We start from the raw sequence: 56,761 nt of genomic DNA, 5'->3' as shown, positions 1-56,761 counted from the left end.
CCTTCATCTTTTCAAAAATACTCGCCCCGCAGGGGCTGGCCGCAGGCCAGCTTATTGCGCATTGGGGAAAAACACCTGCTGACCGTCCAGTCGGAAAGAGGCGATCGCCTCCTGCCCGTCCGGCCCGGTCAACCAATCGATGAACCGCTGTCCAGAGGCAGCGCGCACATGGGGATGCTTTTCGGGATTTACGAGGATCACACCATATTGGTTGAACAGACGCGGATCACCTTCGACCAGGATCTCAAGATTGCCTCTGTTACCAAAGGATAGCCACGTCGCCCGATCTGTCAGAGTATACGCGTCCATGCCGCTGGCCACATTCAACGTTGCCCCCATACCCGACCCGGTTTCCCGATACCAACTTCCGGACGCGCCGGTTGGATCCAGCCCCGCGGCAGACCAATGCCGCAGCTCGGCCTTATGCGTTCCACTGTCATCTCCGCGCGACGCAAACGGGGCTTCAGCGCTTGCGATCGCAGCAAGAGCGTTCAGAATTTCGGCACCACCGCGAATTCCGGCAGGATCTGCCTTGGGGCCCACCAATACAAAATCGTTATACATCAGGTCCTTCCGCTCCACGCCATATCCATCAGCGACGAATTTCTCTTCGGCGGACTTGGCGTGAACCAGCAGGACGTCACCGTCACCATTCACTGCGTTGCGAATTGCCTGACCTGTTCCTACGGCCACGACGCGCACGTCAATGCCCGACTCGGCCTCGAACCACGGCAGAATATAGTCCAACAGCCCCGAGTTCTGGGTGGATGTCGTAGATTGAACGACAATGAACGGAGTCTCTGCCCTGGCCGCACTTGCCGACAGACCAAGGGCTATCACTGCTGCCCGAAATATTGCGCGGAACATCATACTCTCCGTTTTATCTTTTAAGTAACCAATCCACCCGCGAGGTAGCGGCGCGATGCTTCGCTTACAGGGGTATCCAAAACCTGTTTTGCGGGGCCGTGTTCAACCACATGACCGCCCTGCATCATGACCACATCCGAGGCCAAACGACGGGCCTGACCAATATCATGTGTCACTATCACGATCCGTACACCCCGCGCAGAGGCGCGCAGAACCATACGTTCGATCATCTGTGTCGCGCCGGGATCAAGGGCGCTGGTCGGTTCGTCCAGAAACAGTGTTTCGGGCTCCAGCGCCAAGGCACGCAATATGGCCAGCCTCTGGGCCTCGCCGCCCGATAGTGATCGGGCGGATTGCCGGGCCTTACCATCCAGCCCGCCTTCGGCCAGCAACTCGGTGATACGTGCCTTTCTTGCTGTTCGCCCAATGCCCTGTCGCTTAAGGACAAAGCCCAGGTTTGCAGCAACAGACCGTCGCAACAGAACCGGTCTCTGAAACACCATGGCTTGGCGCGCTTTCTGCGCGGCGCTCAGAGGGCTTCCATCCTGCACCACCCGCCCGCGATCCGGCGAGATCAGGCCATGCAAGCACCGCAGCAACAGGCTTTTGCCCGCACCGTTGGGGCCAAGAAGCAACGTCGGCCCCAGACCATCCAGAACCAATGAAGGAACATCCAGCAAAACCTTGCCGTTGCTGCGAATTTGCAAGTTTTCAACTGTCAGACAGTTCGACATGTCACAGGTCACGTCACGCATGGCGCAACCCCTCCTGTTCGGCCCGCAAACTGACCGCGCTGACCATCGCGTTTACGGCAATTGCAATTCCGATCAGGATCGCCCCCAGCGCCAGTGCCAGAGACAGATTTCCCTTCGACGTTTCAAGCGCAATGGTCGTCGTCATCACGCGGGTCACATGATTGATGTTTCCGCCAACGATGATAACCGCGCCCACCTCGGCGATGGCGCGTCCAAAACCTGCAAGCAAAGCCGTGACAAGTGCCAGTCGCGCATCCCACAACAAAACCGGCACCGAGGCCAGCCGTGACACACCCAAGGAGCGCAGCTGTTCGGAATATTCCTCAGCCAGCATCTCAACAACCTGTCGCGTCAAAGCCGCGACAATGGGGGTGACCAAAACGACCTGCGCAATGATCATGGCAGTCGGAGTGTACAAAAGCTCAAGCACCCCAAGGGGACCGGAACGGGACAGCATCAGATAGACCAGCAGGCCCACGACAACCGGCGGAAACCCCATCAGTGCATTCATCAGGACGATCAGCATCCTGCGGCCGGGGAACCGGGCGACGGCCAACGCAGCCCCCACGGGCATTCCGATCAGAGCAGAAACCAGCACCGCAAACACGGACACTTTCAGAGACAACAACACAATTGCCCACAGCTCAGAATCTCCCCCGAGGATCAAGGCGATCGCAGCGCTGAATTCTGATGAAAATTCCTGCATTTTCTTCCCAGTTATCTACGCTTCGTACAGAACGCGCTAGATTACAGGGAAATACTACTTCTTTTCGGTGCCAAGTACAGACACAATTCCGACATCCCGAATACGAAACGCGGCCCCGATTGGGACCGCGTTTTTTTTCACTCAGATGAACCGTTGGCGTCAGTTCAGAGCAGCGTCCGTGATCTGATGCGTCCAGGCCCCTTCGGGTGTTTTGGTGATCACCGGATCAGAACCTCCGGCCAGCAGGGTACCAACGGTGCGATCAAAATCCGCCGGGTCCAGCGCGCCGTTCGAACCTGCGGTCAACTTGGCGATCTCACCCATCATGCGTTTCTGATGCTCTTCTGTCTGCGCACCCGTTGCATCGTTCTCCAGCACGATATCTGCCGCTTCATCGGGGTTTTCCTCGGCGTATTTCCAACCTTTCATCGAAGCGCGCACAAATCGCTGCATCTTGTCGGTGAACGCCGCATCGCTGAGATTTTCTTCCAGAACGTAAAGACCGTCTTCCAGCGTCGCGACACCCTGGTCTTCGTATTTGAAAGTTACCAATTCATCCGGGCTGACACCGGCATCGATGACCTGCCAGTATTCATTGTAGGTCATGGTGCTGATGCAATCCGCCTGACGTTGCAGCAGCGGGTCGACGTTGAAGCCCTGTTTCAGAACTTCCACACCGTTGTCGCCTTTCCCATCAGTGCTGATGCCCAACTGGCTCATCCAGCTCATGAACGGGAATTCATTGCCAAAGAACCAGACGCCCAGCGTGCGGTTCTTCAGGTCCTCGGGCGACGAAATACCGGCATCTTTCCAGCAGGTCAGCATCATGCCCGAGCTTTTGAACGGCTGGGCGATGTTCACCAACGGCAACCCTTTTTCACGTGCGGCCAGAGCGGCAGGCATCCATTCAACGGTCACATCAGCACCGCCGCCCGCAATCACCTGTGTCGGAGCAATGTCAGGCCCGCCGGGCAGAATGGTAACGTCCAGCCCTTCTTCCTCGTAAAAGCCCTTGTCCTTGGCAACGTAGTAGCCCGCGAATTGTGCTTGCGTGACCCATTTCAGTTGCAGTGTCACTTCATCCGCCGCCAGCGCCGTACTGGCTGCCAGACCAAAGGCGGCAACCGCCCCGCTGAATAGCTTGTTCATCTTCATTTCTCCTAGTTGCTTGTTGCGCCCCGATTTTCAGGGTCTGTTGATTTTCTTCGTCTTATCCGCGTTGTGAGGGGTGCCAGAACGTCACCACTTTTTCGATTCCCGCCACCAGGCCATAAAAGGCCGTACCTGCGATAGCGGCAACAACGATTTCGGCCCAGACCATGTCCAACGACAATTGACCGACGCTGGTGGATATCCGAAATCCCATACCGAGTGTTGGCGATCCGAAGAATTCAGCCACGATGGCGCCAATCAAAGCCAAAGTTGTCGAAATCTTCAACCCGTTGAAAATGAAAGGCATCGCCGCAGGCAGCCGCAACTTCAGAAAGCTCTGCCAATAACTTGCAGCATAGGTTTCCATCAAGTCACGCTGCATCGCTGTGGCCTCGCGCAGACCGGCCACGGTGTTGACCAGCATCGGAAAGAACACCATCACAACGACCACCGCCGCTTTGGAATGCCAATCAAACCCGAACCACATGACCAGAATGGGTGCCGTCCCCACAATAGGCAAAGCCGCGACGAAATTCCCGACTGGCAATAGCCCCAAACGCAGGAAATCCCACCGATCAACAGCAATCGCTATAAGGAAGGCCGATCCACAGCCGATGACATATCCGCTGAGCGCGCCTTTCAGGATCGTCTGAACAAAGTCGGCCCAAAGAATGTCAAGGCTACCTGCAAATCGCACCGCTATGGCGGAGGGTGCAGGCAGAATGACCAGCGGCACTTCAAGCCCGCGGACCACCAGCTCCCAGGCTCCGACGATGGTCAGACCAAAAATCACCGGCGCCAGGAAGCGTACCATCTGGCTGTCGGCTTGCGGGCCACTGGCCAATCGGCTGTTCAACCACCAGCCGAAGGCCCACAGCAGCAAAGCAAAGACAACCAACATCATTGCGCCATCCCCATTCGCCTCAGAACCGACCGTTCAATCAATCCCAGCAAACCGACCAGGCACGCGGCCAGAATGGCTGCTGCAAACAGCGCTGACCATATCTGCACGGTTTGACCATAGTAACTGCCTGCCAGCAACCGAGCGCCCAATCCTGCGACAGCGCCTGTCGGCAGCTCGCCCACGATTGCGCCGACCAGCGATGCCGCAATACCGATTTTCAACGAGGTGAACAGGTATGGCATCGACGCAGGCAAGCGCAGTTTCCAGAACCCCTGCGATTGGCTGGCATTATAGGTCCGCAACAGGTCAAGTTGCATCGCGTCAGGGCTGCGCAACCCTTTGACCATGCCTACAACAACCGGAAAAAAGCTCAGATAAGCCGAGATGATCGCCTTGGGAATGATCCCCTGAACCCCAACCGAGTACAGGACCACGATAATCATCGGTGCCAGAGCGATAATCGGGATCGTCTGGCTCACGATAGCCCATGGCATGACTGACAAATCCATCACGCGGCTATGCACGATCCCAACGGCCAACAAGACTCCCAGCCCGGTCCCGATGACAAAGCCCAGCATCGTAGCGCTGAGTGTCACCCACCCATGAAAGATCAGCGATCTCTTCGAGTTGATTTTCTTCAGAACAGTTGTATCCCACAGTTCAATCGCCACCTGATGAGGTGATGGCAAACGGGGCTTGCCTTGCTCCCAAGTTGCTGGAATCGCGAACGAATTATTCAGAACCAGACCGAACTCTCCCAGATCCCGGCGCGCACTTGCGGTGGGTGGCTGAACCTCGGCACCGCCACGTTCAAGCTCGGTCAAAACCCCTTTGATGTTCATCGGAACGCAAGCGACATACCAAAACAGAACGATCACGGCGACGACGGTGAAAACGGCAATGATCTGCTTCATGCGTGCCACTCCATTCGATAGACGGGCACTGTATTCGGCGGTACGGGTGGTTCTTCGGCAGTTACCTCGAACCCTTCACGGCGGTAAAACCTCTGCGCCGCCTGATTGGGTTTGTGTGTTGTCAGCCAAAGATGGGTCCGACCCTGCTTCGCCTTGGCAACGAAACGCTTGCCAATTCCCTGCCCCGTCCGGCTGCAATACAACGCACCGATTTTACACTGCGCCGGATCTATGGACATGTAGCAATCAACCGGATCACCCGCGACCCAGATCTCGCGACTGTCGAACGCTTCATGGATCAGGATCGACAATTCCTCCACCGGCAATTCATCAGGCATCCAGTCCGTCTGCCAGGCCCAGTTGCAAATCACACGAGCACAAGCCGGCACGTCACTTACCACGGCCCGTCTGATGGTTTCTGCCCCCGGATCAGTCGTCATAAGAATGCCCCGCCCGCAACCCGTCGCGAACACGATGGGCCACTTCGATGAATTCCGGAGTGTCACGAATGTCCAACGGCCGTTCCTTTGGCAGCGGGCTGTCGATCACATCCGTAATCCGCCCCGGCCGCGGGCTCATCACGACAATTTTGGTGCTCAGATATACGGCTTCGGGAATCGAATGCGTCACGAAGCCGATGGTCTTTTCTGTTCTGGCCCAAAGCGCCAGAAGCTGCTCGTTCAAGTGGTCTCGCACAATCTCATCCAAAGCGCCGAACGGCTCATCCATCAACAAGATATCAGCATCAAAGGCCAAAGCCCGGGCGATGCTGGCGCGCTGCTGCATCCCACCGGATAACTGCCAGGGAAACTTTCCTCCAAATCCTTCAAGATCAACCAGTTCCAGGACTTTTCTCACCCTTTCCTCCTGCTCGGATGCGGAATAGCCCATGATCTCAAGCGGCAACTTGATGTTCTTTGCTATGGTGCGCCAGGGATAAAGGCCCGCTGCCTGAAAGACATACCCATAGGCCCTGTTCCGCCGTGCTTCGTCCGCTGTCATTCCGTTGACAGTCAGCGACCCGCCGGTCGGTGTCTCCAAGGCCGCAATACAGCGCAGGAAAGTGGTTTTCCCACAGCCCGAGGGGCCAATGAAACTAACAAATTCACCCTTGTCGATCGTCAGGTTCACGTCTTTCAACGCGTGAACAGGCCCGTCATTGGTTTGAAAGGTGAGGTCAAGCTGCCTTGCTTCGATGACGTGCTGGGTCGTGCTTTCAGTGGTCATTCTACTGCCTTGAAAAGAGTGGTGCCGGGGCCGCCCAGACAGCGGCCCAACGGATCAAACCCCCGTCGCCGGGATACCTGTCCGCTCAACTGGCCGAGGGGTGGTTAGTTCTTTCCACGCGCTCAAAGCCTTGTTGACGGTCGTATTTGCCTCGCGCGCAACGAACTCGCCATGGCCTTCCTGCGTGCGGATTTCACCATCATGTACCGCAACCTGTCCGCGGGTCAGCGTAAAGCGCGGCAGGCCTTTGACCTCTTTGCCCTCAAACACGTTATAGTCAATCGAAGATTGCTGCGTACTGGCTCTGATCGTTTTCGTTTTTTCAGGATCCCACACGACGATATCTGCATCCGCTCCAACAAGGATCGCGCCTTTTTTCGGATAGCAATTCAGTATCTTGGCGATGTTTGTTGAAGTCACCGCAACAAATTCATTGGGCGTCAGGCGTCCGGTATTCACACCATGCGTCCACAGCATCGGCATCCGATCTTCCAGACCACCGGTCCCGTTCGGGATCTTGGTAAAATCCCCAACTCCAAAGCGTTTCTGTTCGGTCGTAAAGGCGCAATGGTCGGTTGCCACAACACTCAGCGATCCTGATTGCAGGCCATTCCACAGGCTGTCCTGGTGCTGCTTATTGCGGAACGGGGGGCTCATGACCCGCCGCGCGGCGTGGTCCCAATCCTGATTAAAATATTCGCTTTCATCGAGGGTCAGATGCTGAATCAGCGGCTCTCCCCACACCCTCTTGCCCTGCATTCGGGCTCGGCGAATGGCCTCATGAGACTCTTCGCAGGATGTATGAACAACATACAGCGGCACGCCCGCCATATCTGCGATCATAATGGCCCGGTTTGTGGCCTCACCCTCTACTTGCGGCGGTCGGGAATAGGCGTGCGCTTCCGGGCCAGAGTTCCCCTCGGCCAGAAGCTTGGCACTCAGTTCGGCAACGACGTCTCCGTTCTCGGCATGCACCATTGCGATGCCGCCCAGTTCGGCCAAACGCCTGAACGAAGCATAAAGCTCATCGTCATTCACCATCAATGCGCCTTTATAGGCCATGAAATGCTTGAACGTGTTGATGCCGCGCGTCTCGATCACGGTCTTGAGGTCGTCAAATACCTGTTCACCCCACCATGTCACTGCCATGTGGAACGAGTAGTCGCAATTCGCCCGCGTTGATTTGTTGTCCCAGCGCTTCAGGGCATCCAGCAGGCTTTCACCCGGATTGGGCAGCGCGAAGTCAACAACCATCGTCGTGCCCCCGGCCAGGGCCGCCCGCGTACCGCTTTCGAAATCGTCGCTGGAATAGGTGCCCATGAACGGCATTTCCAGATGGGTATGCGGATCAATCCCGCCGGGCATCACATAACAGCCGGTCGCGTCCAACTCGCTATCCCCTTTCAGACCCATCCCGATCCCGGTGATGACGCCGCCTTCGACCAATACATCCGCCTTGTAAGACAAATCCGCGGTGACAACGGTTCCGTTTTTGATAACAGTACTCATTTTGAACTCCCTGATGCGGTCTGCGCCGCTTGCTTCATCTGGCCAAAAATATCCCGGGGGAGTCGCCCAATGGGCGACGGGGGCGGCGCCCCCTATTCCACGATTTCGGCAGTCTCGACCACGGCATGCAGCAGGACATCTGCCCCGGCTGCCGCCCAATCCTTGCTGATCTCTTCAGCCTCATTATGGCTCAACCCATCAACACAGGGGCACATGACCATGGCGGTCGGGGCCACACGGTTGATCCAGCAGGCATCATGCCCCGCGCCCGAGATGATGTTGGTATGCGAATAGCCCAACCTTTCAGCCGCATCGCGCACGGCGGACACGCAATCGTCGTCGAATTTAACCGGATCAAAACCGCCGACTTTCTCGAATTCGATCTGCAGGCCCATTTCTTCGACAATATCTTCCGCCGCCACCCGCAGGCGGTTTTCCATGTCGGTGATCACCTCCAGCTCGGGCGAGCGGAAATCGACCGTGAAAACGACTTTTCCGGGGATCACATTTCGCGAGTTCGGGAAAACGTCAATATGCCCCGCAGCACCAACCGCATGCGGTGCATGAGACCAGGCGATTTCGTCCACTTTCTCAAGAATGCGCGCCATGGCAAGTCCGGCATTCTTGCGCATCGGCATCGGAGTCGAACCTGTATGGGCATCCTTGCCGGTCACCGTGATCTGTGTCCAGCTCAGACCCTGACCGTGGGTAACGACGCCGATATCCTTGCCTTCGGCTTCAAGGATCGGGCCCTGTTCGATATGCAACTCAAAGAAAGCGCGCATCTTGCGCGCGCCGACTTCTTCTTCGCCGCGCCAACCGATCCGGTTCAGTTCATCCCCGAATTTCTTACCCTCGGCATCTTCACGGTCATACGCCCAGTCCTGCGTGTGCATTCCTGCAAAGACACCGGACGACAGCATGGCAGGCGCATATCGCGTCCCTTCCTCGTTGGTCCAGTTGGTCGCCACGATGGGATGTCTTGTCTTGATCCCGAGATCGTTGAGCGTTCGGATAATTTCCAACCCGCCCAGAACGCCCAGCACACCGTCATATTTTCCACCGGTCGGCTGCGTATCCAGATGCGATCCCACATAGACCGGCAAAGCGTCCGGATCGGTGCCCTCACGATGCGCAAACATGTTGCCCATCTGGTCCAGACCCATGGTGCATCCAGCCTCTTCACACCACTTCTGGAACAAGGCGCGGCCTTCGGCATCTTCGTCAGTCAGAGTTTGCCGGTTATTCCCCCCCGCAACACCGGGACCGATCTTAGCCATCTCCATCAGGCTGTCCCACAACCTGTCGCCATTGATCCTGAGATTCTGCGCCGGAGCTGCCATTGTCTTATTCCCTGTTTGCTTGCGATTTTGCTCGCTATTGGTGTCTTGATTTGACCAACTGGTCAAACTCACGCTATCACGGGTTCGGTATCAGTCAAGAAATTGCGCGGCAAAGCCTGAAATTTCAGTGTAATCCGTGCCTATCCGACGAAAAAAGAGACACACTGAAATCATGCCGAAAGACCGCGCACCGACTCGTATCCAGAAGAAGAACCGAGCCGCGATTCTCGAGGCTGCCCTGAATGTGTTTTCCGCACACGGGTTTCGTGGGGCGACCGTCGATCAGATTGCCGCCGAGGCGGGGTTGAGCAAACCCAATCTCCTCTACTATTTCGCGTCGAAAGAGGCGATCCACACCGAATTGCTTTCGGGCTTGCTGGAAACCTGGCTGGCGCCCTTGCACGATCTGGATGAGACCGGTGATCCGATGGAGGAAATGCTGTCCTATATTCGCCGGAAACTGCAAATGAGTCAGGAGCTACCACGGGAAAGCCGCCTTTTTGCCAATGAGCTTGTGCAAGGTGCGCCCCGCATTCACGATGCTTTGTCCAATGATCTCAAACAACTGGTTGACGAAAAGGTCACCATTCTCACTAACTGGATGGATCAGGGCAAAATCACGCGGCTGCACCCTTATCATCTGATGTTTTCGATCTGGGCGTTGACGCAGCATTATGCCGATTTCGACGTTCAGGTGCGGGCTATTCTGGGCGACGAAAACCCGTTTGAGGGTGCAGAACCCTTTGTCGATACGCTGTACCGAAAGCTCCTGACACCATGAACTCAGGGGCCGCGTCAGCGGCCCCTCAGGGATATTCCCTGTCTCGATCATTCCGCTGCTTTGGCCATCGGATTGTTCGGGTGCGTGGTCCAGTTCGCGTAGGTCGGCTGAACCTCTTTCCCGGTGCGCGGATCGATTTCACCCGCCGCCATCGGCACCATCGAAATGCAGCCTTCGACCGGGCAGACATCAACGCAGAGGTTACAGGCGACGCATTCGTCATCCTTTACCTCGAACACACGGTCATCCGACATTGAAATCGCTTGATGGCTGGTATCTTCACAGGCGGCATAGCACCGGCCGCACTTGATGCACTGGTCCTGATCGATCTTGGCTTTGGCGATGTAGTTCAGGTTCAGGTATTGCCAATCGGTGACATTGGGCACCGCGCGTCCGATCACCTCATCAATGCTGGTATACCCCTTTTCATCCATCCATTCCGACAGACCTGCTGTCAATTCATCGATGATCTTGAACCCATAGGTCATCGCAGCGGTACAGACCTGCACCGTGCCACATCCCAGCGAAATAAACTCGGCCGCATCACGCCATGTGGTGACACCCCCGATGCCCGAGATCGGCATGCCATGCGTCGCCTCGGCCCGTGCGATTTCGGACACCATCGACAGGGCGATCGGTTTCACGGCAGGGCCACAATACCCTCCGTGGCTGCCCTTTCCATCAATCGAGGGTTCGGGGCTGAACGTGTCAAGATTGACGCTGGTGATCGAATTGATCGTGTTGATCAGCGACACCGCGTCCGCGCCACCATTTCTGGCCGCCGCCGCGGGTTTCCGGATGTCGGTGATATTCGGTGTCAGTTTCACGATGACCGGACGGTCATAGTATTGCTTGCACCAACGCGTGACCATCTCGATATATTCCGGCACCTGCCCCACGGCGGACCCCATGCCGCGCTCACTCATCCCGTGCGGGCAACCGAAGTTCAATTCGATTCCGTCCGCGCCGGTTTCGGCCACGCGCGGCAGTATGGCTTTCCAGGCCTCTTCCTCGCAGGGCACCATGATCGAAGCGATCAGGGCGCGATCCGGATAGTCGGACTTGACCCGCGCCATTTCCTCGAGGTTCACCTCAAGCGGGCGGTCGGTGATCAGTTCGATATTGTTCAGTCCCAGCAAACGGCGGTCGGCACCGTAAATCGCGCCATACCGCGGGCCGTTCACATTTACGACCGGCGGTCCCTCGGACCCCAGTGTCTTCCACACAACACCGCCCCAACCGGCCTCAAACGCGCGACGAACATTGTATTCCTTGTCCGTCGGCGGCGCAGAGGCCAGCCAGTAAGGGTTTGGGCTGGAAATGCCCAGAAAGTTAGTCGTCAGATCGGCCATGGCTTCTCCCTTCCCGGCTCAGCCGGATTTTTTGAATATCATTTCGGTCGGGCGTATGCGCCCGGCCTTGAGGTTTTTGACGTAGTTCTGGAACTTTTCAGGCGCCGTCTCGCCCATCATCAGATGAATGCCCAGCGGTGCCGGGCCGGATTCGGCAATCTTTGCAAAGACGTCCTCGAAGAACTGTATCGCGAATTCGGTGCGATCCGTTTCTGTCACCAGTTCAAAACCCGCGGCGCTTGCCGCAGACTTATAAACATCCGGCGCATCCACGAACGAGGTCTCGGCAACAGTGGACCACGGCAGAGGGAAAGCCAGCGGCTCGTCCACGTCTCCGGCCATCACATCGAACAGGGCAAAAGTACCGCCTTTGGCCAGCGCCCGCGACACTTCGGCGAACAGTCCGGCCTTGTCCATAATGTTCATGCCCACATGCATCATGACGGCCAGGTCGAAACCAGCATCCGGCACCGGCATCTCCAAAGCGCTGCCCAAATGAAAGCTGGTTTTCGAGGAATGCCCGACCATATCGCTGAGAACCCTGGCGGTTTCAACGAATTCCGGTGTCAGATCGACGCCTGTTACTGTCGAATCATAGCGATCCACGACATAGCGAGAGGTTCCGCCGATACCGCATCCGACATCCAGAACACGGGTCGCATGGGTCGGCGACAACTGCGCAAACAGGTTGTTGGTCGCCAGAACGCCGCCCGTGTGGAACTCGTCCCCCGCTTTCAGGTCTGCGACCGTGGCCGCATCCGGATCGATACCGCTGGCCTCAAGCGCCGCGCGAACGCGGTCGGCCAGTGCTCCGGTGGTGTAGTGTTGCGCTACGGCTTGTTCGATCTGGGACATGGGAATACCTCAGCAGCGAAAGGAATGGGGCGAATACCCCATCCTATCACGAAACCAGCGTCGCGTGGATGTCCATCGCAGCATCCCGGCCTTCAGCAACAGCCGTAACGGTGAGGTCTTCGCCGCCCGCCGCGCAATCTCCACCTGCCCAGACACCAGCCACGGAAGTGCGGCCTGCACCGCTGACAGCGATCTTGTTGCCGTCCAGCTTCAGCCCTTCCGGCGCACCTTCCAGCGTCTGACCGATGGCTTTGAGAACCTGATCTGCCCGCAGCCGGACCGTCTCTCCGGTTCCGGTAAGCTGACCGTTCTGGCTCGAGGTATATTCCAGCTCAATCTCGGTAGCGGCTCCATTGCCGTGTACTGCCACCGGCTGCACATTGGTCAAAATCTGAACCCCGTGCGAGGCTGCCAGATCCTGCTCGTACCGGCTGGCACCCATGGCGTCGCGTCCCCGGCGATAGGCAATGGTGACGTTTTCGGCACCTAACAATTTGGACTTTACCGCCGCGTCCACAGCAGTCATGCCTCCGCCAATAACGACGACGTTCCGCCCGACAGGAAGCTTTGCAAGATCACCAGCTTGCCGCACGTCCGCGATGAAATCGACGGCATCCCGCACGCCGTCCTTGTCAACACCATCCGCGCGCAGGGCATTGACCCCAGCAAGCCCGATGGACAGGAACACCGCGTCGTAGTTTTCGACCAGACCATCCAGTGAGATGCCTTCACCCAGAACCGACCCGGTTTCAATCGTGATACCACCGATTTTCAGCAGCCAGTCGACCTCGGCCTGCGCAAAGTTGTTGGTCGATTTATAGGCGGCAATCCCATATTCGTTCAGACCGCCCGGTTTGGGCTTGCCTTCGTGGATCACCACGTCATGGCCCAGCATGGCAAGACGATGCGCACAGGCCAGACCAGCAGGCCCTGCCCCCACGACAGCAACCGTTTTCCCGGTCGATGCCGCACGTTCAAACGGATGCGCGCCCGAGGACATAAGATCATCTGTCGCAAAGCGCTGTAGCCGTCCGATCTCGACCGGTTTGCCCTCGGCCGCCTCACGAACACAGGCCTCCTCACACAGTGTTTCCGTCGGACAGACACGGGCGCACATTCCGCCCAGAATGTTTTGCTGAAAGATCGTTCGCCCGGCAGCCTGGGGCTGTCCGGCCTGAATCTGCCGGATGAATAGCGGAATATCGATGTCTGTCGGACACGCTGTCACGCAAGGTGCGTCATAGCAGAAATAACAACGGTCTGCTGCAACTGCGGCCTCATGCGGGGCCAATGGCGGATGCAGATCGGTGAAATTCGAGGTCAGCTCATCGCTTGAAAGCCGCCCCGCGACGATGCCGGGTGCCATCTGGCCCTGTGCCATCACTCTACTCCCTGTAGATATGTTTGTTATGACCTCAGCTTGCCACAAATAAATTTTTTATCAATTGGTAAAATTTGCCAAATGGTCAAAAAATCGAAAATCCGGGCCGTTAAACCCGGATTTATTGGCATTTTAGCTGATTTCAGGGCCGAAAAGCTTTCAGACCATTTCACCAAGGTGGCAGGACTTGATCCAGACTCGGGCCCCATCAGGCCCTGCAACAGCCCGTGAGTGCGTTCCGGGAGGCAGGCGCAACCAGTCCCATTTCGAAAATTCTTCCCCCGATTCAGAGAAACTGCCCCTTATGACAAACACTTCCATGCCGTCGCACGCGTCCAGTTCGACCACGCCCCCAGCAGCCCATGTCCGCACAAAAACGTCCTCATGATCATCTTTGAACAGCTGTACGTCAGAATCGCCATTTATCGAGCGGCGAACCTCGGTCCGGTCCTGCGGGTCAAACTGGTGCAACTTGACCAGAATGGTTGCGCCCTCGGCAGCGGACGGAGTGTGCGAGGAAGTTGGAGGGTTGCGAACATAGCTGCCGACGGGAAAATCTCCGGTCTCGTCCTGAAATACACCGTCCAGCACCAGATATTCCTCGCCGCCGTCATGGGTATGGGCGGAAAAGGTGCTGCCGGGCGCAAAGCGGACAATGGTTGTTGCGCGGGCCACCTCATCACCAATCCGGTCCAGCATTTTGCGCTCGACCCCTGCGGCGGGAGAAGCGACCCATTCACTTTCGTCAAAGTGTACTGAGACCCGTTTGGTGAAATCCGCATTGATCCGCATGTGTATCCCTTTCTGAAGCGACCCCTGAAAGAAATGGGATCGCGTGATGAAATTTCAAATTATCCGCTTTTGACGCCTTGGCCTGCTTGCTGTAATCCGAACTTCAAGGTGCATGGTCAAACACCTGTCGGGAACGGGCATAGATGCAGGCAACGTCACAGAAATTCAACGTCGCGGTCGTCGGTCAAAACAACCGCCTGCAATACGAGGCCCTGCTGTTTGCGGCTTCACTGCGCCATTCTTCACCGCAGTTCGGGGGCAAACTGTTTGTCGCCACGCCCAATCCGGGGCCACGCTGGAAACAGGATCCCCGCATTCAGGACGAAGATGTTCTGAAAGCCCTGAAACAACTGGATGCTGAAATTCTGCCCTTCGACTCGCATGTATTCGGTGAAAGCTATCCCTACGGCAACAAGATCGAAGCGCTGATGGCCCTGCCGGAAGATGAGCCCTTTGTGTTCTTTGACACCGACACGCTGATCACTGGCGAGATCACATCCGTCCCATTTGACTTCGACCGCCCCAGCGCGTCACTGAAAGTTGAAGGGACATGGCCCAAACCAACGCTGTATGGTCCCGGTTTTGACGGTATCTGGCGCGCACTTTACGCCCGGTTCGGGTTGGATTTCGAAAGCTCGCTGGACACCGATCAACCCCATGACCACTGGCGGCGGTACCTGTATTTCAATGCAGGCTATTTCTTCTACAAATGTCCCCGGAAATTTGGTGAGCGTTTTCTGGACTACGCCAGAACAATCCGCGACGAAAACATTCCGGAGTTGACGGGCCAAAGCCTTGACCCCTGGCTGGATCAGGCCGCCCTGCCCCTTGTCATTCACTCGTTCGGCGGTGGTCGTGATGTTTTGCCCTCTGGTTTGCTGGACGGATCCGTCAGTTGCCACTATCGCCTGTTTCCCTTGCTGTACGCCCGTGAAAGCGACCATGTGATAGACGTCTTGGAAACCGTCGTCACACCAAACAAGGTCAAGAAAGTTCTCAAGCAATACGAGCCGCTGAAAAAGATGGTTTTGCAGGGGAAAGGCGCTAAAGTCCGCGCCTTGTTTGACCGGGATCATCTGCCACGACGTGAACAGGCCATCCGCAACACGATCAAAAGCAAGGGCCTCTGGCTGCGCTGACAGGATCGTTGTGCGCAAGCGGGCAATGGCCTACAGATTTCGCAAGACAAATTCCAACTGGAGATTTTCAAGATGTCTGACGGCCCTACCTACGGTTTCGACACGTTGCAAATTCACGCGGGCGCCCGCCCCGACCCGGCGACTGGAGCGCGCCAGACACCCATTTATCAAACTACAGCCTATGTGTTTCGCGATGCAGACCACGCAGCGGCCCTGTTCAACCTGCAAGAGGTGGGCTTTATCTATTCCCGCCTGACCAACCCAACTGTGGCTGTTCTTCAGGAACGCGTGGCGACTCTTGAAGGCGGTGTTGGCGCCGTTTGCTGTTCGTCCGGGCACGCGGCCCAGATCATGGCGCTGTTCCCGCTGATGGGTCCGGGTTGCAACGTGGTCGCCTCAACCCGTCTGTACGGCGGCACGGTCACCCAGTTCAGCCAGACAATCAAACGCTTTGGGTGGTCTGCCAAGTTTGTCGACACCGATGATCTGGACGCGGTGAAGGGCGCAATCGATGAAAATACCCGTGCGATTTTCTGCGAGTCTATCGCTAATCCCGGCGGCTATGTGACGGACATCCGTGCACTGGCAGATGTGGCCGATGCGGCGGGCATTCCGCTGATTGTCGATAACACCTCGGCAACACCATATCTGTGCCGCCCGATCGAACATGGAGCGACCCTGGTCGTGCATTCAACCACCAAGTACCTGACCGGCAACGGTACGGTCACTGGCGGTTGCATCGTGGATTCGGGCAAGTTCGACTGGTCGGCAAATGACAAGTTCCCCTCGCTCAGCCAACCCGAACCGGCCTATCATGGACTGAAGTTCCACGAAACGTTCGGACCTTTGGCCTTTACCTTCCACGGCATCGCCATCGGTCTGCGCGATCTGGGCATGACCATGAACCCGCAGGCGGCCCACTACACGCTGATGGGGATCGAAACCCTGTCGCTGCGGATGGAGCGTCATGTTGAAAACGCGCAAAAAATCGCGGCCTGGCTGGAAGCGGATGATCGCGTGGACTACGTCACCTATGCCGGGCTGCCTTCGTCGCCCTATCAGGATCGGGTCAAAGCTCAGTATCCACGCGGTGCCGGCGCCCTGTTCACATTCGCCGTGAAAGGTGGCTATGACGCCTGTATCAAACTGGTCAATGCGCTAGAGATTTTCAGCCACGTAGCCAATCTGGGCGACGCGCGTTCGCTGATCATTCATTCGGCTTCGACCACACATCGTCAGTTGACCCCGGAACAGCAGGAAGCCGCGGGCGCAGGTCCGAGCGTGGTGCGCGTATCCATCGGGATCGAGGACGTGAACGATCTGATTGCCGACCTTGATCAGGCTCTGGCCAAAGCAACCGCCTGACCATGACCCAGCACGATACAAACAACCTTGGCCAGCCCATCGGTTTACCGGTTTCGGGTGACTTTCCACGCCCGACACCACCCTATACGCCGATGGTGGGCCGGTATTGTTCTGTCGTGCCCCTTGATGTGAACAGGCACGCGCCCGGACTGTTCCGGGCGTTTGCCAAGGACACGGATGGCCACAACTGGACCTACCTGCCCTACGGCCCGTTTGACAGCGAACCTGAGTTCGAAGACTGGGCGCGCGCCAACTGCGTGGACGCGGACCCGATGTTCCATACCGTTCTGGACGGTGATGAGGTACCGTTGGGCATGGCTTCTTACCTCAGGATAGCTCCCGCCGCCGGAGCGATTGAGGTCGGGCATATCCACTTTTCACCCCTGCTTCAGCGCAAGCCGCAATCAACCGAAGCCATGTATCTGATGATGCGGCGCGTGTTCGATGAACTGGGTTACCGGCGATACGAGTGGAAATGCGACGCGCTGAATGGTCCGTCGCGCAGTGCGGCAGAGCGGCTTGGGTTCACCTTCGAAGGCGTGTTTCGCCAAGCAACCCACTACAAAGGGCGCAACCGCGACACGGCCTGGTATTCAATCATAAATACCGAATGGCCACGCATCCGTGATGCTTTCGAGGCCTGGTTGTCACCCGATAATTTCGACGCTTCGGGCCAACAACGAAAACCGCTGTTGGCCCGCGCGAAGGGTTGAATTCATTCGGAAATCTCGAACACCATCGAGACGCTGACAGACACCGAAACCTCACCACCTGCCACAGGTACACCCCCTGCGTCAGCCATGCTCATCATACGCATCTCGGGCATCGGGCGCACGCCCCCCGTTTGTTCCGAAATCGTTTGCACCGCGCCAAGGGTTACACCCGCCGCCTGTGCCAGCTGCTCGGCCTTGGCCATAGCTTCGCCCACAGCTTGCGCGCGCGCTTGGGCCTCGATTGGTTTGGTATCCTGCACCCCAAAGCTCAAGCCCCCGAAATCGTTGGCGCCATCCTGAATGACCGCATCCATGATACTTCCTAGTTTGGACAGATCACGCACACGCACAAACACGCGGTTCGAGGCAGCGAACCCCGAAATTTCCGGTGTTTCCCCATTCTGCCCGTGCCGCCCGGACCAAACAGGGGAAAGCGACAGATCGCGGGTCTGGATATCGCGGTCTTCAATCCCCATCCCGGTCAGGCGCGCAAGCACCTTCGCAACCGCGTCCGAGGTGGCCTGCATAGCCGCCGAAGCCTCGGCGTTTTCATTTGTCACACCCAATGTGATCGTCGCCATATCGGGGGCAACCTCTATGGTTCCAGTAGCGTCAACGGAGATGCGACGTTCTTCCGCATGGGCAAGTCCAGCGGTCGTTGCGGCCATCATCGCGGCCAGAAAAGCGAATGTCTTCAATGTTATCACTCCGATTTGCTTGGGTTAAAGATGGGTCGGCGATGCATTGCCTTACAAGAGGAGAGTTTGCCTTTTTCTTTCCCTCGGCAAGTTCCTGCTTTAATGTCGGTCTGCGAACGCCAAGGTGTTTGCATTGACGTTGATAATTATGGTTCCTGCGGATTATGAAACCTGCCTTTGCGCTGTCTTTTTCTGCGACCGGAATATCATTGCATCATCACTCGGATGACGAATGGTTCGTTATCGGCTCGATTCCCTTGGATTCGCCGGACTTGTCTGGTCAGATGCAGGTTTTGCGGGAAAACGCTTTTGCGTTGGAAAACGACCTGAGCTGCAAGCTTGTTTTGCCTTCCGAACAGGTTCGATACCTTCAGGTTGCAACCGATGACTTACCCCCCGAAGACACGGTCGAACGTATAGAGAGCGCACTTGCCGACGCAACGCCTTACGCTTTGTCCGAACTCAGCTACGACTATCAAACCGAAGGCGGCACCACCTATGTTGCGGCTGTTGCGCAAGAAACGCTGAGCGAGGCTCGGGCCTTTGCCTCGGACCATGGTTTCGTGCCGGTTTTGTATTGCGCCGAAGAAGAAGCAGACGCATTCCCCCGAGAGGCATTGTTCGCAGAGCGTTCGGGCGCATCGGAAACCCGACCAGCAGAGCCACCGCTGTCGGCAAAAAACACAGACCGGCCCGAACCGGCAAAATCCGCCGGGAAACCGGCGCATCCCATTGCAGGCACAGCCGCACCAAACGTGTTTCTGACCCCGGAAACACCTGACAATAAGTTTGCGAATACAAAAGCGCAGGCACCGCGTATTGCGATCCCGGCATTTGCCGCGGCGGTTCTTCTTGGCGGCGCTTTCGGCGTTTGGCTGGCCTTGGACAGCGGTGGAGAAACAGATCAGGTCGCACTGAGCCCAACTCCAACCGAGATAGGTGTTTCCGAGCCGGATATCGACGCCCTGCCACCGATAGTGCCCGAAGTTGCAGCTATTACGCCTTCGGAAAACTTGCCGCCTGAGCCTGCTCTGGACAGGGATGTGCCCCCCACGCCAGAACCTGCCGAGGCCGAAGCCGTAGAACAACCAGAGCTCACCCCTACCGACGCGGCAATCCTTGAGGCGCTCAAGGTGGCCCCTACCCTGGTTGACCCCATCGCTCAGGACCCCGAGGCAGATGAGGATATCAGTGCCGCCTCCGGTGTGAATGTAACGCCCCCGGCCGCTTTGGACGTGCCGGAAGCCCCGGAGCCTGACGAGTTGTATCTGACATCGATCGACAAATCCGACCTGTCCAGCGATGCGGTTGCCCTGCCCCCGGCTTCCAGTTTCGATACCGACGAACCCTTCGTTCGGGACGTGCAACATGGCATAGCAGGAGCGCGGTTCAATCTCGATGATCGCGGGCTTGTGGCACCTACACCGGAAGGAACGCTGAACCCGGATGGGATTGTCGTTTATCAAGGCCGACCGTCAAAGGTTCCGCCAGCAACGCCAGTGCGTTTCGAAGATGAACCCGTACTTGACGAGGTCGACGAAAGGCTGGCCGGTCTACGACCCAAACCTCGCCCTTCAGATCTGGTCGAGAGTTTCGAACGCGGGCAGTTGGGGGGGCGGTCGCTGGCAGAGCTTTCGGCCAAGCGCCCAAAAGCACGCCCGGACAGTCTGCAAGCGCGCACAGAAATCGACGAGACGCCAACCGCGTTGGCCGTTGTCCGTGTCCCGCGCCCCAGGGTGCGCCCGGCGGGTCTGGACACTGCAAAGGCACCCGCTTCTGGTAACTCCAATCTTGGATCAACGGCCGCGCTGGACCAGAGCTCTGACGAATCCGGATCGTTTCAGGCGAAATCGGTCGCCCCCAAGATTCCCACAACTGCGTCTGTTGCCCGGCAGGCCACGCTCGATAACGCGATCAATTTGCGTCGCCTGAATCTGATCGGTGTTTACGGCACACCCGCCAACCGGCGCGCCTTGGTCCGGCTTCCCAGTGGACGTTACAAGAAACTGAAAGTTGGGGACAGTATTGACGGCGGCAAGGTCATTGCCATCAGCGACAGCGAGCTGCGTTATCAGAAAAAGGGTCAAAACGTGACGCTGGCGATGCCGCGTGGCTGATATCGGCACTCAAGGCCTTGACCCATTAACTGTAAACAGGCGCGTCGGAGGCAGCAGAACCGCCTCCGACATGTTGGTTCACTTTGATCAAGCCGCGGAAATCTCGCCGCTTTCGATCTGTTCGCGCTCGATGGATTCAAACAGCGCCTGGAAGTTCCCTTCGCCGAAACCATCATCACCCTTGCGCTGAATGAACTCGAAGAAGATCGGGCCGATCACCGTTTTCGAGAAGATCTGCAACAGAATGCGCGTCTCGCCCCCGTCAACGACACCTTCGCCGTCGATCAGGATGCCGTGTTTCATCATCCGGTCCAGCGGCTCTTCATGACCGACCACGCGGGTCCTGGACATCTCGTAGTATGCTTCATTCGGACCCGGCATGAACTTCAGGCCGTTTTCAGCAATGGCATCGGTCGAGGCATAGATGTCATCGCTACCGACCGCGATATGCTGAATGCCTTCACCTTTGTATTTCTTCAGGTAAGACACGATCTGCCCGGTCTCTCCGCGGTCCTCGTTGATCGGAATGCGGATACGGCCACAGGGTGACGTCAGCGCGCGGCTGTAAAGGCCAGTGAATTTTCCCTGAATGTCAAAGAAACGGATTTCACGGAAGTTGAACAGGTCGCCATAGAACTTGAACCACTTGTCCATGTTGCCCTTGTAGACATTGTGCGTCAGGTGATCGAGATAGAAGAACCCCTCGCCCCGAGGTTTGGATTCCTTGATCCATTCGAATTCCTGATTATAGGGCGAAGTGTCGTAGTACTGATCAATGAAATAGATCAGCGACCCGCCAATGCCCTTGATCGCAGGCACATTCATGGTTTTGTCAGCGTCGTCGTAAGTTTCCGCACCCTTTAACACGGCATGCTCGTACGCTTTTTGCGCGTCCACGACCCGCCAGCCCATCGAAGGCGCGCAGGGCCCATGTTCGGCTACGAATTTAGCTGCAAAACTGTCCGGGTTGGCATTCAGGATGTATGTGACATCCCCTTGCTGCCAAAGCTCGACAGCAGGTTTTTCCTTGTGGCGGGCCACCAGATCAAACCCCATCTTTGCGAACAGATCACGCAGCTCCTGCGGTTCTGGATGGGCGAATTCGACGAATTCAAACCCATCTGTTCCGGCAGGGTTTTCTTCGCTGATCACGGATTTCGGGGCATTGTGCGGGAAAGGACCCATGGGCGTCTCCTACGAAAACAGGAATTTCTTTGCTGATTCAAAAATACGACTTTTCTGACGCTGTTTCTGCGCATTGTTTTTGTATAAACTGCAAGATGACGCGCAAAATGCGCATATCAGTTAATAAAATCAGGATTTTTCCGCACATGTTGGATGCAACCGACAAGCGACTGCTTTCCGCGCTGCAAAAAGATGCACATCTGACAGCGCAACAACTGGGTGAAATGCTGAACCTGTCGCCCAGTCAAGCGGGTCGCCGCCGACAGCGGCTTGAAGTCGAAGGGTACATCACCGGATATGCTGCCCGGCTGGACCCGCTGAAACTGGGCTTACAGGTGCAGGGGTTCGTTCAGGTGCATCTGGGCACCCATGGCCCCGAGCAATCCGCAAGCTTTGCCCGCATGGTCGACACCCGACCCGAGATTACCAGTGCATGGACGATGACGGGCGAGGCAGACTATCTGCTGCACATCTACTGTGACGACCTGTCCGCCCTCAACAGCTTGCTACATCATGTGATCCTGCCGCATCCTGCCGTTGCAAGAGTACAAAGCCAGATCGTAATGGATCAACTTAAACGCGACGCCCCCCTTCCCACCTGAAAAGGTTCTGAGGACACACATGGACGACTTTCTATATCAGGCTTCAATCTATCTGGCAGCGGCAGTCATTGCCGTTCCCCTGTCTGCCAGACTGGGGTTGGGATCCGTGCTGGGTTATCTTGCCGCCGGGATCATTATCGGACCCGCACTGGGACTTGTCGGAGCGGAAACCGAAAATCTTCAGCATGTGGCCGAATTTGGCGTGGTGATGATGCTGTTTCTCATCGGTCTGGAACTGGAGCCACGCGCCCTGTGGGACATGCGCGACAAGTTATTGGGTCTGGGCGGATTGCAGGTGTTGCTGTCAACAGTCGCGATTGCTGCCGTGGCCATGTACGCCAACCATCCCTGGTCGGTTGCCCTGGCGGTAGGGTTGACCCTTTCGCTTTCATCGACCGCGATCGTTCTTCAAACCCTGTCAGAAAAAGGCCTGATGCAGACAAACGGCGGCCGCGCGACATTTTCGGTTCTGTTGACGCAGGACATCGCGGTGATCCCAATTCTGGCTTTGTTGCCACTGCTGGCGCTGCCCGCCATGCCACGTTTCCAAGCAGATGGATCGATTGACCGGGGGGCAGGAGGATCACATGGCGCAGGCGATCACAGTTTGTCGCTGGTCGAAGGGCTGCCGGGCTGGGCCGTCACCCTTGTCACAATCGGCGTTGTGGTGTTTGTCATTCTGGCCGGTGTCTACCTGACAAGACCGTTGTTTCGCTTCATCCACGCAACCCGTCTGCGCGAGATGTACACCGCACTGGCACTGATGATTGTCGTGGGCATTTCGTTTCTGATGACACTGGTCGGCCTATCACCTGCCCTGGGCGCGTTCCTGGCAGGTGTTGTTTTGGCCAGTTCTGAATTCAGACATGAAATGGAAAGTGACCTTGAACCGTTCAAAGGGTTGTTTCTGGGGCTGTTTTTCATCACGGTCGGGGCCGGAATAGACTTTGGTTATTTCTTCAACGACCCGCTGGACCTGATTGGACTGGCGCTGCTTGTGATACTTGCCAAGGGGATCATCCTTTATCTGGTGGGCAGGGCTTTCAAACTGCGGGGGCGTGATCACTGGTTGTTCACCCTTGGGTTAGCGCAGGCTGGTGAGTTCGGATTTGTCCTGCTGGCATTTTCGACGAAACAGAATGTTATTCCGCCCAACCTGTCGCAGAAGCTGCTGATGATCGTTGCTCTGACGATGTTGATCACACCTCTTCTTTTCATTGCCTACGACGCCTTGTCAAAGAAGATTGGCGATTCAGCGACCACCCCCGAACCGGACGTGATCGACGAAAAGGGCCCGGTCATCATCGCCGGCATTGGTCGCTTTGGTCAGATCGTCAACCGGCTGGTACGGGCCAGCGGTTTCAAGACAGTCGTTTTGGACCACAATATTGAAACCATTCAGCTGATGCGCCGATTTGGTGTCAAAGGCTTTCTGGGTGATCCCACTCGGCCGGAACTGTTGCGCGCGGCGGGATTGGACAAAGCATCCGTTCTTGTCGCCGTTATGGATGATCACAAGCAAGTCACGCGACTGGTCAGCTATGCCAGACGGCAGCGTCCTGACCTTCACATCATCGCACGCGCCCGCGACCGGACCCATGTATACGAGTTGTATCAGGCGGGTGCCAATGACATCGTGCGGGAAATGTTCGACAGTTCGCTGCGCGCAGGTCGCTATGTTCTGGAGAATATCGGACTGAGTGAATACGAAGCGGCCCAGGCCGAGCAGACGTTTTACCACCATGACAGGAAGGCAGTGCGCGATCTGGCCGAGCTTTGGGTCCCCGGAATGCCAATCGCCGAAAACAGGAAATACATCGAGCGTTCGCAGGCGCTGGAAAAGGATCTGGAAACCGCGCTGCTGGAACTGGCTGAAGAGCACGCCAAGAAATTGGCCTGACCCAAGCCTTTGCCCGGGTCAGGTGCGGGTTTAGCCGTCCGAAACCCCAGCTTCGGCAAAGGTTGCCATGCCGGAATGACAGGCGACAGCACTTTTCAGAATGTTGATCGCCAGCGCCCCGCCGGACCCTTCGCCCAACCGCAGGCCAAGGCTCAGCAACGGCTCTTTGCCCAATTTCGCCAGCACGGCACCATGGGCCGCTTCGGCGCTTTGGTGACCTGCCACGGCATGATCCAGCGCGCCATCGGACAGCTTCCACAAGCAGGCTGCGGCGGCCGAACAGATGAACCCGTCCAGGATCACCGGGATGCGCAACACCCGCGCGGCAGCAATTGCACCCGCCATTGCAGCAATCTCGCGCCCACCCAGACAGCGCAGGATGTCCAGACCATCATTCGACGTGTGTTTCGCGACGCCCTCGGCCACGACACGGGTTTTGTTGACCAGACCGGCGTCATCCACACCGGTTCCGCGCCCCGTCCAATCCGACGCGTCGCCACCAAACAGCGCGCAGGCAATAGCCGCAGCCGGGGTGGTGTTACCAATTCCCATTTCGCCGACCACCAAAAGATCGGATTGCGGATCAACGGCCTGCCAGCCAGTGCGCAACGCCGTCAACAATTCATCTTCGGTCATGGCGGGGGCTTGGGTGAAATCCGCGGTCGGCTTCTCCAGATCCAGCGCGTGGACATCCATCTTCGCACCTGCCGCCCGGGCCAACTGATTTATCGCCGCCCCGCCATGTTCGAAATTCATCACCATCTGCACGGTCACTTCCGGCGGAAAGGCCGAAACACCCTGCGCGGTAACACCGTGATTTCCGGCAAAAACAATGACCTGAGGTGCGCTGATCTGTGGACGGGCGTCCCCCCGCCATCCTGCATACCAGACCGCAAGATCCTCAAGCCGACCAAGCGCGCCAGGGGGTTTGGTCAATTGTCCATTTCGCTCGGCCGCGCCCTGCACCGCAGCAGCATCCGGGCCCGGAGCCCCCGCCAGGACAGCACGGAACGTGTTCAAATCATTCAGTTCAGGCAGCATGAAAGCCTCATTGCATCAGAGTGGTCCTGCGTGTTTAACCGAAGGATCGAAACCAACAAGACCCCGAAAGGCACGGGTGTGCAAAAAAACGACACCAAACCGTTTTCCCTGTGGGATGTTCCGCTGGCTCTGGTGCTGTTGACCCGCCTGCCCCTGCCCCGTTTGCCTAAAGCCGTGTTTGCCCGGCAGGCACAATCGGCATGGGCGTTTCCACTGGTTGGGCTGGTCGTTGGCGGGCTGGCATGCCTGACCGGTTGGCTGGCGATGGGTCTACAACTGCCCCCGTTTGTCGCAGCCTCGTTGCTGGTCGCGGTACTGGTCTTGATGACGGGCGCTATGCACGAGGATGGTCTGGCTGATACGTTCGACGGGCTTTGGGGCGGTTTCACCGCTGAACGGCGGCTGGAGATCATGAAGGACAGCCAGATTGGAACTTACGGCGTGCTCGCTTTGGTGATGTCGCAGCTTTTACGAGTATCCGCGATTTCTACCATACTTGTCACTGGTCCGATCTGGATGGTGGTTGCGGCTTGTGTATTTTCCCGCGCATTGATGCCAGCACTGATGGTACTTCTTCCAAACGCCAGAACGTCGGGCCTGAGCCATTCGGTTGGTACCCCCGGCGCAGGAACAGCCTGTATCGCTGTGGGCATCGCGATTTTGGTCGCTTTCAGCTTGTGCGGAAGTCTGGCGCTTAACGCGATAGTCTTCGCGACTTTGGTCGTTGCCGTTTTGGGGCTCGTCGCAAAAACCAAGATCGGCGGTCAAACCGGAGATATTCTGGGAGCGTCGCAGCAATTGGCGGAAATCACGTTTCTGCTTACACTCAGCGCCCAGACCTAAGGCGACCCCCCTGTTTCAATTCGCAACGTATCGCCGCAATGTTTGCAATGCACGGCGTCTGGGTCGTGCCGGTACAGCCCGCAGCTGGGGCATTTGTGACGGACCTTCTGTGGCGCGAAAATTGCTTGCGCCAGCCGGACGAACAGTGCCACGCCAACGACCATAATGAAGACAGAAAACAGCTTGCCACCCGGTGTGACCAAAGTGATGTCGCCAAACCCGGTCGTCGTGAGCGTCGCCATGGTAAAATACAGCGCATCTACGTAGGGCGTTTGCGCGTCTTCTGGTATAAAAAACACCAAAACGGCCGTCGAGGTGGCAAAGACAAAGACCAGCAGGTTGATCGCTGCGATAACAGCGTCCTCGTGCGTGCGGAAAAAACGGCTGTCGCGCCGCAAATCCCAGAGCAGGTGATATGAATGGATCAGACGCAGGGCGCGTAATATCCGCAGGAAAGCCAGGTTGCCTGTCAAAAACGGATCAAGCACCAGAGAGAGGACGACTACGATATCCGCCACCGTGTAAATCTGGCGCAACAGCTTCCAGCGGTCTTTTGAAATCCAGAGCCGCGCAGAGAAATCCAGAAAAATCAGCACGCCGACCAGTTGGCTTGCAACGGTCAAACCTGGCCCATGCGGGATGTGGGCCGTCGCGACAAAGAAAATGATTGTCGCAACGTCGAACAGGATCAGCGCATACCTAAACCAAACCGAAACAGGGTCGTGTCCGATATACAGGTATTTCACAGTCTGCTTCATGTCTGTCCGGTAATCCGCTGCATACACAGTGAAATTAGCGCCATATGAACAAATCACCAAGCCACGAAAAAGGCCGCCCCAAATTCGGAGCGGCCCGTTTTGTCAAAGTACCTTCGATCAGGCAGCGCGTGAGGTCAGAACTTCGTCCACCTGTTTGGCGGCAGACACCTCGCCAGCGCCTGAAACAGCCGCGACCTCACGGGTAAGACGTTCCAAAGCGGCTTCGTACAGCTGACGCTCGGAATAGCTCTGCTCGCGCTGATCATCGGTGCGGTGCAGGTCACGGACAACTTCGGCGATCGAGATCAGATCGCCCGAGTTGATCTTCTGTTCATATTCCTGCGCGCGACGGGACCACATGGCGCGTTTAACCTTGGCTTTGCCCTTCAGCGTTTTCATCGCCTGGCTGATCACATCGGGCGAGCTGAGCGACCGAAGACCGGATTCGGTCGCCTTGTTGGTCGGCACGCGCAACGTCATCTTGTCTTTCTCAAATGAGATGACGAACAGCTCGAGCGTGAATCCCGCGACATCCTGTTCCTCGATCGAAATAATCTGACCCACGCCATGGGCGGGGTAGACAACATAGTCGTTCGGGCGGAACTCGAGCTTTTTCGACTTTGTCATTCAGTTTTTTCCTTGCTTGCGGACGGGACACGGACAACAAAAACACCACATGCGGGGACTGTCTCAGCCCCGTCAGGCGGCGATATTGTCATAAATTCAATACTCCAAAGCGAGCATACTTACGGAGCGCATCCCAATCTCGGTCATCATGTGGAGTGCAGTATATCACAAAATTACGACGCCCGAAAGTTTACCTTACGGGAATTTTTCATATTCAACCTGCGTTCAACAGGTTGTGCCGTGATCTTTATGTCAAAACAGGCCGTGTGGAACGAATCACTCAGCCGCCTTCTCCGGGCGCTTCCGAGAAATACTTCTCCATCTTACCCTCTTCACCGTCACGCTCCTCTGCGTCGGGCAGCGGGTCTTTCTTGGTGACGATCACCGGCCATTGTTCGGAATACTTGCGATTGAACTCGACCCACTCCTCCATACCCGGCTCGGTATCGGGGCGGATTGCATCGGCGGGGCACTCGGGCTCGCACACTCCGCAGTCAATGCATTCGTCAGGATGAATGACCAGCGTGTTTTCACCTTCGTAGAAACAGTCCACCGGACACACTTCGACACAGTCGGTGTATTTGCAGGCGATACAGTTTTCGGTGACTACATAGGTCATGGTCGGATTCCTGTTTGCGGTTTGAGCGACTAGCTAATTCAGTCTGGCCCGCTCTTCAAGACAGGATCAGTGATCTTCCGGGCGAGAAAGATCAATAGCGCGTCGATCTTTCTTGGTTGGCCGACCTTTTCCCTCGAAACCTGGATTTACAAGAGGCGCTTCCTGCTTTTCGGTCATATCAAAGTACAGAGTTTGCGCCTCGGGCGCCGGACCGCGGCGTTCCCCCAGTTTTTCCACACGTATGACGCGGACGATGCGACCCTGCGAGAAGGTCAGAACGTCACCGGGGGCCACGGCCTGCGCCGGTTTCAGCACCCGGTTTCCATTCAGCCGGACATGGCCGCCACTGACCTGTTTGGCGGCAAGGCTGCGGGTCTTGAAGAACCGCGCCTGCCACAACCATTTATCGATCCGCAGTTTGGCCTCGGCCATCTCGCGTCAATTACCGTCCTTCAGACCCATAAGCGCTGCGGCGAACGGGTTGTCGGGATCAATGGCCTTTTCTTTTTTCGGTGGCCGTGACGAGAAGGTCTTGGCCCCTTGCGGCTTTCCGCCCTTCTTGCCGTGCGGTTTGCCACGGCCCTCCTGCGGTTTGCCCCTTGGTTTCCCCTTGCCCTGCCCCGACTCGCGGCGCGGACCACGGTTCGGCTGACGCTGACGACCCCAGGTGAAGGTGTAAAACACTTCGACCTCGGGTTCATCCGACGCAGGTTCCGCAACCTGACCTTCTGCGACAGCCTCGGCTGCCGTCTCGGTGCTTTCGGTGGCCCCGGCTGTCGCCTCCTCGGCGGGCGCGGCGACCTCTTCTGATGCCGCGTCAGGTGCTGGCGTCTCGTCGATAATGGCTTGTTCTGCCGCCTCTGTCACAGGCTGCTCAACCGGTGCCGGTTTGACCTTGCCACGCTCGCCGCGTTCGGCTTTGTAACCCAGCCCTTGCATCAGGTCAGCAAACTGTTCAAGCGTCATACCAGTGATCGACAGCATATCCGGCTTGGCTTCGAACCCGCCACGGCTGTCTTCCGCACGAAGCATGTCCGCCAGACGTTCCAGCATGTCGATACGGATCGATCGGTCGCCCGCATCGCGGTAGCCGCACATGGTGTCGTAACCCTGCGGTGCATCCTTGGCGACCGGCACAGTCACCAACCCCGGAGGCGGTGCTTCGGGGAATTCCTGCAAACCGCCATACAGCGCCCACAGCACCAGACGCAGACGCGTCGGTGCGGGCTTCAGCAAGAGCGGCATGAAGATGGTGAACTGGCCAAAGCGGATGCCATGCTTGCGCAAGGCGCCACGCGCGTCCTGATCCAGATCCTTGACCTCTTGCGCGACGCCCGCGCGCGGCAGTACGCCCAGCGCCTCGACCATGCGGAAGGCAAACCCTTTCGCCAGCCCGTTGAGCTCCTCGTCGCGCGACAGATTCAGCAGCGGCTCGAACAGTGCAGCGATCTTGCGGTCGATGAAATGCTGCAACCGGCGCCGCACCTTCTGTTCGACATCCGGACCTGCGGCCTCGTCCACAAAAACCTCGACCACGGGCTTGAGAGGTTCGGCCCCGGCAACCAGTTTACCAACGGCATATTCGCCCCACATCAGGCCGCCCTGATCGGTGAAATCAATTTCGGTATCGGGCGCATTGTAGAAGCGATCGGCACGCAGATGGAATTGCGGCGCGAGTGCTTGCAGGGATGCCGATTTGAGCGCTTTCGCCTCGGTTCCTTGCGCGCTTTTGTCCGGACTAAACCGGAACCCTTCCAGACGACCGACGAATTCGCCTTCGACGGTCACTTCACCCTTGTCATTTACTTCGGCCAAAAGGGCCTCCTTCTGTTTGAGCCGCCGCAACAAAACCGATGTACGCCGGTCCACAAATCTTTGAGTCAGACGCTCATGAAGTGCGTCAGACAGTCTGTCTTCTACAGTGCGCGTTTCGTCACGCCAATGTGATTCGTCACGCACCCAACCGTTTCGTTGCGCAACATATGTCCAGGTGCGAATATATGCCAACCTTTTGGATAACGCATCGATATCCCCATGGGTTTGGTCAATCCGCCGTATCTGCCGGGCCAAGAAATCATCGGGAATACTGCCGCGTTCGTGCAGGTGGCCATAGATCACTTCCAACAGGCTTGCGTGCTCTGCATGGCTGATGCCGCGAAAATCAGGGATTCTGCACACATCCCACAGCAATCGAATGGATGGACCGTCACTTGCGCGGGCGACAATCTCGGCCTGTTGTGACAGCGATTTCAACACATTCAGGTCATCAGCAGGGCGGGCTTTGATCAGGTGTTCGTCATTTGGACTGATTTCAAGCGAGTTGATCAGTGCTTCAATCGAACCAAACCGGAGAGCGGCATTCCGCCAGTTCAACTTTTTCATCGGCGTGAACCGGCTGTCCATGACCGCCTGCGCGACACCTTCGTCCAGCGGCGGTGCCTCTCCGGTCACGCCAAAGGTGCCGTCCGACATCCCGCGCCCGGCCCGGCCGGCGATCTGGGCAAGCTCATTCGGGGCCAGCGGACGCATCCGCCGCCCGTCGAATTTGGTCAGGGATGAAAAGGCAACGTGGTTAACATCCAGGTTCAGGCCCATGCCGATAGCATCTGTGGCGACCAGGTAATCAACCTCACCATTTTGATAAAGCTCCACCTGAGCATTCCGCGTCCGCGGGCTGAGGGCACCCATGACAACCGCCGCGCCACCTTTCAGGCGGCGCAGAAGCTCCGCGATGGCATACACATTTTCGACCGAAAATCCGACAATAGCGCTGCGGGGCGGCATCCGGCTGAGTTTCTTCGAACCGGAATAGACCAGCTGCGACATCCGTTCGCGCCGGACAAACTGCGCCTCGGGCACCAGCGCGGCAATCGGGCCACGCATGGTGTCAGAGCCAAGAAAAAGTGTCTCGTTTGTTCCACGCGACCGAAGCAGGCGATCCGTGAAGACATGGCCGCGCTCGGGGTCGGCACACAGCTGGATTTCATCAATCGCCACGAAATCCGCACCCATATCTTCGGGCATCGCCTCGACCGTGCAGACCCAATACTGGGTCCGGGGGGGTACGATCCGCTCTTCACCGGTGACAAGCGCAACAATCGACGGCCCGCGGATGGCGACGATCTTATCGTAGACCTCGCGCGCAAGCAGACGCAGCGGCAGACCGATGACACCTGTTCGGTATCCCAGCATCCGTTCGATTGCATAGTGGGTTTTACCTGTGTTCGTAGGGCCCAAAACGGCCACTATTCGGGATGACCCGCTCACCTTTGCCCCCTGCCCGGACCTTACAGCGCTGCGCCGTCAATCTGCGGCTTCAGTCGATTCACCGCATTGGTTACTTCTTCGTGGTGGGGATGTATAGCCAATGCCCGTGAATAGGCCTCGTAAGCTTTGTCGGGTTGTCCGATAATCTCAAAGATCAGGCCCAGACCGTAGATTGCCTCGTAATTGTTGGGGTTCAGGGTCAGGGCATGTTCCAGATCGGCAGCGGCCATGCCAAACCGTTCGATCCCGAAAAAGGCCGAAGCGCGCAGGTGCCAGCCTTCAGCAAAATCGGGCGCATGGTCCGTCAGGGCGGTCAGATGTTCCAGTGCCGCACCTACGTCACCGTCATCCAGCGCTTCACGGCCACGTTCCAGCAGCAGATCGGCCGATGCTGAACCGGACTGGGCCCACAGAGCTTGCAACTGCCGATCCAGAGCAATGGCCTGCTCGGGCGTCGATTGGCCAAGTTTTTGCAGCAATTCGCCCTCATCGCGCAAATCCGCTTGTTGCGCGAGGCAAGTGGAGGAAATCGTGACTAGGACAAAAAGTGCCGCGACGATACCTTTGAGATTGTAGATTGCAATGCTCATAACAATAGTCAGTGTAGCGTTGCGACCGGGGATGTCCATTCACGGCGCACTAACAATATGAGGAAAAACATGAGCGAGACTCTTGAAAAGGCAGCCGCCGCTTTGAATGAAAAACTGGAAGGCGGCGCGTTTGATGCCTCGGCCAAGTTTGATATCGCCGATCTGGGTGCCATTGTCCTGGATTCCAACGGCGCGCGGGTCAGCGACGATGACGCTGATGTCACCCTAAGCGCTGATGCTGACACGTTCGAACAAATCCTCAGCGGTGAATTGAACCCGACAGGTGCGTTCATGTCCGGCAAGCTGAGCATTGATGGCGACATGGGTGTTGCCATGAAACTTGCATCGGTACTGGCCTGATGGAGTTCTCGCCGGCCCCTTTGTTTGAAGACGTGGCCGGCGGCCCCGCCGGTGGAAAGGCCCACTGGTTGATAACGTCGGATCAAAAACGCATCCGCGTTGCTCACTGGCTTCCGGACGGAAAAGCACATAGCACTGTCATGATGTTTCCTGGACGCACGGAATACATTGAGAAATACGGCACTACAGCCAGCGAATTCACCGAGCGTGGGTTCGCCATGCTGGCCGTCGACTGGCGCGGTCAGGGTCTTGCAGATCGATTGCTGGACGATGCTCGGGTCGGACATGTCGATCAGTTCACCGATTACCAGCAGGACGTTCAGGTCACTCTGAAACTTGCAAGCGCGCTGGATCTGCCAAAACCATGGTACGTGGTCGGGCATTCGATGGGCGGTGCAATCGGGTTGCGTGCCGTCATCGAGAAAGGATGTTTTGCCGCTTGCGCTTTCACGGGCCCAATGTGGGGAATCTTCTTCACTCCGGTTATGAAACCCCTAAGCCGCGTTACGGCCTATTGGGGCACAGCGCTTGGCCTGGGCGAACGAACGCCCCCCACCACAACACTCAAAAGCTATGTCCTGTCGCAACCTTTCGAGGGAAACATGCTGACCCGCGACCCGGACATGTACCGGATGATGCAGAATCAGTTGAATGCACACCCAGAACTCGCGCTTGGTGCCCCTTCAAATCTGTGGCTGCGCGAGTCGCTGGATGAATGTGCTTGGTTAATGGAGCAGACCGCCCCTCAGACACCCTGCCTGACATTTCTGGGCAGCCATGAGCAAATTGTGGACCGCAAAGCCATTCGTGCGCGCATGGCCAATTGGCCCAACGGAACGCTGATCGAAATTCCGGATGGTGAACACGAGGTACTAATGGAAGCACCCGAGGTTCGGGGGCCGGTGCTGGACAAGATTGCGGCGCATTTTCTGGCCAATCAGGCCAATGGCGCACCCGAGCTGGTTTCCTCGTAAACCCTTTCACCTTTGGGATTGGCCGCTTGTGATCCGGGCGCGCCAGCCCTAGATGTTTGCAAAAGCAGTCTACTAAAGGTGATCCATGCGCGACCTTCCTTTCCCTGTCCGTGACGCGAACGCAATCGGTGGCTCCGGCAATCTGGGCAATCTTCCGGAATGGGATCTGAGCGATCTCTACACCTCGGAAAACGCACCCGAATTAGCGCGCGATCTGGATTGGCTGGAAGGTGAATGTGCCGCGTTTGCTGCTGATTACGAAGGCAAGCTGGCCGATCTGGAGGCCGCAGACCTGCTGACCTGTGTGCATCGCAACGAAAAGATCAACGCCATCGCCGGGCGTATCATGTCCTTTGCCGGTCTGCGCTATTATCAACTGACCACAGATGCAGAGCGCGCCAAATTCCTGTCGGACATGCAGGAAAAGATCACGATCTTCACCACTCCGCTGGTGTTCTTCACGCTCGAGATCAACCGGATCGAAGACGATGTTCTGAAAGCGCATTTTGCGGCGAACACGGATCTCGCCCGCTACGAACCTGTGTTCCGTCGCATCCGCGCAATGAAGCCCTATCAGCTGTCTGATGAACTGGAAAAGTTCCTTCATGATCTGGGGGTTGTCGGCGACGCGTGGGAACGTCTGTTCGACGAAACGATTGCCGGACTGGCATTTCATGTCGACGGTGAAGAACTGAACATCGAAGGCACCCTGAATCTGCTGACGGAACAGGACCGCGCGAAACGTGAGGCCGCGGCGCGTGAACTGGCATCGGTTTTTCAGGACAACATCAAAACCTTCGCCCGCGTTCACAACACGCAGGCCAAAGAGAAAGAAATCGTTGATCGCTGGCGCAAGATGCCGACCGCTCAGACCGGGCGTCACCTGTCGAACGACGTCGAACCCGAAGTGGTCGAGGCCCTGCGCGAGGCGGTCGTGGCCGCCTACCCCAAGCTGAGCCACCGCTACTATGAGCTGAAGCGCAAGTGGCTTGGACTGGACGTCATGCAGGTCTGGGACCGCAACGCGCCCCTGCCCATGGAAGACACGCGTATCGTGAATTGGGAAGAGGCCCAAAAGACGGTGATGAACGCGTATGATGCCTTTGATCCCCGCATGGGCGAAATCGCGGCGCCTTTCTTCTCAAAAGGATGGATCGACGCGGCGGTGAAACCGGGCAAAGCGCCGGGGGCCTTCGCCCATCCGACGGTCACCGATGTCCACCCCTATGTGATGCTCAACTATCTGGGCAAACCGCGCGATGTGATGACGCTTGCCCATGAACTGGGTCACGGCGTCCATCAGGTGTTGGCCGCCGGTCAGGGCGAGATGCTGTCATCCACCCCGCTGACGTTGGCGGAAACCGCCTCGGTCTTTGGTGAGATGCTGACATTCCGCAAGATGCTGGACCAGGCCGAAACCCCGGAACAGCGCAAGGTACTGCTGGCCGGCAAGGTCGAAGATATGATCAATACGGTGGTCCGCCAGATCGCCTTCTACGACTTTGAATGCAAGCTGCACGCCGCCCGACGTGAGGGCGAGCTGACCCCGGATGACATCAACGCCCTGTGGATGAGCGTTCAGGCCGAAAGCCTTGGCCCCGCATTTGAATTCATGGACGGGTACGAGACCTTCTGGGCTTACATCCCGCACTTCGTCCACTCGCCCTTCTACGTCTATGCCTACGCCTTCGGCGACGGCCTCGTGAACGCGCTCTATTCCGTTTACGAAAGCGGCGCGGATGGGTTTGAGGACAAGTATTTCGACATGCTGCGCGCTGGTGGTTCAATGCACCACAAGGAATTGCTGGCCCCGTTCGGCCTGGACGCCAGCGATCCCAATTTCTGGGACAAAGGCCTGTCGATGATCTCAGGCTTCATTGACGAGCTGGAGGCGATGGAGGGCTGAGACACCCTCGACAGAGGGTGGCGACATCTGCCTAGCTGAAATAACCTGCCATGCTTGGCAATGTCACACCCAAGGGGCTCCTGAATGCCCGCTAAGCGGACAATGCCGACCTTGAGCGAGTGGCGCTAGGATGCCAAAACATCTCATGGAAAAAATTAGTCAACAGTTGCTTTACCAGAGGCTTCGAAATCGAGTGATCGAACTGCTCGATATGTATTCCTCCTTGGATGGCATCGCTACTCTCGGCACCTACGAGACGATTGAAATGGTCAGTGACTGGTTGCCGCTCGACTACGCAGAGGCTCCCAAGGTATTCAGCGAAAAAGAAAAAGTGGTCATTGAGAAATTCATGGCGCTTGCCACCGCTGCAGCTGACGTAACTGAAGAAAACACATGGAACATTGATTGGTTTAAGAATTCCGAGGAATGGGTACGCGTGTCCGAATTTGCCGAAAAAGCGTTAGCTGTCTTCTCTGAACGCGGTCGATTTTCTGAGGAAACTGAAGAAGTCTTTTCAAACTAGCAACCGGTCAATCAGGGCTCAAAGCAGCCGCACCTGAGATCACTTCAACTGGCTGTCCTTCGACCCCCGCCGATTGACGCCGCCACGTGCCTTGAACGCACCATCCCGTTCCTGCTGGCAATCAAGGCACAGCTTCACGCCCGGCAAAGCAACGCGGCGTTTTTCAGGGATCGGCTCTTCGCATTCGGCGCAATGGGTCAGGCTTTCACCAACAGGCCGCTTTTGCGCCTGCATCCGCGCCAGTTCATCCGAAATCGACGCTTCGATCTGTTCGCTCACTGCGCCGTCGCGCGCCCAGCCTCCGGCCATGGGTCATCTCCTGCTAAACGTAAGCAAAAGGATAGCCGAGCCCGCGCGCAAAGGGCAAGTTACAGCGAAACTGCGCCGTCGAACACGCGGTCAATCACCTCTTGCGTCCCCCGAGAAAACTCCAGCGGACAGGGATACTCTACTCCTTCCCTGACCGAGCGGCAGAAGGCCTCGACCTGAAGCTTGTAATGGTCTGCTCCAGGGAACCGGGTGACCAGCACCTCAAGCCCCGGGCGATGCAACTCGACCCGGGCTTCACCAAACACACGCGCATTAAACGGAGTTGTCAGGCGGATCAGGCCATTGTCCCCGTGAAACACCATTTCCTGATGAGGATGCATCCGAATGGACACGTAGCTTGAGTAGGTAAAACCGGGGAACTGCGCGCGAATTTCGGTGAAGATGTCGATATCATCCTGCCAACGGATGGCTGACTGTATCCCCACAGGTTCCTGCCCCGTAGCAAACCGGGCGCCGCCGATCACGTAAACACCGATGTCACGCAATCCGCCGCCGCCCGTTTCAGCGCGGTTTCGAATGTTCTGGGTATCTGCCCGATTGTCGAAGCTGAACGCCCCGGTTACATGCACCAGATTTCCGATTGCGCCATCCGCAATCAGTTTGCGTGCCAATTGCCATTGGGGGTGATGCACGATCATATAAGCCTCAGCGGCAAGCAAGCCGCTTTCGTCGCGCTTTTGGATCAATGCGTCAAATTCATCGGCTTTCATGGTCATCGGCTTTTCGCAGAGCACATGCTTGCCGGCGTCCAGCGCTTTCAGGCTCCACTCCACATGAAGGTGGTTGGGCAGTGGAATGTAGACCGCGTCGATACCGGGGTCTGCCAACAGCGCATCATAGCTTGCGAACACGTTCAGGTCGGGACAGAAAGACGAAAAAGGTTCAGCCTTTACCGCATCCGACGTCGCCAGCGCAGCTAGTCGCGCCCCGTTGGAGGCATGTATCGCCGGTGCCATGTATTCACGCGCGAATTTCGCGGCACCTAACACGCCAAACTGAACCGGTTTTTGCATAACGCTCTCCATAGATGTTCGAACCCCAAAGGGTTCGTTCCCCTGCGAGGTCCGCAGGATCGACCTGTCACACCGTCATCAAAATGAAATGCGTCTTTGCCCTACCATAGCTTTGACCCTGCGGCCATTCTTTTGGCTTCACAGTCAGGATAGCGGCCTCAGACGATCAACTGGCAATGAGTCGTCAGGATGCGCCGGGCATGTGCGCGTAGAGGAGGATTCTTCGCACAAATGAAAAACCAGCCCGCAGCTATTGCAGCAGGCTGGTATCGTGGTCAGCTGACACCCAGCATCCCTTTTTCACGCGCAAGATCCCGCATTTTCCTTTGCAGTTTCTCGAACGCGCGAACTTCGATCTGTCGGATCCGCTCGCGGCTGACATTATATTGGGCGCTGAGGTCCTCCAGCGTCACCGGCTGATCCAGCAACCTGCGCTGAGTCAGGATATCCTTTTCACGGTCGTTCAACACGTCCAGCGCCGCAGCAAGCAACTCGCGACGCGCTTCCAGCTCATCGCGCGCCTCATAATCTCCGGCCTGGTCGGCATCTTCATCCTCAAGCCAGTCCTGCCATTGCATCGTGCCTTCGCCTTCGGACCCGACCGTGGCGTTCAGAGACGCGTCCCCGCCGGACATGCGGCGGTTCATGCTGATCACTTCCTCTTCGGTCACACCCAGATCATTGGCGATTTGCGCGACATTTTCCGGACGCAAGTCGCCCTCTTCCAGGGCGCCGATGCGCGCCTTGGCTTTGCGCAGGTTAAAGAACAGCTTTTTCTGCGCCGAGGTTGTGCCCAGTTTAACCAGCGACCACGACCGCAGGATATATTCCTGAATCGAGGCGCGAATCCACCACATGGCATATGTGGCCAGACGGAAGCCTTTTTCAGGGTCAAAACGTTTGACCGCCTGCATCAGGCCCACATTGGCTTCGGAAATTACTTCGGCTTGCGGCAAACCGTAGCCGCGATATCCCATGGCAATCTTGGCCGCCAGCCGCAGGTGCGATGTCACCATCTTATGCGCGGCTTCTGTGTCCTGCTCTTCGACCCAGCGCTTGGCCAGCATATATTCTTCTTCCGGCTCAAGCAGGGGAAACTTGCGAATCTCCTGCATATAGCGGTTCAGGCCGCCCTCGGGCGTCGGCGCGGGGAGATTTGCGTAATTTGCCATTATGATGTCCCTCCGACAAATGTTTAAGTCTTTAACATAGGATATGGGTAAAGAACCCATCCTGTTCAAGAGGTGCTGCTAACAGTCTGAAATTAATCTTTCATGAAGGAAAGATAAGAAACTCTTACTCACAGGACTTTGCTTATTGTGTCAGCGGCGCGCGAAGCGCGGCAATCAGGTTCTCCATGTCTTGCGGCAGTTCGGCCTCAAACCGCAGGTGTTCGCCCGTCACCGGGTGCTCGAACCCTAATACGGCGGCGTGAAGCGCCTGCCGGGGAAAGTCGTACACGCATTCGGCAGCGGCGGGCGTAAACGCCCTGGTGGCCAGTTTCCGCTTGCCACCATAGATCGGATCCCCGACAAGCCCATGCCCGGCATGGGTCATATGAACACGGATCTGGTGCGTTCGCCCGGTCTCGAGCCAGCATTCGATCAGAGCAAGACCAGCAGGCGTGCCAAATGTTTCAACTACCCGCGTGCGTGTCACCGCGTGACGCCCGCCATGAAACAACACCGCCTGCCTTTGACGGTCGGTCTTGTGCCGCGCAAGCTGGGTGGTCACACGCATGATGTTGCCCGGCTCAAAGCTCACCCCTTTGACGCCGCGCAGACGGGGATCACTTGCATCCGGAACCCCGTAACACACAGCGCGGTAATAGCGTTCGACACTATGTGCTGCGAATTGTTCGGCCAGCCCGTGATGTGCGGCGTCTGATTTGGCGACCACCAGAAGACCGCTGGTTTCCTTATCGATCCGGTGAACGATACCGGGGCGCTTCACCCCCCCAACACCTGACAAAGCCTCACCGCAATGGTGTAGCAAAGCGTTGACCAGCGTACCCCCGGGCGAGCCTGGCGCGGGGTGCACCACCATGCCTGCTGGCTTGTTGACGACGATCACGTCTGCGTCTTCGAAAACAACCTCAAGCGGGATGTCTTCTGCACCGATGTGGCTGTCTTCAGCCTCGGCCACAGTTATGACGACCTGCGCCCCTTCGGACACTTTGGTCTTTGGGTCCTGCATCCGGTTCCCGTCGATCCGAACTGCGCCATCCTCGATCAGGCGCGCCAGCCGCGTGCGCGACAGGTTTTCACCGTCTGGCACATCCCGCGAAAGCGCCTTATCAAGGCGAGGCGGCGGATCGGCCGCGATCTGAAACTCAATCTGGCGGGTGCCCATGACTGTCCCTTCCGAACCCCAAGAACCGCAGGAAACCCCGCAGCTGCGATTGCTGCGGCGGATGGTCATGCTGCTGACCGCGGTGATGATTGGCGGGGTTCTAGTGACATTCGCCCTGATTGTCATCCGCCTATCGGACCGCACACCCACCTTGCCGGATCAGATCGACTTACCCGATGGTGCGCGGGCACAGGCCCTGACCATCGGGTCCAACTGGTATGCGGTCGTGACCGACGACAACCGCGTCCTGATCTTTGACAAGACAACAGGAAAGCTGCGTCAGGAAATCGCCGTCGAGTAACCGGATCAGTTCGGGAACAGACGGGTGCCGACCCAGGCCTCACCCATCTGCACATCCAGTTCGGGCGTACGCATCTTGCGTTTTCCGCCAAACGGGCAGAGCGTGATTTCGCCCAGATAAATCTTGTCGCCAATTACATAGAGGTCCACCCGCGCAAATTCGACACGTTGCCCGACGGCTTCGGCAATTGCGACCATATCGTCAAACACCTCTGGCTTGGGCTCGGTGTCATCGCTTGTCTGGAAATACAGCTCTTTCGGGATGAAGTTGAAATCCCGGTCGTGGATCATCTGCACATGTCCCCGAGAGCGGTCCCGGTCAACCTGAACAATCTGAACCTTTCCGGCGACAACCCAGAATTTCCAATCGATGATGTCCTGACCTTCAGCCGCCAGATCCTCTTCAAGGAAATAGCGCGTGTCGATCGTGGAATACCACCATTCTGCCGCCCAGAACCCGTGGGGAATGGGTTTATTGCTCCAATTGGCAAGCTTTTCCTGGGCCAAGTTGCGGTCTTCTGTGTTCATGGGCCAGGTGACCCTATGGTTTTGCCCCTGGCCGTTATTGCATTTGAGCCAATAGCTGCCCGGCTCGAGATCGAGGTCTTCCGGTAACTCAGGCGACGATGAAACCCAATAGCGTTTCACCGGTGTAACAAGGTTCCTGGCTGGTTCTGGGATACAACTTTCCGCTGTCAACTTATCCGCCGCCGACACTTCAGGCATCTCGGCAAACAGCTTCATGACCAGCATCTTCTCAGTCACGGTCTTGGGGTTGCTCAAATCGGGTAAATAGCGCTGGTTGTTGGCAAATCTCGACAATGACATAGACATGGCATTCAACCGCAATGCGTCATTGGCATAGTGATCCCAACCTCGCTGATGACCCGATTGGGGTTTGTCATTCACCCCATAAAGCCCTTTGTCTTTTATCTTATCCAATTCAACCTGGGCCACTTTGAAGAACTGCTCAGAATTTGCGACCTGAGCTACGGACATCACGCCGTTAGTGGCTTCACTGATTTCCTCTTTGCTGATCTGCAAGTCCGGAAGCGAGTCGGGAAACTCGATGTTCTGCGGCGCGCCCCGCCCTCTGCGCGGCAAAGGTGCATTGGCAGGACTGATCCCCAAACCGCGCAGCCTTCGATCCAGAAATGAATGACGTTTTACACCCTTGGCAATCCACCAACGCATCCGACGGCCCCAAAGATGGACGGCCTGCGTCTGATCCGTAAGGTACTTTTTTCGAAACTCCCGCGCTGGAATGTCGTTCGCCTGCCCCGTTTGCCGAAACGGCAAAGGATAAAACACCGGGGGTGGGCTAGCGTGTTCGATCTCGCCATGATGTCGCAGAAACCACGTCATGACACCGGGTCCGTAAACACTGTGAGCCTGATCCGAGGCATGAGGCAACTCACCGGCCTTTTTCTGGCGTTCCAGATTCTCGCGTTCTTCACCTTCTACCCAAGGACGGATTGGGAATGGATCAAGACTGTATTCCGTATACGCTTTCAGCGCGGGGCTGTCGGACGGCAACCGCATGATCGCATTGCAGATCGTATTGCGATTGAAGAAACCGAAAATATGATCCGCCTTCGGGATCGGCTTCAAAGAAATCACATCCGTATCGCACCAGAGAAAATCAGTTTTTTGCATCAGTTGCAGCCTGAAAATATCAGATTGCGGAACCGGTGTTTTGAACTGGTTGTTCATAATGAACCGCTGCGGTTCGTGAATTTCGTTCGCCGAAACCAGTTCGATACCTTCGGGTACATTCTCGACTTCGTCATAGTGGAACAGCACGACCCTGTGTCCGTTCGCGACAAAAGACAAAAGGCACATCTGTTCCAGAAAACTGAGAGGACCTTCCAACCAGAGCATTCCGATTGTGGGAAGAGTATTTTCCGCGGCCATATGCAGTTTCTCCGAGGGCGAGTTTGTCAGGATTCAGGCTGTTTTACGCTGGAAGACGGTTGCTTGTCTGACGAAAGACGCGCGTGCAATCCGCGGTCTTTTGCAACAAATTCTACAGCCGGCTTATTAACAAGCGTCTGGTAAAGCGCGTTGTATTCTGGCTGTTTGAGAAGGTCCTCGATCAACGCCTTGTGCCACAGGAATGCTTTTCGGTGCAGCCGTGCAAGCCGTTCGTCGGACTGAAATTCTGCCATCACCGCGTCAACGTCCTCCTTATACCTGAGGATTGTCTCATCCGTCGCGCCACCCCTGTTCCAGCGGTCCCAGTATTCCGTTCCCAGCGTCTGCGAGGAGTGGTTGGCCCGCCCACGGCTGCGCTTGGCCAAATAGGCTTGTGTGGAGCGGACCGCGTAATGATTGATCTGTGCAATCTCAAATCCAAAAGGCGGTGCAACATGGTTCCCAAAGGGTGCGGGTTCTTTCGCGTGCCCCCCGGGAACAGACCGGAATACACCTGCCTGAAACTCGGACTTGGGATGCGGGTTGTGCATACCATAGCGGAGATAGACTTCACCCTGCCGGAAAAGCGATTTGACGAACCGGCGCCCCGCCCCGCCCTGCTCATACTTCAACTCACCATCGAAAAACTGCTGCGTCACTGGCGCGTCGCGCAACACATGGCGACCGCTGTTCGAGAATATCTTCCATGGAATGGAAATGACATCCACGCCCGGTGTGGCCTCGATCAGGTCGTCCACCTTATGGTTTCCGACATGAATATTCAGAAACTCATCCGCATCGCAGACATAGACCCATTTGGCTTCTTTCACGACGGGCAAACGGCGGGCCTGCCTCAGAGCTGATCTGTGAATCCCGCCCGTTCCAACGCGGTTCCTGTGAAACTCAACATGACCCAGGGCCTCAAGACGGCGCAAAATTCTGTTCGTACCGTCCGTGCAATCGTTGGTGTAAACAATGATCCTGTCGAAACCCACAACTTTATGATGAGCCACCCATTCCAGAATGTACGGGCCCTCATTTTTCATCGCAGAGATGAGGATTTTTTCAGGCTTGTTCATCACTGCCATTCACCCCAGACGCTTAGTCGCCCTGTTTCTTGCTGTCATCTTGCGGGGTGATTTTTTCAATAGCGATCTGCGCACCAGCAATTGCCCGGATACGCAACTCACGGGGGTGTTTGCCCAGAAACTCGTTGACGGCCCGGATCACTCCGTCGCCCCACCACCCCCGGCGGTGGTAATCATCAAACGCCATGATCCCACCCGATTTGATCTTGGGAAACAACGCCTCTAGGTCCGCAGTAACACCTTCGTAAGAATGATCCCCATCGACATAGGCAAATGAAATGCTCTCATCGTCAAAAAGCTTTAATGCTGGCACCGAGAAATCGCGAATAATGCCAACCTTGCCCTCCTCGATCTCTTTTTCGAAGGACGTGACGACCTTCTGGAAGATGGCTTCCATCTTTTCGTCTTCGGTCCTGCCAACAAACGCCGTTGTATGCGATTCCTCGCCAATATGTTTCCAGGGGTCGATCAGAAACAACTGACTGGGTTCAAGCAACTTCAGGATTGTCGGAGAAAACTCGCCCTGCCAGACACCGATCTCAACAGCCACCCCACCCTTGGGAAGGCGCGTCAGGAACGTACGTCGGATCGCATCTTTTGTATTCTTGCGTTTGGTTGCTTTGTCTGCGTTCGGTTTATTCTGGCTGCCGGGAAGAGCACCGATCACTCTGGGTTCGTTTGACATCTCGACCTCACTTGCAGACGGGTATTGATTTCTCGCGAAACCCGTTTTGTTTATTGGGCAATGGCTAACATGTCGTTGCTTCAAGAACCAGAAGCTATGTGTCGTTTTTGGAAAGTGGTGGCAACTTGTCGATACCAAGCCACGGAGGCTCGAGGCTTGTAACCCGATAGTCACTCGCTTTGCTCGCGAGAAAACGGTTAATCGCCGAAGACATACCGGAATAAGACCCTTTGCCCCGCCTGTAGGATGTAAAGGCGATGCTCCCGCCCGGAGCCAGAACCCTGTCGATCCGGTTCAACAGCTGCAACATGACACGCTCGGCCCGAACCCCGCGTATGATCACGACACCAACGCTTTGATCTTCAAACAGCTTCAGCATCAAAGGCGGCAGCGCCCGGTAGACCCTCAGACGCCCAGCGACGATCGGTTCTCGGAAGTACTCCAGCAATGCATAGAAGGTGCGATCTAGGGCCTGAAGTTTAGGATCTTGCGTTGTATCCTTGCAGGCGAACGTATCCCACGACAGCCCCCATGGCCCGATGATCGTCAATTGCGCAACTGCATCCAATGCAAGTATTTCTTCTACGATTTCGGTCTCGACATGCCCGATCAAAACCCAGTTCTTCTTGCCACTGATTGACCGCAAGAACCGCTGTCGCTGCTCTTTCGTTCTTTCAACCTCCGGAGACACTGGCGGCAGGAAAGATGAGTCCTTCGGATCGAACGGCAAGTCCACCTGTTTTGCATCAGTGATTAATGCATGCTGCGCCGCCGCTTCTTCGTACTCCATGGCCGTTTCCAGGGAATCCAGCCGGGTAAACCAGGGGTAGTTATTGGGTCTTGAGTTTTCAGATTTGGACATCTTGCCCAAACGCGTCCATTTCGCAACTTGCGCGAAAGAAACTTCGGGGTCTTTGTAGGTCTCCGCAACAAAGGAAAGATCGCCTTCTTCCATCACGCCCAGATCCAGCGCCTTTATATATCGCCCCCCGGCAAAATTCTTGTACCGAGTTATGAATCCCTGTGCGGCCTCTGTTTCACGAATCTCCGAGATACGGCGCTTGTGATAAACAACAGCTTTTTCGTGCAAGTCTCCCAGAACACGATCCGCACGTAGTTCATCATACGATTTTCCAAGGCGGTCCAATTTGGAAAGGATCGATAATTCTTCAACTTTGTTGAAGCAATGCATGTGCCAATAGGCTTGTCCCGTTGCCTCCATCTTGGGATGAAACGCGGTTGTGTTTACATCCCCCCGCAGCCGCTTCATCAGATAACTCTCGATGGATCGGACGGCATAGTGGTTCATCCTGAAAAACTGCTGCCCAAAGGCCGCGCCAGTAGTGGAATGGGACCAACCATTTCGCCGCATTGCAGGTGGCAAGGGATCTCCGTCACCATCAATCCATGCAAAGCTTTCGGCCTTACCGGCGATTGGGCCACGCGGACGGTGTGTGTTGATTGCCCGATAAGACCCGTTGTTTCTGACAAGCGATTTGAAGGCACGCACATTCTGCGGCGTCACCACCCCCAACTCTGCTGCAGATGTGAATTGTTCGATCACAAACTTGTCTTCAAACTCGACAATCCCATTGTGTCCGAACATCTGCCATATCGCGGCAAAGCCATCTGCATGTGGAAAGGTGCGAAACAGATCGTCCAGCGTACCGTCCCCAACACGGATATCGAGAAATTCGTCGACATCACAAACCAGAATCCACTCGGCTTCAGCGTACCAGGGATGTTCCATAGCGTTCGCATAGGCCGACGCCTGCGGCCCATGCTTCCAGGGACCGGGGTTATCGATATGCGCCAGAAAACCCAGTTCCTCGCATCTTTTCAAAATCGCGTCAGTGCCGTCGGAGCAGTCATTCGAGTTAACGATGAAATGCGTAAACCCGATCGAAAGGTAATACGCGATCCATTCAAGGATGAACGGCCCCTCGTCTTTCATCGTTGATATGACAAGTCTCATCGCACCTACCCGCAACCATGGCCCGCAAATTCAGGACGAAGGGAAAATCGCATCATTGCAGAGGCATGGCGCGCTTCCCGACACATGGCTTAGTTACGGGCCACGGATTTGCAATGCAAGTGAACAGACAAGAACGGCAAAGTCAGCTTCGCATAAGCTGATCCGCACTTCACAGGATACGAATAGATTTGGTGCGGTCGAGAAGACTCGAACTTCCACGGGTGTTACCCCACAGCGACCTCAACGCTGCGCGTCTACCAATTCCGCCACGACCGCACTGCCTGTGACTTGGTAGAGCGGCGTATAGACGTTGGCGCACGCGATGTGAAGAGGCAAAAACACACTGGTTTAAAAACCTTCGCAGCAGTCCTATCTAAGCCGGTGATCAACACAGTTTCGATCTGACAGGAGCCGCAGATGACCTCGCCCGATACCCGCGCCATCATCCAAATCGATATCGTGTCAGACGTCGTGTGCCCGTGGTGCATAGTCGGGTTTCGCCAGCTTGACGTGGCATTGAAACAGCAGGGCATCCAGGCCCAAATTCGCTGGCACCCGTTCGAATTGAACCCGAACATGCCGCCTGAAGGGCAGAACCTGAGGGAACACATCACTGAGAAATATGGCTCGACCCCCGAACAGAGCCAGCAGGCACGTGACAGGCTAACGGCGATCGGAGCAGAACTGGGGTTCACCTTCAACTTTCACGAAGACAGTCGGATCGTGAATACAATCAAGGCGCATCAGTTGCTGGATTGGGCCGAAAGTCAGGGCCAGCAACACCAATTGAAGCTTGCGCTTTTCGACGCATATTTCACACGGCAACAGGATGTGTCCGACGTTGAGGCTCTGTTGCAGGCCGTCACGTCTGCCGGGCTGGACCCTGATGCCGCACGTCAGGTGCTTGAGACCGGCGAACGCATCGCCTTGGTTCGAGAGAAACAGCAATTCTGGACCAGCAGGGGTATCTCAGGTGTGCCGTCCATGGTGTTTGGCGGAAAATACCTGCTGACCGGCGCGCAAGGGGTCGATACCTATTCCCGGGTGCTGCAACAGTGTTTGACCGAAGCGGCCTGACCCCTCTTCCCCTGCCCGCTACGGACGGATATGAGGCCGCCATGGAATGGAAAATCACCGATGGTCTGACCAGTTATGACGAAGCGACCGCCTTTATGGAGGCACGCGTCGCCGGGATTGCACACGGCGACGCGGAGGAGTGCATCTGGTTACTGGAACACCCGCCGCTTTATACGGCAGGCACGTCAGCTAAGGTAGAAGACCTGACCGATCCTGACCGCTTTCCGGTTTATGCAAGCAAACGGGGCGGCGAGTACACCTATCACGGCCCCGGTCAGCGTGTGGCCTATGTCATGCTGGATCTGAACAAGCGCGGGCGCGACGTGCGCCAATTCGTGAAGCAGTTGGAAAACTGGGTGATATCGGCACTGGCCGAATTCAACGTGCACGGCGAAATACGCGACGGGCGCGTTGGTGTCTGGGTGCGGCGCGACGACAAACCGCTGACGGTGACCGGCAAACCGGCAGAGGACAAGATCGCGGCAATTGGATTGCGTTTGCGAAAATGGGTTAGTTTTCATGGCATTTCGGTCAATGTCGAACCGGACCTGGAGCATTTTTCGGGCATTGTTCCCTGCGGGATCAGCGAATACGGCGTGACCTCGTTGGTGGATCTGGGTCTTCCGGTCACCATGGAGGATCTTGATGCGGCGTTGAAGAAAACCTTTGAGGAGGTTTTTGGCGCTTCGGAAACCTGATTCTGTCTGGGGTTCAGCTGTCGTCGAATCAGATTCTGTCGCGTCCTGATACAACAATATGGATGGGCGGAAGGCTCTGTTTCCGAAACACGTCGCAATTTACCAAGAACCATTCAGTTTTACGTTATTCTTTAGGCAAGTTTTAATTCTCTAGGATACACCGGTGTTGTTAACGAGTAATATGAAACTGCCAATCAAGAGTGAGTGGTATGTTAAACCGGTGATCAAGGGCTCGCCCTCGAAATCCGAGAAGTGTTTGGTTACGAGTCTGCCGTTCCGACCCCAAATCGGAACGGCAATTCATCTCCCCCCTTCACGCTGAAACCCGTGCTCAAGCCGCAATGGTCGGAGGCAGGCGATTTCTGCGCTGTCCGGCTATGGAGTCACATGGCCTGTCCCAAGGAGGGGTTTCGGGTTTTCTTGCCTGCGGTCGCGGCGACATGCGTGGGCGGATGCGGGTAATTGTCCGGATTGGCACCTCACAAACAGACATGAAAACATTGATTACAAAGAGATTTTTATCCTTTCAGCATGTTCGGCAATCAGGTCGAAATCACCCATCTTACCAGGTGGGCGCATCGACACCCCGTCATGACGCGGCAGGACGTGAAAATGCAGGTGGAAAACCTCTTGCCCGCCTGCGGTTTCGTTGAATTGTTGAATGGTTACACCGTCCGCGTCGAAGGCTTTCATCACTGCACGAGCCATCTTTTGAACGGTGTTCATGACCGCCGCCAGTTGGTCGGGCGTGGCATCCAGCACATTGCGGCAGGGCGTTTTGGGGATCACCAGCAAATGCCCATCCGCGCGCGGCATGATGTCCATGAAGGCCAATGTTTCGACGTCTTCGTAAACTTTTGACGAGGGTATCTCGCCGCGCAGAATTTTGGCGAAGATGTTGTCGGGATCATAATCCATGGTTGGCCATCCGTTCCTTGAGGGGCTTTTGACCGAGTTGTGGTCCACCCGCCCTGCGGGGTCAAGTCGGGGGATTGAAGGGGGAAATGTACAAATTGTACCGGGTTTTCAGAGGCCGTTGTTCGTTTTGTACAATTGGATTTGGCTTGAGATCGCATAGATCGAGACAGATGCAGGACGTTCCCGACAGGTGATGTCCGCCTACGCAGCAGAGTACAGGTTTCGCATTTCTTAATGAGACGAAAACTGGTTAAGTTCTTCAATACTTCATCAAGCTCAAGTCAAAGGTTCGCATTACGAGTATTTGCGGTCAACTGAGTGTTCCCGAGTGTTGGTGTTTGCTGCCCGCTGACCGTTAGGCAAGACAGTGGTTTCGTCTCTGCATGATTGATATTCTAGGCGGGGTGAAAATTTGGAGAAGAACATGCTTTCCAGACGGGATTTTCTTGGCTCAACAGCGGCGAGCCTCATGTTCGCGACAGCCGGCAACCGAGCTGCGGCGCAGGTTTCGGAATTTCGGCAAGTTCTGTTGACTACGGACGGGCTCGGCCTTGCGGCACTGGTCAAGTCCGGAGACATAACGCCATCAGAGCTTTGCGACGCTGCCGTCGAAGCCGCCTTGGCGCTTGATCAGAGTCTCAATGCGATCACAACGCCGATGTACGAAGAGGCGAGAGACAAGGCCGTGGACATGCGACGGCAAGGACCGTTTGCCGGGGTTCCGTTTGTGGTGAAGGATAACCTCGATATTGCAGGGCAATACACGACCCATGGCTCGCGCGTATATCGCGACAATCATCGACCAAGGTCCGCGCCGCTGGCACTGGCCCAAGAGGCAGCCGGGCTGAACCTGATCGGAAAGAGCAATATGCCAGAGGTCGGAGCACTTCCGGTCACGGAAGGTCAACTGCTCGGACCGTGCCGCAACCCGTGGAACCTCGATCACTCCTCCGGAGGCTCAAGCGGAGGGTCCGCGGCTGCGGTCGCGGCAGGTATCGTACCGCTCGCCCATGCCAGCGACGGCGGCGGGTCCATCCGTATTCCTGCATCCTGTTGTGGTGTCTTCGGATTGAAGCCAAGCCGTCACCGTATGTTGTGGGGATCGAGTGATCAGACCACCTATGCTGCCGACAATTGCGTCAGCCGCTCCGTGCGAGACAGCGCGGTGCTTTTCGCCTTGGGGCAGGACCGGTCACCGAATGCACCGCACAGACCAATCCCGTTGATTTCTGGCCCGTCCACCAACCGGCTGAAAATCGGATTTGACCTCCGCAATTATTACGGCGACCTGCCAGATCCCGAGGTGCAGCGCGTCATCGAAGAAATGGCGCAACTCTGCGAAGACCTTGGTCATAGCGTGATTGAAACGCAAAGCCCGGTGGACGATGAGTTCGAGCTTCGCTTCAACCAGATCTTCGGGTTCCGCATGGTGGGCCTCGCCGACGCGGCGACGGCCAAGGCAGGCCGACCGCCGGAGGAAACGGGACTGCTTGACGCGTTCGTCCGCGACTGGGCCGCCTTCGCGCGCAACTTCACTCATGAAGATCAGGAAGCAGCCAGCGCATATATGCTGGATCTGGGCACCAGATATGGCGCATGGCTGTCCGCGTTTGATGTGTTTCTGTCACCGGTTACCCCGGGCACAGCACCGGTGATTGGCACGCTATTCGATGAAAGTGTCCCATTCGAGGAGATGTTCGCGCGTGTTGCGAGGTTCACGTCCTACACCCCGATTCAGAACGCGCTTGGATTGCCAGGAATGTCCGTGCCCGCAGGCCTGACCCGTGAAGGTCTGCCTATTGGCAGCCATTTCGTTGCACCCGCCGGTCGCGAAGACACACTTTTCGAACTGGCCTACGAAATCGAACAGGCGAAACCATGGTGGGCCGACTGGGCGCCTGTGTCGGTGGCCAGTCTCTAGAGCTCCATGCAATAGCAATAAGTACGTTGAAATCGAGAACGCCCAAGGAGGCAGCGACCCCTTTGTGTTCTTAAGCTACCCTTCCCTGTCCTCGATCCTGCGGAGTGGGCCGACGGCAGGCGTTCACTCCTTTCCGGTCGGCTTTGAGCGCCGGTCCCATTGCGGGCGGCATGATGACAGGTACCAGATCCGCTGTATCGCCACCCCCCGAACGCTCAGATCCCAGCCTCTTGATCGTTCCTTTTCAAGGGGGGTGCGGCCATTTATCTTGATCCAGATCAAACTCGGCCATTGAAGGTCGCCCCTACGCATTCTAAAACCAGCAGGAATCCCGCGCGTTGGAGAGGTCCGGCTGCGCGGTGTAGTTGCAACAGGAGGCACCTATAATGGCAGACGCAGCCATTCATGGTCACGACCATGAAGACCAGCGCAGCTTTTTCCAGCGCTGGTTCATGTCGACCAACCACAAGGACATCGGGATTCTGTACCTGATCGTTTCGGCTCTGGCCGGTCTGATCTCGGTTCTGATGACCGTTTACATGCGGCTCGAGCTGATGCACCCCGGTGTTCAGTACATGTGCCTTGAAGGCTTCATGGCCGACCCGTGTACGCCCAACGGGCATCTGTGGAACGTGATGATCACCTATCACGGTGTTCTGATGATGTTCTTTGTTGTCATCCCTGCCCTGTTCGGCGGATTTGGCAACTATTTCATGCCGTTGCAGATCGGCGCGCCGGATATGGCGTTCCCGCGGATGAACAACCTGTCCTTCTGGCTTTATGTCGCCGGTACCTCGTTGGGTGTGGCCTCGCTGCTGAGCCCCGGTGGGAACGATCAGATGGGTTCGGGCGTGGGCTGGGTTCTGTACCCGCCGCTGTCCACGACCGAGGGCGGCATGTCCATGGACCTTGCGATCTTTGCCGTACACGTATCGGGCGCCTCCTCGATCCTCGGCGCGATCAACATGATCACCACCTTCCTGAACATGCGTGCCCCGGGCATGACCCTGTTCAAGGTGCCGCTGTTCAGCTGGTCGATCTTCGTCACCTCGTGGCTGATTCTGCTGTCGCTGCCGGTTCTGGCGGGCGCAATCACCATGTTGCTGATGGACCGCAACTTTGGCTTTACCTTCTTTGATCCGGCCGGTGGTGGCGATCCGATCCTGTATCAGCACATCCTGTGGTTCTTTGGCCACCCGGAAGTGTATATCGTGATCCTGCCCGGTTTCGGCATCATCAGCCATGTCATCGCGACCTTCTCGCGCAAGCCGATCTTTGGCTATCTGCCGATGGTCTGGGCGATTATCGCAATCGGTGTTCTGGGCTTTGTCGTGTGGGCGCACCACATGTACACCGTCGGCATGTCGCTGCGTCAGCAGGCCTATTTCATGCTGGCCACGATGGTCATCGCGGTTCCGACAGGCGTTAAGGTCTTCTCGTGGATCGCGACCATGTGGGGCGGTTCCATCGAGTTCAAGACACCGATGCTGTTTGCCTTTGGCTTCCTGTTCCTGTTCACCGTTGGCGGTGTGACCGGTGTGGTTCTGTCGCAGGCAGGCGTGGACCGTGCCTATCACGACACCTACTATGTGGTTGCGCATTTCCACTATGTGATGAGCTTGGGTGCCGTCTTTGCGATCTTTGCGGGGATGTATTTCTACTTCGCGAAAATGACCGGTCGCCAATATTCCGAGTTCTGGGGCAAGGTTCACTTCTGGATGTTCTTCATCGGCGCCAACCTGACCTTCTTCCCGCAGCACTTCCTGGGTCGTCAGGGCATGCCGCGCCGCTACATCGACTATCCCGAGGCGTTCGCGCAGTGGAACTATGTTTCGTCGATTGGTGCGTTCATCTCGTTCGCTTCGTTCCTGCTGTTCTTCGGCATCGTGATCTACGCCCTGCTGCGTGGCGCACGCGAAACCCGGCCCAACTACTGGAACGAGTATGCGGATACGCTGGAATGGACCCTGCCCACGCCGCCGCCCGAGCACACGTTCGAGCAGCTGCCCAAGCAGGAAGACTGGGACAAGGGCCACGCGCACTGATCCCGATCTGATCCAAGGAAACCCCGCCCAGGTGGCGGGGTTTTTCTTTGCCCTCACCTCGCGTTCGCCAAGTGCCCCGAAATCAGCTATGATGTGCGGACGGAACAGTCGGAGGGTCGGCAATGCCCGAGATCGACTTTTGGTATTCCATTGGCAGCACGTACAGCTTCCTGACCGTGATGCGTCTGGACGAATGGTGCGCCGAGCATGACGCCACGGTGAACTGGCGCCCGTTCAATGTGCGTACGGTGATGTCGGCCCAGCAGAATATTCCCTTTGCCGGAAAGCCTGTGAAATCGGCTTATATGTGGCGCGACATCGAACGCCGCTGTGCCAAGTACCACATCCACGCCAACCTGCCCGCGCCCTATCCGATTTCCAATCTGCCGCTGGCCAATCAGGTTGCGGTGCTTGGAATGATGGACGGCTGGGGCGTGACGTTCACCCAGACGCTTTATCGCATCTGGTTCGAAGAAGGGGTGGAAGCCGGTAGCGAAAGTGCACTGTCCGAGGCGCTTTTGCGGTGTCAGCAGGACCCCCGACTGACCCTCGCGCGCGCACAAGGCGACGACATCGTCGCGGCCCTTGAGGCCGAGACGGAAACCGCCGTCAAACTGGGTGTTTTCGGCGCCCCCAGCTTTGTTGTCCGGCAAGAGGTGTTCTGGGGTGACGATCGTCTGGATGACGCTCTGTCCTGGTCTCGGGTCGGCCACGTCGTCTGATCAAAACCCGTCGACATGAGGCCGCGCTGCGCTATGTTCGCGGTATGCCCTACACGTGGAATCAGACCTCAGAAACCGAACAGGAACTGCGGCTTTGGCCGCATAACTCGCTGCCTCCGCGGGGGGCGATGATCACGATCCTGTCGGTGTTCCTGTTTGGCCTGATCCCGTTGCTGGCCACGCTTGGTTCCGTGATCCTGTGGGGGCTGCTGCCGTTTCTGCTGATCACTGTGCTGGGGCTTTGGCTGGCCATCAAGACCAACTACCGCGCCCGCAGTGTTTTCGAGGTTCTGACCCTGTCGGGCACACATGCGCGGCTGGTGCACCACACCCCCGGCAAAGAGCAGCACGAATGGTCTTGCAACCGCTATTGGGCGCGACCGGCGATGCACGAGAAAGGCGGCCCGGTTCCGCATTATGTCACCCTTGTCGGAGACGGGCGCGAGGTCGAAATCGGGGCGTTTCTGTCCGAAGATGAGCGGATCACGCTTTATGACGAGCTGGTCCTAAGACTGCGCGAGCCGATCGCGCAGTAGCAATTCACAGGGCCCAGTGCCTCAGCAATCGCCGTTTGAGGCTGCGCACAGGTGATCCTTGACCATCGGGCCGACCTTGCCGAAATCCATCCGGCCGGTATAGCGCGTCTTCAACTCGCCCATCACCTTGCCCATATCGCGGATCGAACCCGCGCCGGTTGCCGTAATGGCGGTTTGAATGGCCTTGCTGACCTCATCGTCATCCAGCTGTTTGGGCAGAAATTCCTCGATCACCTCGACTTCGCGAATCTCGCGTTCGGCCAGATCCAGGCGACCGCCCTCTTCGTAGACGCGTGCGCTTTCCTTGCGCTGCTTGGTCATTTTTCCAAGGATTTCAAGAACCTCTGCGTCGCTGCATCCCTTTGCTTCTTCATTGTCGGACGCACGTGCCGCGATGTCGCGGTCTTTGATGGCGGCGTTGATCAACCGCAGCGTCGACAGACGCTCGGCTGCTTTGTCTTTCATTGCTTGCTTCAGGGCGGCATTCACCCGTGATCGCATATCCATTTGGTTTGTCCATCCCCATGACAAAGGAACCCCGACCATATCGAAACAAAAAGCCTGACACAACCGGGGGTGAATACAGCTAACCCATTGAAAAACAACAATAGCCTAAAAATTGAACAGACTTGACCCAGACGCGCAACCCCCTTAGGTATGCGCCGATTTACCCTACAGGAGAGTCGCGCCATGGCCCCGAATGCCCCGTCCAAGCCCACCGCATGTCTGGCTTTGGCCGATGGAACCCTGTTTTACGGCGCAGGCTTCGGTGCGACCGGGCAAACTGTGGCCGAGCTGTGCTTTAACACGGCGATGACCGGATATCAGGAGATCATGACCGACCCGTCTTATGCCGGGCAGATCGTGACCTTTACATTCCCTCATATCGGCAATGTCGGTGTGAACCCCGAGGATGACGAAACCGGTGATCCGGTCGCGGCAGGCATGGTTGTGAAATGGGATCCGACCGAGCCATCAAACTGGCGCTCGACCGAGGAACTCAAGGGCTGGCTGGCGCGCCGAGGGCGCATCGCCATCGGTGGTGTCGATACCCGCCGCCTGACCCGTGCCATCCGGCAGCAGGGCGCCCCGCATGTGGCGCTGGCCCATGATCCCGAGGGAAACTTCGACATTGGGGCGCTGGTGGCTGCCGCGCGCGGCTTTGCCGGGCTGGAGGGCATGGACCTGGCCAAGGATGTCACCTGCGCACAAAGCTATCGCTGGGATGAGATGCGGTGGGCCTGGCCGGATGGGTACCAGCGTCAGAAGGCCCCCGCCCACAAGGTTGTTGCCATTGACTATGGCGCCAAGCGCAACATCCTGCGCTGCCTTGCATCCGCTGGATGTGACGTTACCGTTCTGCCCGCGACTGCGACCGCAGCCGACGTGCTGGCACATCAGCCTGACGGTGTGTTCCTGTCGAACGGTCCCGGCGATCCGGCAGCAACAGGCGAATACGCTGTTCCAATGATCAAAGAGATTCTGGAGACGACAGACCTGCCTGTGTTCGGCATCTGCCTTGGACACCAGATGCTGGCGCTGGCGCTGGGTGGTCAGACGGTCAAGATGAACCACGGCCACCATGGCGCGAACCACCCGGTCAAGGATCTGGACACCGGCAGGGTCGAGATCACCTCGATGAACCACGGTTTTGCCGTCGATGCGCAATCCCTGCCCGATGGCGTCGTGGAAACTCACCGGTCGCTGTTTGACGGCTCGAACTGCGGTATCCGCATGGCGGACCGGCCGGTCTATTCGGTGCAGTACCACCCCGAGGCATCGCCCGGACCGCAGGACAGTTTCTATCTGTTCGAGCGCTTCGCCGAGGCGATGGAAAAGTAAAAAATACAGGCATAATTGCTTGTCTGTGCAGTGTTAACCGGGCGTTAACCTTGTTCGAACAACCCTGAGCGCAGGTAACTGCGCCAGGGTTTTGTTATGGCTGAGCTTGATCTTCTGGATTTCACGTCCGCCGCACCGATCCCTGCGCCCGGGTATCGGAAACCACTGGGCACCTGCCTGCTGGAAACCGGAACCATCACCCGATCCCAGCTGGACCATGCGCTAAGCCAGCAAACCAGACAGAACGCTCCGCTGGGAGAGATACTGGTCGGCGAAGGTTATGCCACCCGGCAGGACGTGTTGAGCGCGCTGTCCGCGCAATCCGGCTGGCAGATTGCAGATCTTGAACAAATCCCGCCGATGCCGGAACTGAGCGGGCTGATGCCGGTCGACTTCTGGCTGAAACACAATGTCATCCCCTGGATGCGGATTGGCCCCCTTGTTCTGGTGGCCACGGCCCGGCCCGACCGGTTCGCAACCGTGACCGCCGAAATGCGCGAATGCGAATATGCCGTGATCCCGGTGCTGGCGGCCTCTGATCAGATCGACCGCACGATTGCACGGCAATTCTCGGGGTCTTTGGCCAGATCGGCGGAAACGCGGGTTGATCCCGCGCAAAGCTGCCGCAACTGGACCCTCAGGTCGCGCGTGGGGCCTTCGGTGGCCCTGTTGTGTGTGCTGGGGCTGTTTGCCGTATTCCCGGCGTTTGGCCTGCTGGCGATGCTGGGCATGGCTGTGGGAACTCTGGTGCTTTTTGCAGTCTTTCGGACGGTTGGCACGCTGGCTTATCTTTGGCATCGTCTGAGAACGCAGCCGGACCACACCGAAGCTGCCATCACATTGCGGCAGCCCTGCGTGTCGATCATGGTGCCATTGTACAAGGAGCGCGAGATTGCAAACGCTCTGGTGCACAGGCTGCAGCGGCTGACCTATCCCAAGGCGTTGCTGGATGTCATCCTTGTGCTTGAGGAAAAGGATGACGTGACGCGCAATGCCCTTGCGCAGGTGAGCCTGCCCAGTTGGATGCGCATCGTCGAGGTGCCCGAGCTGAACGGGTTGACCACCAAGCCGCGCGCCATGAATTACGCGCTGGATTTCTGCCGGAGCGACTTCGTTGGCGTCTGGGACGCGGAAGACGCCCCGCAACCGGATCAGATCGAGCGTGTGGTGGCGCATTTCACCCAGGCCGCGCCGGATGTTGTGTGCCTGCAAGGGGTTCTGGATTACTACAACCCGCGCAGCAACTGGCGGTCACGCTGCTTTACCATCGAATACAACAGCTGGTTCCGCGTGATCCTGCCGGGGATCGCCCGTATGGGGCTGGTGGTGCCACTTGGGGGCACCACGTTCTTTTTCCGCCGCGACAAGCTGTTGGAACTTGGCGGCTGGGACGCCCATAATGTTACCGAGGACGCTGATCTGGGCGTAAGGCTGTGCCGGGCCGGGTACCGGACCGAAATGGTGGATACCACAACATATGAGGAGGCGAATTTCCGGGCCTGGCCCTGGGTCAAACAGCGCTCGCGCTGGCTCAAGGGGTTCATGGTCACGTATCTGGTGCATATGCGCAGCCCGCGAAA

The 56,761-nt window shown here is 57.0% G+C and carries 54 protein-coding genes and 1 tRNA gene (1 of these 55 cut by a window edge); 21 read left to right on the top strand and 34 right to left on the bottom strand.

The window, feature by feature from the left end; translation table 11 throughout:
• Positions 1 to 51: 51 nt before the first annotated feature.
• The 10 genes from ACR0AM_RS06500 to ACR0AM_RS06455 form a co-directional block, all read right to left on the bottom strand.
• On the bottom strand, positions 52 to 867 hold the full coding sequence (locus ACR0AM_RS06500; RefSeq protein ID WP_480622445.1) for an ABC transporter substrate-binding protein: 816 nt from the start codon (positions 865 to 867) through the stop codon (positions 52 to 54).
• A 20-nt stretch (positions 868 to 887) separates the two neighbouring features.
• Entirely contained in the window at positions 888 to 1,622 is a 735-nt protein-coding gene (locus ACR0AM_RS06495) for an ATP-binding cassette domain-containing protein (protein ID WP_480622444.1), read from the bottom strand.
• Positions 1,615 to 2,328 carry an ABC transporter permease gene (locus ACR0AM_RS06490; RefSeq protein ID WP_480485912.1) on the bottom strand — a complete coding sequence of 238 codons (714 nt, stop codon included), beginning with the start codon at positions 2,326 to 2,328 and terminating at the stop codon, positions 1,615 to 1,617. The genes ACR0AM_RS06495 and ACR0AM_RS06490 overlap by 8 nt, the downstream gene beginning before the upstream one ends.
• A gap of 159 nt (positions 2,329 to 2,487) precedes the next feature.
• On the bottom strand, positions 2,488 to 3,477 hold the full coding sequence (locus tag ACR0AM_RS06485) for an ABC transporter substrate-binding protein (protein WP_480476654.1): 990 nt from the start codon (positions 3,475 to 3,477) through the stop codon (positions 2,488 to 2,490).
• Positions 3,478 to 3,538: 61 nt separating this feature from the next.
• Positions 3,539 to 4,384: an ABC transporter permease gene (locus tag ACR0AM_RS06480; RefSeq protein WP_480516704.1), complete on the bottom strand. Its 846-nt coding sequence runs from the start codon at positions 4,382 to 4,384 to the stop codon at positions 3,539 to 3,541.
• Positions 4,381 to 5,298 (bottom strand): ABC transporter permease, encoded by a 918-nt coding sequence (locus ACR0AM_RS06475; protein WP_480622443.1) that lies wholly within the window; start codon positions 5,296 to 5,298, stop codon positions 4,381 to 4,383. The genes ACR0AM_RS06480 and ACR0AM_RS06475 overlap by 4 nt, the downstream gene beginning before the upstream one ends.
• Positions 5,295 to 5,738: a GNAT family N-acetyltransferase gene (locus tag ACR0AM_RS06470; protein WP_480537652.1), complete on the bottom strand. Its 444-nt coding sequence runs from the start codon at positions 5,736 to 5,738 to the stop codon at positions 5,295 to 5,297. Before ACR0AM_RS06470 ends, ACR0AM_RS06475 begins: the two co-directional genes overlap by 4 nt.
• Complete coding sequence (locus ACR0AM_RS06465; protein ID WP_209595940.1) at positions 5,728 to 6,525, bottom strand: ABC transporter ATP-binding protein; 798 nt, start codon at positions 6,523 to 6,525, stop codon at positions 5,728 to 5,730. Before ACR0AM_RS06465 ends, ACR0AM_RS06470 begins: the two co-directional genes overlap by 11 nt.
• Before the next feature lie 54 nt (positions 6,526 to 6,579).
• Positions 6,580 to 8,034: a dihydropyrimidinase gene (gene hydA / locus ACR0AM_RS06460; protein ID WP_480622442.1), complete on the bottom strand. Its 1,455-nt coding sequence runs from the start codon at positions 8,032 to 8,034 to the stop codon at positions 6,580 to 6,582.
• 92 nt (positions 8,035 to 8,126) lie between these two features.
• Positions 8,127 to 9,377: a Zn-dependent hydrolase gene (locus ACR0AM_RS06455; protein WP_480493380.1), complete on the bottom strand. Its 1,251-nt coding sequence runs from the start codon at positions 9,375 to 9,377 to the stop codon at positions 8,127 to 8,129.
• A 172-nt stretch (positions 9,378 to 9,549) separates the two neighbouring features.
• Between ACR0AM_RS06455 and ACR0AM_RS06450 the strand changes: the two genes are divergently transcribed.
• Entirely contained in the window at positions 9,550 to 10,158 is a 609-nt protein-coding gene (locus ACR0AM_RS06450) for a TetR family transcriptional regulator C-terminal domain-containing protein (protein ID WP_480516692.1), read from the top strand.
• Between the two features lie 47 nt (positions 10,159 to 10,205).
• Here ACR0AM_RS06450 and preA read toward each other — a convergent pair whose 3' ends face one another.
• The 4 genes from preA to ACR0AM_RS06430 all read right to left on the bottom strand — a co-directional run bounded on the left by preA (position 10,206) and on the right by ACR0AM_RS06430 (position 14,538).
• Positions 10,206 to 11,510 carry an NAD-dependent dihydropyrimidine dehydrogenase subunit PreA gene (gene preA, locus ACR0AM_RS06445; protein WP_480622441.1) on the bottom strand — a complete coding sequence of 435 codons (1,305 nt, stop codon included), beginning with the start codon at positions 11,508 to 11,510 and terminating at the stop codon, positions 10,206 to 10,208.
• Between the two features lie 18 nt (positions 11,511 to 11,528).
• Positions 11,529 to 12,365, bottom strand: a complete 837-nt coding sequence (locus tag ACR0AM_RS06440; protein ID WP_480622440.1) for a class I SAM-dependent methyltransferase — start codon at positions 12,363 to 12,365, stop codon at positions 11,529 to 11,531.
• 46 nt (positions 12,366 to 12,411) lie between these two features.
• Positions 12,412 to 13,746, bottom strand: a complete 1,335-nt coding sequence (locus ACR0AM_RS06435) for an NAD(P)-dependent oxidoreductase (RefSeq protein ID WP_480476634.1) — start codon at positions 13,744 to 13,746, stop codon at positions 12,412 to 12,414.
• Between the two features lie 159 nt (positions 13,747 to 13,905).
• Positions 13,906 to 14,538: a cupin domain-containing protein gene (locus tag ACR0AM_RS06430; protein ID WP_480622439.1), complete on the bottom strand. Its 633-nt coding sequence runs from the start codon at positions 14,536 to 14,538 to the stop codon at positions 13,906 to 13,908.
• A 143-nt stretch (positions 14,539 to 14,681) separates the two neighbouring features.
• Between ACR0AM_RS06430 and ACR0AM_RS06425 the strand changes: the two genes are divergently transcribed.
• The 3 genes from ACR0AM_RS06425 to ACR0AM_RS06415 all read left to right on the top strand — a co-directional run bounded on the left by ACR0AM_RS06425 (position 14,682) and on the right by ACR0AM_RS06415 (position 17,755).
• Positions 14,682 to 15,677, top strand: a complete 996-nt coding sequence (locus tag ACR0AM_RS06425; RefSeq protein ID WP_480622438.1) for a hypothetical protein — start codon at positions 14,682 to 14,684, stop codon at positions 15,675 to 15,677.
• Positions 15,678 to 15,749: 72 nt separating this feature from the next.
• Entirely contained in the window at positions 15,750 to 17,042 is a 1,293-nt protein-coding gene (locus ACR0AM_RS06420; protein ID WP_480622437.1) for an O-acetylhomoserine aminocarboxypropyltransferase/cysteine synthase family protein, read from the top strand.
• Between the two features lie 2 nt (positions 17,043 to 17,044).
• Positions 17,045 to 17,755 (top strand): GNAT family N-acetyltransferase, encoded by a 711-nt coding sequence (locus ACR0AM_RS06415; RefSeq protein WP_480622436.1) that lies wholly within the window; start codon positions 17,045 to 17,047, stop codon positions 17,753 to 17,755.
• A 2-nt stretch (positions 17,756 to 17,757) separates the two neighbouring features.
• On the opposite strand, the gene ACR0AM_RS06410 is transcribed toward ACR0AM_RS06415, so the two are convergent.
• Positions 17,758 to 18,462 (bottom strand): SIMPL domain-containing protein, encoded by a 705-nt coding sequence (locus ACR0AM_RS06410; protein WP_480622435.1) that lies wholly within the window; start codon positions 18,460 to 18,462, stop codon positions 17,758 to 17,760.
• Positions 18,463 to 18,617: 155 nt separating this feature from the next.
• On the opposite strand from ACR0AM_RS06410, the gene ACR0AM_RS06405 reads away from it, so the two are divergent.
• Positions 18,618 to 20,570, top strand: a complete 1,953-nt coding sequence (locus ACR0AM_RS06405) for a hypothetical protein (protein ID WP_480622434.1) — start codon at positions 18,618 to 18,620, stop codon at positions 20,568 to 20,570.
• Positions 20,571 to 20,657: 87 nt separating this feature from the next.
• Here the strand turns inward: ACR0AM_RS06405 and hppD are convergent, their stop codons facing one another.
• Positions 20,658 to 21,755, bottom strand: coding sequence for a 4-hydroxyphenylpyruvate dioxygenase (gene hppD, locus ACR0AM_RS06400; protein WP_480622433.1), 1,098 nt, complete (start codon positions 21,753 to 21,755; stop codon positions 20,658 to 20,660).
• A 146-nt stretch (positions 21,756 to 21,901) separates the two neighbouring features.
• Between hppD and ACR0AM_RS06395 the strand changes: the two genes are divergently transcribed.
• Positions 21,902 to 22,357 carry an Lrp/AsnC family transcriptional regulator gene (locus ACR0AM_RS06395; protein WP_209504202.1) on the top strand — a complete coding sequence of 152 codons (456 nt, stop codon included), beginning with the start codon at positions 21,902 to 21,904 and terminating at the stop codon, positions 22,355 to 22,357.
• Positions 22,358 to 22,376: 19 nt separating this feature from the next.
• Positions 22,377 to 24,257 (top strand): monovalent cation:proton antiporter-2 (CPA2) family protein, encoded by a 1,881-nt coding sequence (locus ACR0AM_RS06390; RefSeq protein WP_480622432.1) that lies wholly within the window; start codon positions 22,377 to 22,379, stop codon positions 24,255 to 24,257.
• A 30-nt stretch (positions 24,258 to 24,287) separates the two neighbouring features.
• Here ACR0AM_RS06390 and cobT read toward each other — a convergent pair whose 3' ends face one another.
• Entirely contained in the window at positions 24,288 to 25,298 is a 1,011-nt protein-coding gene (cobT, locus tag ACR0AM_RS06385) for a nicotinate-nucleotide--dimethylbenzimidazole phosphoribosyltransferase (protein ID WP_480622431.1), read from the bottom strand.
• 78 nt (positions 25,299 to 25,376) lie between these two features.
• On the opposite strand from cobT, the gene cobS reads away from it, so the two are divergent.
• Positions 25,377 to 26,141 (top strand): adenosylcobinamide-GDP ribazoletransferase, encoded by a 765-nt coding sequence (gene cobS, locus ACR0AM_RS06380; protein ID WP_480622430.1) that lies wholly within the window; start codon positions 25,377 to 25,379, stop codon positions 26,139 to 26,141.
• Here cobS and ACR0AM_RS06375 read toward each other — a convergent pair.
• The 6 genes from ACR0AM_RS06375 to ACR0AM_RS06350 all read right to left on the bottom strand — a co-directional run bounded on the left by ACR0AM_RS06375 (position 26,138) and on the right by ACR0AM_RS06350 (position 32,002).
• The gene (locus ACR0AM_RS06375) at positions 26,138 to 26,899 is read right to left on the bottom strand and encodes a potassium channel family protein (RefSeq protein ID WP_480476612.1); all 762 of its coding nucleotides are present in this window, start codon (positions 26,897 to 26,899) and stop codon (positions 26,138 to 26,140) included. The two genes, cobS and ACR0AM_RS06375, sit on opposite strands and share 4 nt — an antisense overlap.
• Positions 26,900 to 27,016: 117 nt before the next feature.
• Positions 27,017 to 27,526, bottom strand: a complete 510-nt coding sequence (locus ACR0AM_RS06370) for a CarD family transcriptional regulator (RefSeq protein ID WP_050603638.1) — start codon at positions 27,524 to 27,526, stop codon at positions 27,017 to 27,019.
• 280 nt (positions 27,527 to 27,806) lie between these two features.
• Positions 27,807 to 28,145, bottom strand: a complete 339-nt coding sequence (gene fdxA, locus ACR0AM_RS06365; RefSeq protein ID WP_170616129.1) for a ferredoxin FdxA — start codon at positions 28,143 to 28,145, stop codon at positions 27,807 to 27,809.
• Between the two features lie 66 nt (positions 28,146 to 28,211).
• A complete protein-coding gene (locus tag ACR0AM_RS06360) occupies positions 28,212 to 28,577 on the bottom strand; it encodes an RNA-binding S4 domain-containing protein (protein ID WP_209504209.1) in 366 nt (121 codons plus the stop codon).
• 6 nt (positions 28,578 to 28,583) lie between these two features.
• Positions 28,584 to 31,412, bottom strand: coding sequence for a helicase-related protein (locus ACR0AM_RS06355; protein ID WP_480622429.1), 2,829 nt, complete (start codon positions 31,410 to 31,412; stop codon positions 28,584 to 28,586).
• A gap of 20 nt (positions 31,413 to 31,432) precedes the next feature.
• On the bottom strand, positions 31,433 to 32,002 hold the full coding sequence (locus ACR0AM_RS06350) for a tetratricopeptide repeat protein (RefSeq protein ID WP_245222454.1): 570 nt from the start codon (positions 32,000 to 32,002) through the stop codon (positions 31,433 to 31,435).
• A gap of 69 nt (positions 32,003 to 32,071) precedes the next feature.
• Here ACR0AM_RS06350 and ACR0AM_RS06345 point away from each other — a divergent pair, with 69 nt between their 5' ends.
• The 4 genes from ACR0AM_RS06345 to ACR0AM_RS06330 all read left to right on the top strand — a co-directional run bounded on the left by ACR0AM_RS06345 (position 32,072) and on the right by ACR0AM_RS06330 (position 35,765).
• Entirely contained in the window at positions 32,072 to 32,362 is a 291-nt protein-coding gene (locus ACR0AM_RS06345) for an SCP2 sterol-binding domain-containing protein (protein ID WP_209504212.1), read from the top strand.
• Positions 32,362 to 33,336, top strand: a complete 975-nt coding sequence (locus ACR0AM_RS06340; RefSeq protein WP_480622428.1) for an alpha/beta hydrolase — start codon at positions 32,362 to 32,364, stop codon at positions 33,334 to 33,336. The genes ACR0AM_RS06345 and ACR0AM_RS06340 overlap by 1 nt, the downstream gene beginning before the upstream one ends.
• Positions 33,337 to 33,421: 85 nt before the next feature.
• Positions 33,422 to 35,242 carry a M3 family oligoendopeptidase gene (locus ACR0AM_RS06335; RefSeq protein WP_480622427.1) on the top strand — a complete coding sequence of 607 codons (1,821 nt, stop codon included), beginning with the start codon at positions 33,422 to 33,424 and terminating at the stop codon, positions 35,240 to 35,242.
• 145 nt (positions 35,243 to 35,387) lie between these two features.
• Complete coding sequence (locus ACR0AM_RS06330) at positions 35,388 to 35,765, top strand: hypothetical protein (protein WP_480622426.1); 378 nt, start codon at positions 35,388 to 35,390, stop codon at positions 35,763 to 35,765.
• A gap of 39 nt (positions 35,766 to 35,804) precedes the next feature.
• Here ACR0AM_RS06330 and ACR0AM_RS06325 read toward each other — a convergent pair whose 3' ends face one another.
• The 4 genes from ACR0AM_RS06325 to ACR0AM_RS06310 form a co-directional block, all read right to left on the bottom strand.
• Positions 35,805 to 36,074: a DksA/TraR family C4-type zinc finger protein gene (locus ACR0AM_RS06325; protein ID WP_480481378.1), complete on the bottom strand. Its 270-nt coding sequence runs from the start codon at positions 36,072 to 36,074 to the stop codon at positions 35,805 to 35,807.
• Positions 36,075 to 36,133: 59 nt separating this feature from the next.
• Positions 36,134 to 37,108, bottom strand: coding sequence for a Gfo/Idh/MocA family protein (locus ACR0AM_RS06320; protein ID WP_480622425.1), 975 nt, complete (start codon positions 37,106 to 37,108; stop codon positions 36,134 to 36,136).
• A gap of 275 nt (positions 37,109 to 37,383) precedes the next feature.
• Positions 37,384 to 38,280 (bottom strand): RNA polymerase sigma factor RpoH, encoded by an 897-nt coding sequence (gene rpoH, locus ACR0AM_RS06315; RefSeq protein ID WP_480476596.1) that lies wholly within the window; start codon positions 38,278 to 38,280, stop codon positions 37,384 to 37,386.
• Between the two features lie 142 nt (positions 38,281 to 38,422).
• Positions 38,423 to 39,460 (bottom strand): RluA family pseudouridine synthase, encoded by a 1,038-nt coding sequence (locus tag ACR0AM_RS06310; protein ID WP_480622424.1) that lies wholly within the window; start codon positions 39,458 to 39,460, stop codon positions 38,423 to 38,425.
• Between ACR0AM_RS06310 and ACR0AM_RS06305 the strand changes: the two genes are divergently transcribed.
• Entirely contained in the window at positions 39,459 to 39,761 is a 303-nt protein-coding gene (locus ACR0AM_RS06305; protein ID WP_480493405.1) for a DUF6476 family protein, read from the top strand. The two genes, ACR0AM_RS06310 and ACR0AM_RS06305, sit on opposite strands and share 2 nt — an antisense overlap.
• A 5-nt stretch (positions 39,762 to 39,766) precedes the next feature.
• On the opposite strand, the gene ACR0AM_RS06300 is transcribed toward ACR0AM_RS06305, so the two are convergent.
• From ACR0AM_RS06300 to ACR0AM_RS06280, 5 genes are all read right to left on the bottom strand, one after another.
• Positions 39,767 to 41,674: an ATP-grasp fold amidoligase family protein gene (locus tag ACR0AM_RS06300; protein ID WP_480622423.1), complete on the bottom strand. Its 1,908-nt coding sequence runs from the start codon at positions 41,672 to 41,674 to the stop codon at positions 39,767 to 39,769.
• Between the two features lie 26 nt (positions 41,675 to 41,700).
• Positions 41,701 to 42,753: a glycosyltransferase family 2 protein gene (locus tag ACR0AM_RS06295; RefSeq protein ID WP_480493407.1), complete on the bottom strand. Its 1,053-nt coding sequence runs from the start codon at positions 42,751 to 42,753 to the stop codon at positions 41,701 to 41,703.
• 22 nt (positions 42,754 to 42,775) lie between these two features.
• Entirely contained in the window at positions 42,776 to 43,447 is a 672-nt protein-coding gene (locus ACR0AM_RS06290; protein ID WP_480622422.1) for a class I SAM-dependent methyltransferase, read from the bottom strand.
• A 94-nt stretch (positions 43,448 to 43,541) separates the two neighbouring features.
• Positions 43,542 to 45,422 (bottom strand): glycosyltransferase family 2 protein, encoded by a 1,881-nt coding sequence (locus ACR0AM_RS06285; RefSeq protein ID WP_480622421.1) that lies wholly within the window; start codon positions 45,420 to 45,422, stop codon positions 43,542 to 43,544.
• 189 nt (positions 45,423 to 45,611) lie between these two features.
• Positions 45,612 to 45,698: transfer RNA gene (locus ACR0AM_RS06280), tRNA-Leu, on the bottom strand.
• Positions 45,699 to 45,839: 141 nt separating this feature from the next.
• Here ACR0AM_RS06280 and ACR0AM_RS06275 point away from each other — a divergent pair.
• The gene (locus tag ACR0AM_RS06275) at positions 45,840 to 46,499 is read left to right on the top strand and encodes a DsbA family oxidoreductase (RefSeq protein WP_480622420.1); all 660 of its coding nucleotides are present in this window, start codon (positions 45,840 to 45,842) and stop codon (positions 46,497 to 46,499) included.
• A gap of 41 nt (positions 46,500 to 46,540) precedes the next feature.
• Entirely contained in the window at positions 46,541 to 47,197 is a 657-nt protein-coding gene (lipB, locus tag ACR0AM_RS06270) for a lipoyl(octanoyl) transferase LipB (protein ID WP_480622419.1), read from the top strand.
• A gap of 504 nt (positions 47,198 to 47,701) precedes the next feature.
• Here the strand turns inward: lipB and ACR0AM_RS06265 are convergent.
• Entirely contained in the window at positions 47,702 to 48,115 is a 414-nt protein-coding gene (locus tag ACR0AM_RS06265) for an HIT family protein (RefSeq protein ID WP_480604195.1), read from the bottom strand.
• 469 nt (positions 48,116 to 48,584) lie between these two features.
• Here ACR0AM_RS06265 and ACR0AM_RS06260 point away from each other — a divergent pair, with 469 nt between their 5' ends.
• The 4 genes from ACR0AM_RS06260 (at position 48,585) to ACR0AM_RS06245 (ending at position 53,339) form a co-directional block, all read left to right on the top strand.
• Positions 48,585 to 50,036, top strand: a complete 1,452-nt coding sequence (locus ACR0AM_RS06260) for an amidase family protein (protein ID WP_480554704.1) — start codon at positions 48,585 to 48,587, stop codon at positions 50,034 to 50,036.
• A gap of 386 nt (positions 50,037 to 50,422) precedes the next feature.
• A complete protein-coding gene (ctaD, locus tag ACR0AM_RS06255; RefSeq protein ID WP_267366169.1) occupies positions 50,423 to 52,081 on the top strand; it encodes a cytochrome c oxidase subunit I in 1,659 nt (552 codons plus the stop codon).
• A 122-nt stretch (positions 52,082 to 52,203) separates the two neighbouring features.
• Entirely contained in the window at positions 52,204 to 52,803 is a 600-nt protein-coding gene (locus ACR0AM_RS06250) for a DsbA family protein (RefSeq protein WP_480622418.1), read from the top strand.
• A gap of 44 nt (positions 52,804 to 52,847) precedes the next feature.
• Positions 52,848 to 53,339: a DUF2244 domain-containing protein gene (locus ACR0AM_RS06245; RefSeq protein WP_267366167.1), complete on the top strand. Its 492-nt coding sequence runs from the start codon at positions 52,848 to 52,850 to the stop codon at positions 53,337 to 53,339.
• 21 nt (positions 53,340 to 53,360) lie between these two features.
• Here ACR0AM_RS06245 and ACR0AM_RS06240 read toward each other — a convergent pair whose 3' ends face one another.
• Positions 53,361 to 53,846 (bottom strand): GatB/YqeY domain-containing protein, encoded by a 486-nt coding sequence (locus ACR0AM_RS06240; protein ID WP_480476570.1) that lies wholly within the window; start codon positions 53,844 to 53,846, stop codon positions 53,361 to 53,363.
• A gap of 183 nt (positions 53,847 to 54,029) precedes the next feature.
• Between ACR0AM_RS06240 and carA the strand changes: the two genes are divergently transcribed.
• Entirely contained in the window at positions 54,030 to 55,181 is a 1,152-nt protein-coding gene (gene carA, locus ACR0AM_RS06235) for a glutamine-hydrolyzing carbamoyl-phosphate synthase small subunit (protein WP_480622417.1), read from the top strand.
• 96 nt (positions 55,182 to 55,277) lie between these two features.
• On the top strand, positions 55,278 to 56,761 hold the 5' portion of the coding sequence (locus tag ACR0AM_RS06230; protein WP_480622416.1) for a glycosyltransferase. Its footprint extends 394 nt past the window's final position; 1,484 of the gene's 1,878 nt are visible here — the first part of the coding sequence; its start codon is at positions 55,278 to 55,280; its stop codon lies off the right edge, out of view.

Source organism: Ruegeria sp. AD9 (genome assembly GCF_056542305.1).
The sequence above is the reverse complement of the archived record's forward strand: the minus strand, read 5'-3'. Positions and strand labels throughout refer to the sequence as shown.

Coding starts and splice junctions, on each gene's coding strand:
- ACR0AM_RS06290 (WP_480622422.1), bottom strand. CDS start 43,447: ATGTCAAACGAACCCAGAGTGATCGGTGCTCTTCCCGGCAGCCAGAAT.
- ACR0AM_RS06265 (WP_480604195.1), bottom strand. CDS start 48,115: ATGGATTATGATCCCGACAACATCTTCGCCAAAATTCTGCGCGGCGAG.
- ACR0AM_RS06415 (WP_480622436.1), top strand. CDS start 17,045: ATGACCCAGCACGATACAAACAACCTTGGCCAGCCCATCGGTTTACCG.
- lipB (WP_480622419.1), top strand. CDS start 46,541: ATGGAATGGAAAATCACCGATGGTCTGACCAGTTATGACGAAGCGACC.
- hydA (WP_480622442.1), bottom strand. CDS start 8,034: ATGAGTACTGTTATCAAAAACGGAACCGTTGTCACCGCGGATTTGTCT.
- ACR0AM_RS06430 (WP_480622439.1), bottom strand. CDS start 14,538: ATGCGGATCAATGCGGATTTCACCAAACGGGTCTCAGTACACTTTGAC.
- ACR0AM_RS06455 (WP_480493380.1), bottom strand. CDS start 9,377: ATGGCAGCTCCGGCGCAGAATCTCAGGATCAATGGCGACAGGTTGTGG.
- ACR0AM_RS06360 (WP_209504209.1), bottom strand. CDS start 28,577: ATGGCCGAGGCCAAACTGCGGATCGATAAATGGTTGTGGCAGGCGCGG.
- ACR0AM_RS06305 (WP_480493405.1), top strand. CDS start 39,459: ATGACTGTCCCTTCCGAACCCCAAGAACCGCAGGAAACCCCGCAGCTG.
- ACR0AM_RS06435 (WP_480476634.1), bottom strand. CDS start 13,746: ATGGCACAGGGCCAGATGGCACCCGGCATCGTCGCGGGGCGGCTTTCA.
- preA (WP_480622441.1), bottom strand. CDS start 11,510: ATGGCCGATCTGACGACTAACTTTCTGGGCATTTCCAGCCCAAACCCT.
- ACR0AM_RS06320 (WP_480622425.1), bottom strand. CDS start 37,108: ATGCAAAAACCGGTTCAGTTTGGCGTGTTAGGTGCCGCGAAATTCGCG.
- ACR0AM_RS06450 (WP_480516692.1), top strand. CDS start 9,550: ATGCCGAAAGACCGCGCACCGACTCGTATCCAGAAGAAGAACCGAGCC.
- ACR0AM_RS06260 (WP_480554704.1), top strand. CDS start 48,585: ATGTTCGCGACAGCCGGCAACCGAGCTGCGGCGCAGGTTTCGGAATTT.
- ACR0AM_RS06495 (WP_480622444.1), bottom strand. CDS start 1,622: ATGCGTGACGTGACCTGTGACATGTCGAACTGTCTGACAGTTGAAAAC.
- ACR0AM_RS06250 (WP_480622418.1), top strand. CDS start 52,204: ATGCCCGAGATCGACTTTTGGTATTCCATTGGCAGCACGTACAGCTTC.
- ACR0AM_RS06405 (WP_480622434.1), top strand. CDS start 18,618: ATGAAACCTGCCTTTGCGCTGTCTTTTTCTGCGACCGGAATATCATTG.
- ACR0AM_RS06350 (WP_245222454.1), bottom strand. CDS start 32,002: ATGAGCATTGCAATCTACAATCTCAAAGGTATCGTCGCGGCACTTTTT.
- ACR0AM_RS06340 (WP_480622428.1), top strand. CDS start 32,362: ATGGAGTTCTCGCCGGCCCCTTTGTTTGAAGACGTGGCCGGCGGCCCC.
- ACR0AM_RS06335 (WP_480622427.1), top strand. CDS start 33,422: ATGCGCGACCTTCCTTTCCCTGTCCGTGACGCGAACGCAATCGGTGGC.
- fdxA (WP_170616129.1), bottom strand. CDS start 28,145: ATGACCTATGTAGTCACCGAAAACTGTATCGCCTGCAAATACACCGAC.
- ACR0AM_RS06420 (WP_480622437.1), top strand. CDS start 15,750: ATGTCTGACGGCCCTACCTACGGTTTCGACACGTTGCAAATTCACGCG.
- ACR0AM_RS06240 (WP_480476570.1), bottom strand. CDS start 53,846: ATGGATATGCGATCACGGGTGAATGCCGCCCTGAAGCAAGCAATGAAA.
- ACR0AM_RS06345 (WP_209504212.1), top strand. CDS start 32,072: ATGAGCGAGACTCTTGAAAAGGCAGCCGCCGCTTTGAATGAAAAACTG.
- ACR0AM_RS06480 (WP_480516704.1), bottom strand. CDS start 4,384: ATGATGTTGGTTGTCTTTGCTTTGCTGCTGTGGGCCTTCGGCTGGTGG.
- rpoH (WP_480476596.1), bottom strand. CDS start 38,280: ATGGCAAATTACGCAAATCTCCCCGCGCCGACGCCCGAGGGCGGCCTG.
- ACR0AM_RS06440 (WP_480622440.1), bottom strand. CDS start 12,365: ATGTCCCAGATCGAACAAGCCGTAGCGCAACACTACACCACCGGAGCA.
- ACR0AM_RS06375 (WP_480476612.1), bottom strand. CDS start 26,899: ATGAAGCAGACTGTGAAATACCTGTATATCGGACACGACCCTGTTTCG.
- ACR0AM_RS06475 (WP_480622443.1), bottom strand. CDS start 5,298: ATGAAGCAGATCATTGCCGTTTTCACCGTCGTCGCCGTGATCGTTCTG.
- carA (WP_480622417.1), top strand. CDS start 54,030: ATGGCCCCGAATGCCCCGTCCAAGCCCACCGCATGTCTGGCTTTGGCC.
- ACR0AM_RS06325 (WP_480481378.1), bottom strand. CDS start 36,074: ATGGCCGGAGGCTGGGCGCGCGACGGCGCAGTGAGCGAACAGATCGAA.
- ACR0AM_RS06490 (WP_480485912.1), bottom strand. CDS start 2,328: ATGCAGGAATTTTCATCAGAATTCAGCGCTGCGATCGCCTTGATCCTC.
- ACR0AM_RS06500 (WP_480622445.1), bottom strand. CDS start 867: ATGTTCCGCGCAATATTTCGGGCAGCAGTGATAGCCCTTGGTCTGTCG.
- ACR0AM_RS06390 (WP_480622432.1), top strand. CDS start 22,377: ATGGACGACTTTCTATATCAGGCTTCAATCTATCTGGCAGCGGCAGTC.
- ACR0AM_RS06330 (WP_480622426.1), top strand. CDS start 35,388: ATGGAAAAAATTAGTCAACAGTTGCTTTACCAGAGGCTTCGAAATCGA.
- ACR0AM_RS06285 (WP_480622421.1), bottom strand. CDS start 45,422: ATGAGACTTGTCATATCAACGATGAAAGACGAGGGGCCGTTCATCCTT.
- ACR0AM_RS06310 (WP_480622424.1), bottom strand. CDS start 39,460: ATGGGCACCCGCCAGATTGAGTTTCAGATCGCGGCCGATCCGCCGCCT.
- ctaD (WP_267366169.1), top strand. CDS start 50,423: ATGGCAGACGCAGCCATTCATGGTCACGACCATGAAGACCAGCGCAGC.
- ACR0AM_RS06370 (WP_050603638.1), bottom strand. CDS start 27,526: ATGACAAAGTCGAAAAAGCTCGAGTTCCGCCCGAACGACTATGTTGTC.
- ACR0AM_RS06295 (WP_480493407.1), bottom strand. CDS start 42,753: ATGAACAAGCCTGAAAAAATCCTCATCTCTGCGATGAAAAATGAGGGC.
- cobT (WP_480622431.1), bottom strand. CDS start 25,298: ATGCTGCCTGAACTGAATGATTTGAACACGTTCCGTGCTGTCCTGGCG.
- ACR0AM_RS06300 (WP_480622423.1), bottom strand. CDS start 41,674: ATGGCCGCGGAAAATACTCTTCCCACAATCGGAATGCTCTGGTTGGAA.
- ACR0AM_RS06465 (WP_209595940.1), bottom strand. CDS start 6,525: ATGACCACTGAAAGCACGACCCAGCACGTCATCGAAGCAAGGCAGCTT.
- ACR0AM_RS06470 (WP_480537652.1), bottom strand. CDS start 5,738: ATGACGACTGATCCGGGGGCAGAAACCATCAGACGGGCCGTGGTAAGT.
- ACR0AM_RS06275 (WP_480622420.1), top strand. CDS start 45,840: ATGACCTCGCCCGATACCCGCGCCATCATCCAAATCGATATCGTGTCA.
- ACR0AM_RS06485 (WP_480476654.1), bottom strand. CDS start 3,477: ATGAACAAGCTATTCAGCGGGGCGGTTGCCGCCTTTGGTCTGGCAGCC.
- ACR0AM_RS06245 (WP_267366167.1), top strand. CDS start 52,848: ATGCCCTACACGTGGAATCAGACCTCAGAAACCGAACAGGAACTGCGG.
- hppD (WP_480622433.1), bottom strand. CDS start 21,755: ATGGGTCCTTTCCCGCACAATGCCCCGAAATCCGTGATCAGCGAAGAA.
- ACR0AM_RS06425 (WP_480622438.1), top strand. CDS start 14,682: ATGCAGGCAACGTCACAGAAATTCAACGTCGCGGTCGTCGGTCAAAAC.
- ACR0AM_RS06395 (WP_209504202.1), top strand. CDS start 21,902: ATGTTGGATGCAACCGACAAGCGACTGCTTTCCGCGCTGCAAAAAGAT.